The following is a 54538-nucleotide window of genomic DNA, read 5'->3' on the forward strand; positions in this document are numbered from 1 at the left end:
CCGAGAACGGCTTCCAGCCGGACCCGAGCGAGATCGAGACGCTGGTGTCCTCGCGCACCCGCGCCATCGTGCTGATCAACCCGAACAATCCCAGCGGCGCCAGCTACCCGCGCGAGCTGCTGGAGCAGGTGGTCGAGATCGCGCGCCGCCACAACCTGCTGCTGCTGGTCGATGAGATCTACGACCAGATCCTGTACGACGACGCGGTGTTCCAGCCGGTCGCACCGCTGGCCGGTGACCATCCCTGCCTGACCTTCAGCGGCCTGAGCAAGGTGCACCGCGCCTGCGGCTGGCGGGTGGGCTGGGCACACCTCAGCGGCGACGACGCACGGCTGGGCGACTTCCGCGCCGCGCTGGACCTGCTGGGCGCGCTGCGCCTGTGCGCCAACGTGCCGGGCCAGTACGCCATCGACGCCGCAGTGAACGGTCCGGACACCATTTCGGAGCTGTGCGCACCGGGTGGCCGCCTGTATGAAACCCGTCGTGCAGTGATTGAAGCCTGCGAGGCCAGCGAACACCTGTCACTGGTTGCCCCCGCCGGCGCGCTGTACGCGTTCCCGGCCGTGGTCGGTGCCGCTGCCAAGGGCTTTGACGATCATAATTTCGCGCTGGACCTGATGAACAACGACGGCGTGCTGGTGGTGCCGGGCTCAAGCTTCAACGTGCCTTACCGCCACCACTTCCGCGTGACCCTGCTGCCGGAGGCGTCGGTGATGCGCGACGTGTTCGCCCGTATCGACCGCGCCCTCGCCCGCCGTGCCGAAGATGCCACCAAGGTGGTGCCGCTGAAGCCCCGCCGGTCGGTGGCTTGATCGATGGGCTTGACGTATCTGGCCCTGGGCGATTCCTACACCATCGGTGAAGCGGTCGCGGTCGACGGCCGCTGGCCGCATCAGCTCGCCGCCGCCCTGCGCGCGCAGGGCGTCGCGCTGGGCGATCCGCAGACCATCGCCACCACCGGCTGGAGCACCGACGAGCTCGACGCCGGCATCGACGACGTTGCGCCGCAAGGGCCGTTCGACTTCGTCAGCCTGCTGATCGGCGTCAACAACCAGTATCGCGGGCGTCCGCTGGACGAATACCAGGTGCAGTTCCAGGCCCTGCTGCAGCGCGCGATTGGTTTTGCCGGCGGCCGTGCGGACCGGGTCCTGGTGCTGTCCTTCCCGGACTGGGGCACCACGCCGTACGGTGCAGGCAGCGGTCGCGACCTGGGCCAGATCGAACTGGAAACCGACGAGTTCAACGCTGCCGCCGAGGTGATCAGCACCCAGCAGGGCGTGGCCTTCGTCGACATCACCGATATCAGCCGCGATACCGGCGCTGACCCGGCAATGATTGCCGAGGATGGCCTGCACCCGTCCGCACGGATGTATGCACTGTGGAGCGCACGTGCGCTGCCGGTGGCCGCTCACCTGCTGGGCGGAACGGACTGAGACGATGGACGGCACGCCACGGAACGGCACGCCCCTGCCCTGCTCGCCGCTTGATGCCGGGCAGGCGCGCCTGATCGCCGAGTCCTTCCGGCCGATGCAGGCCTGGGGCAGCCGCCGCGATTACTACTACACACGCGGCAAGCTGGGCAGCGACCCGCTGTATGACGGCGTGCTGCAGCACCTTCCCGATGACGGCCAGCCGGTGCTCGACCTGGGCTGCGGGCTGGGCCTGTTCGCGCATGTGCTGCGCCAGCGTGGCCGCCAGCAGGGGTACCTCGGGGTGGACGTGGACAGCGACAAGATCGCCCGTGCGCAGCGCGCCGGCAGTGGCCTGGCCGACGTACGGTTCGACTGTCTGGATGTGCAGGCACCCTTACCGGCGCATGGCGGGCATGTGCTGCTGCTAGATGTGCTGCAGTACCTGGACGAAGCGCCGCAACTGGAGCTGCTGCGCGCGGTGAGCGCGCGGGTCGCGCCCGGTGGCCGCCTGCTGCTGCGCACGCCGCTGGCGACCGGTGACCGCCGCGACCGCACCACTCGAGTGGCTGATCGCCTGGCGTGGCTGGTCGGCTGGATGGGCACGCGACCGCGCCATTACCCGGATCCGCAGCGGCTGCAGGCCACGCTGGCCGAGGCTGGGCTGCAGGTGGCTCCGTTGCGTCCCCTGCATGGGCGCACGCCGTTCAACAGCTGGCTGCTGGTTGCCGAGCGTCCGGGAACTGCGGCCAACGGCTGAGCCCCTCGTGGTGGGCGGCCAGGGTGATCGTGAGATGGCCGGGTGGGTGGACTGCACAGGGGGCGCTGCAAGTACGTCCATGTAAGCTCGGTCGCCGCTTGCTCATGCGCGCTGTCCTGCGCACATGAGCAAGACCGGGGTTGGGCGTCCTGCCCAGCCCGCCCGAGGCATGCCTCGGGCCCATGCGGCTCACGCCCCTGTGCAGCCCACCCGCCCGGCCACGGACGGTTTACGGGTGCGTCCACCACGGAAGACAAGAAAAAAGCGAAGAGCAAACGCGGGTCGCTTCGCTCTTGCTGCGTCTGGCGCTCGCCGGGTGTGGCCCGGCGCTACCGGTCAGCCGGCCGGCAGTTCGGCCTTCAGGCCGCGCTCGTCCAGCGACTGCAGCACCCGTTCGATGATGGCCAGGTTGTGGCCGTGGGCGGCACCTTCATGCAACAGCACGATCGCGCCCGGGCGCAGGTCCGGGAGCAGGCGCGCCAGCACACCGTCCGGCGTGCAGCCAACGCCGTCGTAACCGCGGGCGCTCCAGCCCACGCGCACCAGGCCCAGCTTGCGCAGTACCGGTGCCACGAACGGGTTGGTCATGCCCACCACCGAGCGGTACCAGCGTACCGGTCGCCCGCTGACCGTCTGCAGCGCCTGCTGGCAACCTTCGATCTCCGCCGCCATCGTGCCCGGGCCCAGCCGCCAGAAGCGCGCCTGCGGGTGGCTGTGGCTGTGGTTGCCGAGGTCGTGTCCGCGACGCAGGATCTCCTCCACCAGGGCCGGATGCGCCAATGCGCGCTCGCCGACCAGGAAAAAGGTCGCCCTTGCCTGGTGTCGGTCCAACAGATCCAGCACCGCTGGGGTCTGCTCACTGGGGCCGTCGTCGATGGTCAGCCAGACGCTGTTGCCGGCATCGGGCAACCGGCTCAGCACGGGCGCGTAGAAGCGGCTGTTGGGCAGGAACACCGGCACCATGAACAACGCGTGGCTCGCCACCATCAGCGCCAGACCCCAATGCCAGCCGGCCAGCACCCAGGTCAGGATCACAGCCGCCTGCGACAGCACCAGCCAGGGTACCCAGCGCCAGGGGCGGGTCGGGATGCGATGCAATGTTCCTGCGTTGGTCATGCCCCATGATGCCATGGGGGGTAGAATTGATGATTCGAATTTTTCGGACCCATGACTGCCATGTCCCTCGATCCCGCCCTGCGTTCGCGCATCGAAACCATCCTCAACGACAACCGCGTCGTGCTGTTCATGAAGGGCCAGCCGTCGATGCCGCAGTGCGGCTTCTCGGCCAAGGCCGTGGGTGCCCTGCAGGACCTGGGCGTGGAGTTCGCCCACGTCAACGTGCTGGCTGACGCGGAGATCCGTGAAGGCATCAAGGCCTATGGCGACTGGCCGACCATCCCGCAGCTGTACATCGACGGCGAACTGGTCGGCGGCAGCGACATCGTGCTGCAGATGGCCGCCAGCGGTGAGCTGAGCAGCGTGCTGGGCCTGGCTGCACCGGACCGCACCCCGCCGCGCATCACCGTCACCCCCGCCGCGGTGGAAATGCTGAAGGGCGCGCTGGCCGATTCGCCGGGTGCGTCGCTGCAGTTGGGCATCGATGCCCGCTTCCAGCCGAACTTCCAGCTGGCCCCGTACGATGAAGGCGCGATCGCCGCCGAGTCCAACGGCCTGCGCGTGCAGTTCGACCTGGCCAGCGCCCGCCGCGCCGATGGCATCACCATCGACTGGGTCGACGACATCCGTGGCAAGGGCCTGGCGATCGACAACCCGAACGCGCCCAAGCCGGTGCAGGAAATCAGCGTGCGTGATGCCGACGACCTGGTGCGTGCCGGCAACGTGATGCTGGTGGACGTGCGCCCGGCCGAAGAACGCGCCATCGCTGCTGTCGGCGTACCGTTCAAGAGCTTCGATGGCAACGGCCGCGCCGAGCTGGAAGCCCTGCCCAAGGACACCGCCCTGGCCTTCCTGTGCCACCACGGTGGCCGCAGCGCGCAGGCAGCAGAGCAGTTCCGTGCGCTGGGCTTCAGCAAGGTGTTCAACGTCACCGGCGGCATCGATGCCTGGTCGGACGAAGTGGACAACGGCGTGCCGAAGTACTGATCGGCTGCAGTTGAAACCCACAAAAACGCCGGCGAAAGCCGGCGTTTTCCGTTGAATCCATCCACGCATGGCGTGGATCTACTCCTTCCGGGTTATCCGGCAAAACCGCCTTCGGCCAGGTAATCCAGTTCTTCCGGCGACGGAATGCGGCCAAGCACCGCATTGCGGTGCGGGAACCGGCCGAAGCGGCGGATGATGTCGCGGTGCAGTTCGGCGTACTGCAGGTATTCCTTGTCACCCAGCACGTCGAACATCGCGACCGAGCGGTCCTGGTCCAGCGGATCTTCGGAGTGCTCGAACGGCAGGTAGATGAAGGCGCGCAGCTTGGGTACCAGCTGCAGGTCCAGCCCCTCCTCGATCGCGCGCGTGGCGTAGTGCCGTGCCAGGCCATCGGTGGCATAGGAATGGGCCGTGCCGCGGAAGCAGTTGCGCGGGAACTGGTCCAGCAGCAGCATCAGCGCCAGCGCGCCCTCGGCGCTGCCCAGCCAGTGCTCGCGCGCGCGCGATGCGGCAGCGTGGTGTTCGTCCGCGAACAGCGTACGGAACCGCGCGTCGAACGCATCATCGCGGGCAAACCACTTTTCAGGGCCCGCGTCCTTCCAGAATTCCACCACTTGCGCGGCAACGTCCATCACCTACTCCCAGGGCCGGCGCGCCGCGCCAGGCCATCATCATCATTCGTCGAAGCGCAGGTGGCGGACCGACTTGCCGTTGCGCCGGATAAGCTTAAGCGCCTCGATGCCGATCTGGATATGGTTTTCCACGAACTGCGAGCTGACCTTGGCGTCGGATGCCTCGGTTTTCACCCCGTCCGGGATCATCGGCTGGTCTGAAACCAGCAGCAGGGCGCCGCTGGGAATATGGTTGGCAAAGCCGGCAGCGAAGATCGTAGCGGTTTCCATGTCGATGGCCATGCAGCGCATCGCCCGCAGCCGCTCCTTGAAGGCCTCGTCGTGCTCCCAGACCCGGCGGTTGGTGGTGTAGACGGTGCCGGTCCAGTAGTCATGGCCAAGGTCGCGGATCATGGTCGAGACCGCACGCTGCAGGGCAAATGCCGGCAAGGCCGGCACTTCCGGCGGCAGGTAGTCGCCCGAGGTTCCCTCGCCGCGGATGGCCGCGATCGGCAGCACCAGGTCGCCCAGCTCGTTCTTGCGCTTCAGCCCGCCGCACTTGCCCAGGAACAGCACCGCCTTGGGCATCACCGCCGACAGCAGATCCATGATGATCGCGGCATTGGGGCTGCCCATGCCGAAGTTGATCATGGTGATGCCGTCGATGGTGGCGCTGGCCATCGGCCGGTCCAGGCCGATCACCGGCGCCCCGGTCAGCGCGGAGAACGTATGCAGGTAGCCCCCGAAGTTGGTCAGCAGGATGTGCTGGCCGAACTGGTCCAGAGGTACGCCGGTATAGCGCGGAAGCCAGTTGTCGACGATGTCCTGCTTGCTCTTCATGGGCGGTCCGGTGCGGCGTGGGGAGCACCATTTTCCGGGAGGCGGTCGTTGCCGTCGAGATGGCCGATGGCGACCCGTGAAAAAGGACACTTGGCAAGCACGCCGCTCCCCGGCTAGCGTCGGTGGGTTGAACACGCTGCCAAGGGGATCTGCATGACATCGACGTTGTTGCGCGCCGGGTTGGGTCTGGCGCTGGTATCGCTGAGCACGGCGCCGGCCGTGGGCGCTTCGCGCTTCGTGGCCGATCCCTACCCGAGCACCTACCAGGCGCACCCCGATGGGCCGTTGCTGATCCAGAACGCCACGGTGCTGACCGGCACCGGCCAGCGCCTCGACAACGCCGATGTGCTGCTGCGCGATGGCCGCATCGTCGCCGTCGGCGATGCGCTGCAGGTCGATGCCAGCGTCACCCGCATCAACGCCGACGGCAAGTGGGTGACGCCCGGCCTGATCGACGTGCATTCGCACCTGGGCGTCTATCCCAGCCCCGGTGTCGGCGCGCACAGCGACGGCAACGAGATGACCGCGCCGGTCACCGCCAACGTCTGGGCCGAGCATTCGGTATGGCCGCAGGACCCCGGTTTCCAGGCGGCGCTGGCCGGCGGAGTGACCAGCATGCAGGTGCTGCCCGGCTCGGCCAACCTGGTCGGTGGCCGCGGCGTAACGCTGAAGAACGTGCCTGCCACCACCTACCAGGCGATGAAGTTCCCCGGCGCGCCGTGGGGCCTGAAAATGGCCTGCGGCGAAAACCCCAAGCGCGTCTACGGTGGCGGCAAGGGCGTGGCACCTGCAACGCGGATGGGCAACGTGGCCGGTTACCGCGCAGCCTTCATCGACGCGGCCGACTACATCGCCAAGAACACGCCGAAGCCGGCCAAGCGCAAGGGCTGGTTCGGCAGCGACAAGGGCGACAGCGCCGGTGACGCCGGCGGCAAGCGCGACCTCAAGCTGGACACCCTTGCCGGTGCGATCCAGGGCGATATCCGCGTGCACATCCACTGCTACCGCGCCGATGAAATGGCCACCATGCTCGACCTGTCCAAGGAATTCGGCTTCAAGGTGGCCGCCTTCCACCATGGCGTGGAGGCCTACAAACTGGCCGACCGTCTGGCGGCCGAAGGTGTGTGCGGTGCACTGTGGGCCGACTGGTGGGGCTTCAAGATGGAGGCCTTCGACGGCATCGCCGAGAACATCGCGCTGGTCGACCGGCCGAAGAACAGCTGCGCCATCGTCCACTCCGACTCGCCCGAAGGCATCCAGCGCCTGAACCAGGAGGCCGCCAAGGTGATGGCCGCCGCGCGCCGCGCGCACATGCCGGAGATCGCGCCGGAACGCGCGATCACCTGGATGACCGCCAACGCCGCCAAGGCGCTGGGCATCGAAGCACAGACCGGCACGCTGGAGGCCGGAAAGATGGCCGACGTGGTGATCTGGAACGGCAACCCCTTCAGTTCGTATGCACTGGCCGAACAGGTGTTCGTCGATGGCCGCCGTGTGTACGACCGCAGCACGCCACCGGCGACGCCGCGGTCGGATTTCCAACTTGGGCAGGAGCTGCGCTGATGGGCATGTTCAAGGCAATGGCGAAGTCTGCCGCAACGCTCGGCGCTGCCGTCATGGCGCTGGCCTGCATTGCGCCGCCTGCGCAGGCGCAGGACCTGCTGGTGCGCGGTGCGACCGTCGCTACCGCCAGCGCACGCGGCAACGTGGAAGATGCCGACGTGCTGGTGCAGGGCGGCATCATCCGCGCGGTGGGTCGCGGCCTGTCCGCACCGGCTGGCGTGCCGGTGGTCGAGGCCAAGGGCCGCACGCTGACCCCGGCCCTGTTCGGCGGTATCACCGAGATCGGCATCGAGGAAGTGTCCGGCGAATCGAGCACGGTCGACAGCGCGCTGAAGATCGGTGAGCAGCCGCTGCGTCCGGAATTCGACGTGACCCTGGCCTACAACCCTGCGTCGGTGCTGATTCCGGTAGCACGCCTGGATGGCATCGGCTTCACCGCGCTGGGCGCGGCCACCGGCGGTGGCTTCGTCGCCGGCCAGGGCGGCGTGGTGCGCTTCGATGGCAGTGCCGACCCGATCGGCCCGCGCGCCCTGTTCCTGCGCCTGGGCGCGGCGGCGTCTGAACTGACCGGACAATCGCGCGCGGCACAATGGATGCTGCTGCAGCAGATGGTCGATGAAGCGCGCGGCCAGGTCGCCGCCGACTCGCCGCATGCGCTGCTGACCCCGGCCGGTCGCCGCACGCTGGCCCGCTATCTGTCCGGCCAGGGCCGCATCGTGGTGGAAGTGGACCGCGCGGCCGACATCCGCCAGCTGCTGCGCTGGGCGGCCCGCGAGAAGGTGAAGATCGCCATCGCCGGCGGTGCCGAGGCCTGGCAGCTGGCACCGGAACTGGCAGCGGCCAAGGTGYCGGTGTTCGTCGACGCGCTGGGCAACCTGCCGGCCACCTTCGACCAGATCGGCGCCACCCTGGAAAACGCCGCGCGGTTGCAGCGCGCCGGCGTGCCGGTGGCCTTTGCCCAGCGCGACGACGCCTCGCACAACGCGCGCAAGATGCGCCAGCTGGCCGGCAATGCTGTAGCCAATGGCCTGCCCTGGGCCGACGGCCTGGCCGGGCTGACCCGGGTACCGGCCGAGGTGCTGGGCGTGGCCGACCAGATCGGCAGCATCGAGCCGGGCAAGCGTGCCGACCTGGTGCTGTGGGAAGGTGATCCGCTGGATGTGGCGCACTATGCCGAACAGGTCTGGCTGGGCGGCCGCGCGATGCCGATGCGCTCGCGCCAGACCGAACTGCGCGACCGCTACCTGCAGCGCAACGCGCAGCCCTGACCGCTACAAGGAGCCCCCGATGCCCACCCTGCGCTGGTATTTCGACTTCGTCTCGCCCTATTCCTACCTGCACTGGCAGAAAGTGAAGCGGCTTCCGCAGTTCGAGCACATCCAACCGGTACCGATCGCCTTCGGTGCGGTCCTGCACCATCTGGGCAACCTCGGCCCGGCGGAGATCCCGGCCAAGCGCCGTTTCATGTACCGCCAGCTGCTGTGGACCGCGCAGGCCGAGGGCACCCCTCTGCGCTTCCCGCCGGGGCATCCGTTCAACCCGCTGGCGGCGCTGCGCCTGTGCCTGGCCGCAGGCGCCAGCACCGAGGCGGTGGATGTGCTGTTTGACTGGATCTGGCGCGACGGCCGCGCGGCCGACAGCGCCCCGGCCCTGCGCGAACCCGCCACCCGGCTGGGTATCAGCGATGTGGAGGCGGCCATTGGCGAGCCGGCAATCAAGGAACAGCTGCGTCGCAACACCGATGCGGCGATCGAGGCCGGCGTATTCGGCGTGCCGACCCTGGCCATCGACGGCGAACTGTTCTGGGGCAACGATACCCACCCGCTGATGGCGGCGGTGCTGGACGACCCGGGCCTGCTGGATCGCCCCGACTGGCAGCAGGCGGTGGCCCTGCCGATGGCGGTGCAGCGCAGTCGCTGAACAGGCAGTGGCGCATTTCCCTCGCGCGCCCGATCCCGTTTTGAGATAGTTTTCACATTTCCGAACCTACAACCGCCCTGGAGGGGGAGCCGCGGATGCGCATCGGAATCGTCGTCGACTCGGCCTGCGACCTGCCGCAGGACTTCATTGCCGAGCACAACATCGTGCTGTTGCCGATCACCGTGCGGATCGGCGAAGCCGTGCTCGCCGACCACCGCGACGAGCAGGCAACGCTGAGCTTCCTGCACGCGCACGTAGCCGAACACGGCGCCGAAGCGGAGACCATCCCCTTCAGCGTCAACCAGATCCGCGACCTGTTCCTGCAGCGGCTGGTGATCGACTACGACCACGTGTTCTGCATGACCATCACCAAGACCCGCAGCCCGATCCACGACAACGCACTGCAGGCCAGCTTCGCCATCCTCAACGACTACAAGCCGGTGCGGCAGGCGGCAGGCTACAACTCGCCGTTCGCGCTGCGCGTTCTGGACACCCAGAACCTGTTCGCCGCACAGGCGGTGACGGCGGTGGAGGCGGTGCGCCTGCGTGCCAGCGACGCCAGCGTGCAGCAGATCCGCGAGCGCCTGGAAGAACTGGCCGGCAACGTGCACGGCTACATGGTCACCCGCGACCTGTACTACATGCGTGCCCGCGCCCGGCACAAGGGCGACCGCAGCGTCGGCCTGCTCAGCGCGGCGCTGGGCAGTGCGCTGGACATCAAGCCGGTGCTGCATGGCTATCGCGGCGAGACCGGGCCAGTGGCGAAGATCAAGGGTTTCGACAATGCCGTGCTGAAGCTGTTCGGCGTGGTCGGCCAGCGCGTACGCGCCGGACTGATGACGCCCACCGTGTGCGTCAGCTACGGCGGCGAACTGGACGAACTGCGCGCCCTGCCCGGCTACGCGCAGATGAAGGAGGTCTGCGCCGGCCGTGGCGTGACCGTGTACGAATCGGTGATGAGCCTGACCGGCATGGTCAACGTCGGCAAGGGTGCGGTCACCGTGGGCTTCGCCGATGGGCCGCATCGGTTTGAATGAAGGCCAACCACGCAGTGGAATCTGCACATCGATTCCACCGCGCTTATGCCAGCCTAGCTGCACCTCAAGGAGATCAACATGCCTGCGCAGTACCACATCAGCCTGCCCGAACCGTCCAAGGCCCGCGGCAACGACCCGGACCTGTCTTTCCATTCGCAGGGCGCGGCCGGCTTCGCCGAAGAACTGCAGAACGCGCTGCGCAATGGCAGCCTGTTCGAGCGCTGGCGCGACAAGCAGCCGGACCCGGATGCGGTGGAACCGCAGTGGGGCGTGACCGATCCGGAGGCCACCGTGACCGGTGAGCAGAAGGATCTGCGCATCAACCTGGTGGCCACCACCCGCATCGACAGTGACGTGTTCAAGCAGCGCCTGCGCCTGCTGGCCGGGCACCACTGGGAACTGCGCGACGTGCGTTGAGATCCGGCTCTGGTAGATGCCAACCTTGGTTGGCGCTTCTGGAAGAGTGCTGCCAACCAAGGTTGGCAGCTACCGAGTCGCCAGGCAGCTCCATCTCGCCAATTTGTCGCGAATAGCCCGCCGCCGATGGCGCATGTTCTGGTAGACGCCAACCTTGGTTGGCACTCTGCAGCGCACCGCTCATATGGCTGGCACACTGGTCGGATGAGAAACAAAGATGACATCACCCGCCCTGGCACGCGCGGCGAGAAGAAGCTTCGCGATGCTCCACGCCGACTTCGCTACCTGCGACATTGGGCTGACTGCTTCAAAGGTGCCTTTCCCTCAGAGGAGCTGGAGGGCCGGGCTCGTTACTGGAACTACAAGGTTCCCACCCGCGCAGGTCTGATCGAAGGCCCTGCCACCACGCTGAGGATCCAGCGTGCTTGCGCCCAATCGCTCATCAGCGCCTGCGCAAACCTGATCCAGTCACGGCCAGCCTCACAAGCAGACGTGCGGGTAACCTGCTGTATCGCTCAGCCCGGGATGTTCTCCAGCGAGATATGCCTTTACCTGGACGAAGAGTACTTCCAAGGCCATGTCGCGGCGACGGCGGATGGACAGGTCACCGCGATCAACTCGCGCAGCCTTGCCACCGAATGGGGGCTCGTCCTGCCCAAGGGCATTGGGGAGCGAGGTGTGCAGATCAGCATTCCTCGCACCGATCACGATGACGGACTGGAACAGGAATACTGGTTCTTCGGCGAGGTAACCGACCAACGTTGATGGTAGCGACTGGATCTGCCCTGGTAGACGCCAACCCTGGTTGGCGCTTTCCAAAAAGGATGCCAACCAAGGTTGGCATCTACCAGTTCCTCGTGGCTGGCACTACCGAGCACCCGGATCTGCTGCTATCGTGCCGCCGCCAACGGCGACTGCACGGACTGCACATGGACCCCAAGCTGAAAGCCCTCATCGAGCAGACCAACCTGTCGGACCTGCTGCCGTCGGCGCCCGAGGAAATGGATCTGCAGCAGCCGGTAGCGCCGCCGGAACCCGCAAAACCGCAACCCGCCCGTTCCACCAACGATGCACTGCAGGTGCATTTCGGTGGTACCGACATGGTCGGCAAGCTCGCCAATGCGCCCACCAGTGGACGGATAAAGACCTTCGCCATGATCCTGCTGGGCGGGCCGACCATCGTGTTCGGCCTGCTTCTGCTGGGCATGGTCTGGACCGAGCCGGGCAAGTCAGTGTTCGCGCTGGTCTACGGCACGGTCATCGCAGCGGTGTTGATCGGTATCTGGCCTTATCTGCTGTTCCGCAAACGCGAGAAACCGTCGGACTGACGACCAGGGTAGTGCCGGCCGCTGGCCGGCAACCCATGCATCCCGCAGCTGCCGGCCAGCGGCCGGCACTACCCCTATCTTCCTTACCAGCTGACGGCCAGCCGCCGCCCCCCCCTTGCGCCCTACCAACCACCGCCCAGCGCGCGATACAGCTCTACGCGTGCAATCGCGGCCGTCGCCTGGCTGTTGGCCAGCGCGGCCTGGTTGTCCAGCGCGATGCGCTGGGTGCTCAACACATCCAGCATGTCGACCACGCCGGCCTGGTACCGCCGACGTGCCGCACCCAGCGCCGTCTCGCTCTCATCCACCGCCACGTGCAGCTGCGCGGCACGCTGCTGTTCGGCGGCATAGCCGTCGATGGCGTCGTCCACTTCATGCCAAGCCTGCAGCACGGTACGGCGGAACTGCAGCGCCGACTGTTGCTGCTGCAGCCTGCTCAACGCCAGGTTGGCCTTCAGGCGTCCGCCCTGGAAGATCGGCAGGCTGATAGACGGCCCGATGCTGAAGCGGTGGGCGTTCCAGCCATCCAGGTCATCCAACTGCTTGGCTTGGAAACCGGCATCGCCATTCAAGGTGATGCGCGGCAGGAAGCTGGCCTTGGCCACGCCGATACCAGCCGTGGCTGCATGCAACGCAGCCTCGGCACGGCGGACATCGGGGCGACGCTCGGCCAGTTCACTGGGCACGCCCACGGCGACGGTCGGCAACGCAGGCCAGTCGCGGCGCGCGCTCTGCAACTGCGCGTCCAACGCCTGTGGCGGCTGCGCCAGCAGGAACGCCAACGCATTGCGCAATTGTGATTCGCGATGCCGCAACGGCGCGATGCGCGCCTGCAACGATGCCACCTGTGCCGCCGCACTGGACACCTGCAACGTGCTGGCCACGCCCTGGCGTTGGCGCGCTTCGGTCAGCCGCTTGATGTCGTGGGCGATGCTGAGGTTGTCCTCGGTAATGGCCAGCAGCTGGCGTGTTGCGCGCAACTGCAGGTAATCGCGCGCGGTCTCCGCCAGCAGCGCGATACGCACCGCGTGTGCATCTTCCTCGGCCATCTGCACGCGTGCGTCGGCGGCTTCCACCTGGCGGCGTACGCGGCCCCACAGATCCAGTTCCCAGCTCATGCCGATGCCGGTCTGGAACAGCCCATAGTCATCACGACCACCATTACCGGACGGATCGTTCAGGCCTACCTCGCTGTTGCGCGCGCGCACGCCGCTGGCGGTGGCACTGACGCTGGGCAGGCGATCGGCAGCGGTGACGCCACGCGCGGCGCGGCTCTGCTGCACGCGGTTGGCGGCCAGCTGCAGGTCGAGATTGGCCTGCAGCACCTGCGTCGCCAATTGCCCCAGCAGCGGGTCATCGAAACCGGACCACCAGCGGGCGTCGTCATCCAGCGCAGCTGACGCCACCGCTTCGCCCTGCCACTGCGTGGGCAGTTCGGCCTGCGGGCGCACGAAGTCCGGGCCCAGCGTGCAGGCGGTCAGCGCCGTGCACAGTGCCGCTGCAGCCAGTACACGTGGGAGTACGCGGATCATGCGCCCTCCCCGCCCTTGCGGTGCTGCTCGCGCTGCGCGCTCTGTACCCGCTGCGAACTCTGCAGATCCACGCTGGCTTCCACCGACATGCCGGCACGCAGCTGGCCCAGCAACGCCTGCCCGGGCTCCAGCACGATCTTCACCGGAATGCGCTGCACTACCTTGGTGAAGTTACCGGTAGCGTTCTCCGGTGCAATCGCGGCGAACGTCACGCCGGTGGCTGGTGCGATGCTGTCGATATGGCCACGCAGCGGCGTGCCGGGGAACACGTCCACCGTCAGCTCAACCTGTTGCCCGGGCTGCATGCGGGTCATCTGCGTTTCCTGGAAGTTGGCGACCACGAAGGCGCGCTGCAGTGGCACGACCGCGGCCACCGGCGTGCCCGGGGTCAGGTAGGCACCGACGCGCACTGCGCGGCGCCCAACCATGCCGTCGATCGGTGCGCGCAGCTCGGTGTGCGACAGATCCAGCTCGGCGCGTGCCTGCGCGGCTTCAGCACGCTGCACCGCTGCCTGCGCGGCCTGCACGCCGGCAGTGAGGATGTCGGTGCGTTGGCGCGCGGTCGACAATGCGGCCTGCCCCTGTTGCAGGTGCGCACTGGCCACGGCCTGCTTCGACTGCGCCTGCTGTGCGTTCTGCACGGTACCGGCACCGTCGCGGGCCAGCTCCCGGTAACGCTGCTGGTCGGCGCTGGCCAGGGTCAGCTCGGAACGGCTGACATCCACACTCGCCCTGGCCTGTTCGATCAGCGAGCCCTGCTGTGCCAGCGCTGCTTGAGCGTTGCTGAGCTGCGCACGCGCATTGGCCAGGTCGGCGCGGGCAGCCAGCAACGCGACCTGGTAGTCACGGTCATCGATGCGGGCCAGCACGTCACCTGCCTTCACCGCTTGGTTGTCCTGCACTTCCACCGCGCTGACGAAGCCAGCGATCTTCGGTGCGACCACGGTGTAGTCGGCGACCACATAGGCGTTGTTGGTGGTCTGGTGGCGGCCATCGCTCAGCAGCAACCAAGCACCACCGGCCAGAAGCAGCACGCCCAGGCCGAGGCCGGCGTTGAGATACGTTCGATTGATTGTCATGAGGGGATTCCTGCGAAGGGGATCAGGCCACGGCACGTGGCGGATGGATGCGGGTGGGCATCCAGGCAATGAGCGGAATGAAGGCCAGCGCGACCAACGCGACCAGCAGGTAGAGATCGGCCGAGGTCAACGCCTGCACCTGCGCATGCAGGCGCGCGCCAAGCTGCGGCCCTTCGGCCAGCCACGGCTGTTCGCCAAGTCGCTCGACCAGCACGGTGGAGTGGAAATGGCGGCGTCCCTGGGCGACCGCTTCAAGCACGCCGCTGGCCAGTACCGCGGCAAAGCCCTTCACCGTGTTGAACCACGCCGAGGCGAAGGGGCCGTCCTGTGGCGCCAAGCCGCCGGTGGCCAGCATCAGCAGCGGCAGCACCGCCATCGGCTGCGCAAACACCTGCAGCAGCTGGACCCACAGGAAGTTGTCGCGTATCCAGCTGACGTCCAGATGTGCGCCCAGCCAGCAGGCCAGCGCCAGCATCGCCAGGCCGGTGGCCTGCACCCAACGGCAATCGATCGCGCGGATGTTCAGCAATGCGGCGACCAACGGCAGCGCGATGACCTGCGGCAATGCCACCCACAGCAGCATCGGCGCAGTCTGCTGCGGCCGATAGCCCTGCACGCTGGCTAGGAAACCGGACGGAATGGAGATCACCGCCAGCAGCACGAACAGCACGCCACCGAGGGTGATCAGCGAATAGCTGAGGTTGCGGTTGGCCAGCAGCTGCAGCTTGAAGAACGGCAGTGGATGGAACCACTCGTTGATGAAGAACAACACCAGCAGACCCGCACCACCACCCAGCATCAGCGTGATCAACGACGAGTCGAACCAGTTCAAGCGCGGGCCCTGCACCAAACCCAGTACCAGCAGCACCAGCGCCGGCAGGCCGAGCATCAGGCCGACGCCGTCGAACTGTGCGAAGCGCTCCAGCCGCAGGGGATCCTGTGGCAGGCCCCAGCCGACCATCGCCATCGCCACCAGGCAATAGGGCACGATCTGCCAGAACGCCCAGTGCCAGCCCACCTGCTCCACCCAGAATGCGGCCAGCGGAGTGCCCATGCTCGGCCCGAAGGTGGCGGTCAGTGCGTAGGCGGCCAGGCCGTACAGCTTGATGCCCGGCGGCAGGAAGCGCAGCGCCACGCTCATCAGCAGCGGCGGCAACGCGCCACCACACAGGCCCTGCAACGCGCGCAGCACCAGGAACGTCTGCAGGTTGGGGGCCAGCGGGCACAGCACGCCCAGCACCATGAACCCGCCGATCATCGCCAACGCAAAACGGCGCAGCGAGAAGGTGGCGGCGCACCATGGTGCGAACGCCATCGCGCTGACCGACATCGCGCTGTACAGCGCCACGATCCAGCTGCCGTCATCGACGCTGAAACCCATCGCACCGCGGATGTCGGCCAGCGCGACCTTGGTGACGTTCTCGTTGAAGCCCGACACCAGCACCGCCAGCAGTACACCGCACAGCCCTACCAGGATGCGCCGGTCGAGCCCGGGTGCAGCGACGGGCCGGGGCGCTGTCGGCGCCGGCAGTACGGCGGCGGGCGTGCTCACTGCCAGCTGCCGATCCGTGCAGTGCACGGCATATGAGGAGTCATTGGATTGCGCTCAGTGAAACTATCGGGAGCGCAGTCTAGAAAGGCCGTTGCCTGCGAAAAATGGCGTGCCCGGCATCGCAGGCGTGCGTACAACGCACGCCCGCCGGCGATCAGTGGCGGGCCGCCTCGACCGAATCGCACATGCCCTTGATCGCCCGCCGCAGCCACTGGTGGGCCGGGTCGTTGTCCATGCGTGGGTGCCAAGCCTGCACCAGCGCTACGGTCCGCACCGGCACCGGCAGCGGGAACATCCGCAGCGGCAGGCCCATGCGGGTGATGCGGTCGAGCATCACGCTTGGCATCTGCGGCAGCACCAGGTCCGAATCGGCGGCAGCAAAGATCGCGCCGTGGAAGGTAGGGATGACCACCGCCACCCGCCGTTGCAGGCCAAGCGCTGCCAGCTCTTCGTCGATCGGGCCATGCGCAAGCCCGCGCCGGGACACGGCGATGTGGTCGCACGCGGCGAAGCGCTCGACACTGATGTCGCCGTCGAACAACGGATGATCCTCGCGTGCCGCGCCCAGCAGCGAGGTGGTGAACAGGTGCTGCACCTTGGTTTCCGGGCTGTGCTTGCCGGCCGTGCTGATGTACAGGTCGATCCGCCCCTGCACCATCGCATCGTCATCGGTATCGCCTTCGGGCACGAAGCGCAGCATGCAGCGCGGTGCCTGCTGGCGGAAGACATCACGCAGGCGGCCGCCATAGCTGCCGATGAACACATCGTTGGCGCGCACGCTGAACGTTCGTTCCAGCGTGGCCATGTCGACCTCGCGGCCCGCATTGAACACGCCGTGTGCCTGCTCGATCACATCGCGCACCTGCTCACGCAGTTCCAGCGCGCGTGGCGTGGGGGCGAGCCCACGGCCGGCGCGCACCAGCACCGGATCACCCAGGGCTACCCGTACCCGGCCCAGGGTACGGCTCATCGCCGGCGCACTGAGGTTCATCCGCCGCGCGGCGGCGGCCACGCTGCATTCGTCGATCAGCACATCCAGTGCCAGCAACAGGTTGAGGTCAGGCAGGGGCATGGCAGTCTCCCGTAAATGCGATGACTCTACTGCAATCCAAACCGACCAGAGTTGCGTCCTGCGCACGCATTGACTGCGGCGCACGGCATGGGTGCGCGCGACGACATGAGCGACCATCACCGCCCTGCAAAGGAGCTTTTCATGTTCAACACCCTGCTGGTCGCGCTTGATGGCGGCCCCCAGCACGACCGCGTGCTGGACCTGGCCACCGCCATGGCTGGCCCCCGCAGCCGCCTGCACCTGCTGTGCGTGCTCGACCCCGAATTCGCACTGGCAGCAGATGCCAGCGATGCCGACCGCCGCGAATATCCCGCCGCCGCCCGGCAGCAGGCGCATGCCGAAGCCGTGCTGGCCGACGCCCTGGCCGAGCTGCGCGAACGCGGCGTGGACGCCATCGCACAGCTGCCCTCCGGCGACCCAGGCGAAGTGATCAGCGCGCAGGCGCGTCGCCTGCAGTGCGATCTGATCGTCATCGGCCATCGCCATCTGTCACGTCTGCAGCGTCTGTTCGAGCCCTCGGTCGGGCAATGGACCATCGACCACGCGCCCTGCCCGGTGCTGGTGGAAACGCGCGATCCGTAGGTATTCCCGGCATGGCCTCGCGTTCCCCTGTATTTCCCACCCGCGTGAGTTATCGCGCTTTCGGCCGTCAGTTCAGTCGCGGCGAACAGGCCCTGCTGGCTGCGCTGCGGCAACTGGGCGACCCTGCGCTGCAGGCCGAGGGCCTGCTGCAACTGGCCGCCCTGGGCCTGGATGCCGAAGGACGCGACGCCTTCCGTGAACTGCTGCCATTGCTGGCCACGCCGCATGCGCCGATCGAGCTGCTGCCGGCCGGGTCGCCGTTCATTTCCGCCAGCGAACTGGACCTGCTGGTCTGTCTGCTGCGCATTGCGCAATGGCGGCACGCACGCCCACGCGAGGACGAGGTGCTGGCGCCGCTGCGTCGCCAACTGGCATGTTGTGCGACGGCGGTGCGCGCCACGCCGTTGACGTTGCGGCAACGGTCGCTGTCACCCGTAGGCCTGCGCCTGCTGGATCCGGCCGGATGGCTGCGCCAGCGCTGATCGGCCGCGCACCTTCCTGCCGCGGCCGTGGCCCAGGCGTGCTCAACAGTCCAGCGTGTCGTGCGCGCCCCCGTGGTCGTCCAGCACGTGCGCGTGCAGGATCACCCGGTTGCGGCCTGCACGCTTGGCCGCGTACAGGCCGGCATCGGCATCGGCCAGCAACTGTTCGGCGCTGGCCAGCGCCGGTGGGTGCAGGTAGCCCACACCCACGCTGATGCTGACCGGACCCTCCGGCAGCGGCAGCGCTTCCACCGCCTCGCGCAGGCGTTCGGCCAGCGCCAGCACACCCGACAGCGGGCTGCCGGGCACGATCACTGCGAACTCCTCACCGCCATAGCGCGCCACACTGTCGGCCGCGCGCCCGGCAGTGGACTGCAGCACCGCAGCCACCGCCTGCAGGCAGCGGTCGCCAGCGGGATGACCGTGCTCGTCGTTGAATGCCTTGAAATGGTCGATGTCCACCAGCAACAGGCCCAGTTCGGTGCCGCTGCGGCGCGCGCGGTTCCATTCGGCCAGCAGCAGCGTATCGAACTCACGGCGATTGGCTACGCCGGTCAGGCCATCCTGCCGCGCCAGCTGATCAAGACCCGCCTGCCGTTCCAGCAGGTCGATCTGCAGCAGGGTGCTGCGCAGGCCGAAGCCCAGCGTCGCCACCACGAAGCCGGTCACCGCCAACGGCCGCGCGTGGTCGACCACCAGGGTGCCGACTACCAGCAGCAGCAAGGGCAGGATGATCGGGCCGCCCGCCTGCACCAATCGCAGCAGGCGCGGATGCAGCACGAAGCCCGGAGCAGGTGCCTGGCGCAGTGCCAGTACCGCCAGCAGCAGGAACGGCAGGTCGATCAACAGATCGTTGTAGGCGCCGAACGACTGTTCGGAGGTGTAGTGATTGATGTAGAACGCCAGCAGCAGATAGCTCAGTGCGTACAGCGCCAGCGCGCGGTAGAAGCTGCGCCGTTCTGGCGCATCGCCGGCGACCCAGCGCACCACCGCGAAGCCGGCGATGCACAGGTTCTGGATGTCGAACATGCGCTGCATGTGGGCCATCGCCTGGTCATCGATGTCGATGCGGTCGGCAAATGACTGGGTATGCACGAAGAACAGGACACCCAGCAGCGCAGCCATCACGCCGTCGATCAGGCTGATCATCCGGCGTTCGCGACGGGCGCGGGCCAGGATGAACACCAGCGGCACGCCGTACAGCACATACAACAGCAGGCTGGCGCGCGGGGTGATGTCGGACCGTCCGGCCCCCAGTGCGTCGGCCATGTTGAAGGCCATGCCACCGGCCCAGAGCAGCAGCGCCATTGCCGTGGCCCGCCAGCCCAGTGCAGCGCGGTCACGCTGGCCACGCCACAGGCAGGCCGCGGCGGCCAGCAGAGGCGCCGCGGTCAGGAACACGAACGATCCCCCACCCGCCGTACCCGGCCAGAACGCCACGACCACGCCATGGCAGATCACGAACATCAGCGCCAGCACAACCAGCATGCATCCCCCATGCGCAAGGCCGTATGGCGGCACGATAGCGCGCCGCCACGCCACAGCGGCGTGATCCGCGTTGGAAAAGACGGATACGCGACAGTGGCAGCCGTCTCGCGAAATGGTTGCCCGGCGACGCTCGCGGGCCAGCCGGGAAGCCGCCCGACAGCCGCGACCTGTAAAATGCGAAAATCCCTCCCCATCCTGGCGAGCGCCTCCGCGCCGGCCACCCCAGATATCCCGTGAAAACCCCCGAAGGACTGCGCGCCCTGATCGACGACGGCGTGATCGATGAAGTGCTACGGCCGCTCAAGAGCGGCAAGGAAGCGGCCGTGTACGTGGTACGCAGCGGCAACGAGGTGCGCTGCGCGAAGGTCTACAAGGACATGGCCCAGCGCAGCTTCCAGCAGCGCGTGCAGTACCAGGAAGGCCGCAAGGTGCGCGGCAGCCGTGAGGCGCGTGCGGTGGGCAAGGCCAGCAAGTACGGCCGCAAGCAGCAGGAAACGGCCTGGAAGAACACCGAGGTGGACTCGCTGTACCTGCTGCGTGATGCCGGCGTGCGCGTGCCCGAGCCATACGGCTACTTCCACGGTGTGCTGGTGATGGAGCTGGTCACCGATGCCGACGGTTTCTCCGCCGCCCGCCTGGGCGAGGTGGAGCTGGAGCCCGAGCAGGCCCGCCAGTTCCACCAGACCCTTGTCCGCCAGGTGGTGCGCATGCTGTGCTGCGGCCTGATCCATGGCGATCTCTCGCCGTACAACGTGCTGGTCGGTCCCGATGGCCCGGTGGTGATCGATTTCCCTCAGGTGGTCAGTGCGGGCGGCAACAACGCCGCGCGCAGCATGCTGCTGCGGGATGTCAACAACCTCACCGCCTACCTGGGCCGTTTCGCGCCCGAACTGCTGGACAGCTGGTATGGCGAGGAAATGTGGGCGCTGTTCGAGGCGGGCAGCCTGCTGCCGGACAGTGAGCTCACCGGCACCTTCGTGCACGATGAATCCACCGTCGACCTGGACAGCGTGCGCCACGCCATCAACGATGCGCGCGAACAAGCCTTGATCCGCCAGCAGGGCCGTGAAGCGGCGGAAGAAGAAGACGACGTGTAAGCGCCACGCCATGCGTGGCGGCTCGACGCTACGGACAAGCCAGAGCAGCCGAGCGTGGGCTCGGCTACAGGGTCAGGCCTTCAGTGCGCGCGCGTGGTGGGCGATGTGCTCGCCGATGAAGCTGGCGATGAAGTAGTAGCTGTGGTCGTAGCCCGGCTGCAGGCGCAGGCTCAGCGGATGGCCGGCCGCTTGGCAGGCCTGCTGCAGGCGCTGAGGCTGCAGCTGGGTCTGCAGGAACTCATCCCCCTCACCCTGGTCGACCAGCAGCGGCAGTCGCTCGCTGGCGTTGGCGATCAGCGCGGTGGCGTCCCACTGCGCCCAGCCGGCCGGGTTGTCACCGAGGTAGGCCGTGAACGCCTTCTGTCCCCACGGCACCTGGCTGGGCGCAACGATCGGCGAGAACGCCGACACGCTGCGGTAGCGTCCCGGGTTGCGCAGCGCGATCACCAGTGCACCGTGCCCCCCCATCGAATGGCCGCTGATCGCGCGTGCGTCGTTCACCGGGAAATTTGCCTCGATCAGCGCCGGCAGTTCCTGCACCACGTAGTCATGCATGCGGTAGTGCTTCGCCCACGGCGCACGGGTAGCGTTGAGATAGAAGCCCGCGCCCTTGCCCAGGTCATAGCCCTCGGCATCGGCCACGTCATCGCCGCGCGGACTGGTATCCGGGGCGACGATGATCACGCCGTGCTCCGCCGCATAGCGCTGCGCACCGGCCTTGGTAATGAAATTCTGCTCGGTGCAGGTCAGTCCGCTCAGCCAATACAGTACCGGCAGCTTCTGGCTGGCGGCCTGCGGCGGCAGGTACACGGCGAACTGCATGTCGCAGCCCAGCGTGGTGGAGTGATGGCGATAGACGTCCTGCCAGCCGCCGGCACAGGCGCGGTGTTCGATGCGTTCCATGATGTTCTCCTGCGCGGTGCGTCAGCGCACGCGTGCTTCTGGTAGATGCCGACCTTGGTCGGCTTATCCACGCACGGCGTGGATGCCTTTGTTTATCAGTTCATCCAGCTGCGCCAGCAGGCGCAGCAACGGTTCGACGCCAGGCTGGCCATCAAGATTGCGATAGGCCGCCACGGCCACATCGCTGCGCGGCGGCCATTGGCCGTCAGCCCGGGCCTCATGCAGACGCGGCAGGAATACCAGCCCCAGCCACTGCTCGAATGGCATGCCATCGTCGCTGCCGAAGGCCGAGGTCACCGCACGCGGTGGCCCCACTTCGCCCACTACCCAGCCCAGCGCACGCAGCGCCTGCTCGATCGGGGCGACCAGGGCCGCGCGCGGGTCTTCCGCACGTGGCCGGCGCAGGGCATCCAGCCAGCCCATGACGCGCCTCAGTAATGGACGACCGAACGGATCGACTTGCCTTCATGCATCAGCTCGAAAGCTTCGTTGATCTTGTCCAGGTCCATGGTGTGGGTGACAAACGGGGCCAGCTCGATATCGCCCTTCATCGCGTCTTCGACCATGCCCGGCAGCTGGCTGCGGCCCTTCACGCCACCAAACGCGGTGCCCATCCACTTGCGGCCGGTGACCAGCTGGAACGGACGGGTGGAGATCTCCTGACCCGAACCGGCCACGCCGATCACCACACTCTGGCCCCAGCCACGGTGCGCGCATTCCAGCGCCGCACGCATCACGTTGACGTTGCCGATGCACTCGAAGCTGTGGTCCACGCCCCAGGTGGTCATTTCAACGATGACCTGTTGGATCGGCTTGTCATGATCCTTCGGGTTGATGCAGTCGGTGGCACCGAATTCGCGGGCCAGCTCGAACTTGGACGGGTTGGTGTCCACCGCGATGATGCGCCCGGCCTTGGCCTGGCGCGCACCCTGGATGACCGCAAGGCCGATGCCGCCCAGGCCGAACACGGCCACGCTGTCGCCTTCCTGCACCTTGGCGGTGTTGTGCACCGCGCCGATGCCGGTGGTCACGCCGCAGCCGAGCAGGCAGACATGCTCCGGGTTCGCTTCCGGGTTGATCTTCGCCAGCGACACCTCGGCAACGACGGTGTATTCGCTGAAGGTCGAGCAGCCCATGTAGTGATAGATCGGCTCGCCGTTGTAGCTGAAGCGACTGGTGCCATCGGGCATCACGCCCTTGCCCTGGGTGGCACGCACCGACACGCACAGATTGGTCTTGCCGCTCTTGCAGAACAGGCATTCACCACATTCGGCGGTGTACAGCGGAATCACGTGGTCACCCGGCTTGACGCTGGTCACGCCCTCGCCCACCTCCACCACGATGCCAGCGCCTTCATGGCCCAGCACTACCGGGAACAGGCCTTCCGGATCATCGCCGGACAGGGTGAACGCATCGGTGTGGCAGACACCGGTGTGGGTGATCTTGACCAGCACTTCGCCCGCCTTCGGCGGGGCGACGTCGATCTCGACGATCTGCAGCGGCTGGCCGGGACCAAAGGCGACGGCGGCACGGGATTTCATGATGGCACTCTCCAGAAAGGGCTTGCGGAAAACAGAATGCGCGGCGCTGTGTCGCGCCGTCGTTCATTTCAGGTACGAGCGGATCAACGCGCTCATGTCGCGCACGCGTTCGGCGCGTTGTTCATCGGAGGCGGCGGGCTGGCCGAACTCCTCGCGCAGGTGCGCTTCCATCACTTCGGACATCAGGCCGTTGACCGCGCCACGGATGGCGGCGATCTGCTGCAGCACCGGCCCGCAGTCGGCGCCGGCTTCCAGCGCGCGGTCCAGCGCATCGCACTGGCCGCGGATGCGGCGCACGCGGGCCAGAACCTTCTTTTTCTCTTCGGGAGAGTGCGGCATGGCGGACCGGCCTCGGAACTATACTGGGGGATAGTATACAGGAGCCGATCCGGACCTCAATCAAAGGCCCCCTCTGCGGCCAGCCGGGTCAGCTCTTCCACCACGTAACGCACCTTCGGCCGCAGATGCCGCGTCTGCGGCCACAGCGCGTGGATGTCTACATGGTGCTGCGTGCAGTGGTCCAGTACCGACTGCAACGCACCGGATTCCAGGTGATGGCGCACCAGAGACATCGGCATCTGGCAGATCCCCAACCCGGCGATCGCCCCCTCGATCACCGCATCGCCATCGTTGAGCTGGTGCGTGGCACTGGGGATGAAGCTGCCGTTGGTGCCCTCGCTGCCGATCCGCCACGCCACCGACTGGCCATGACGGAAGCCGACCACGCTGCGATGGTCGCGCAGTTCGTCCAGCGTCTGCGGCACACCATAGGCCTGCAGGTAGGCCGGCGACGCGCAGGTCACCAGGCGCTGGCTGGCCAGCTTGCGCGCGACCAGGTGCTCGGCGTGATGCAGGCCACCAAAGCGGATCAGCAGATCGATGCCTTCTTCCACCGGGTCAACGAAGTGATCGGTGAAGGTCATCGTCAACTGCAGGTCCGGGTGTTCATTGCACATGCGCAGCAGCACCGGCAGCACCACCAGCCGCCCGAATGAAGACGGCATGTCGATGCGCAGGCGGCCGCTCGGCAGATGCGCAGCCGAGCCCAGGCAGGCTTCGGCCGCCGCGATTTCATCCAGGGCCGCGGCGCAGGAGGCGTAGTACGCCTCGCCGTCGGTGGTCAGCGCGATGCGCCGGGTGGTGCGATGGAACAAGCGCACGCCCAGCCGCGTTTCCAGCCGGGCGATGGCCTTGCCGACCGCCGAGCGGGAGATGCCCAGCGCGTCTGCGGCCTCGGTGAAGGTGGCCGAGCGCGCCGTGGTGACGAAGGTCGCCAGACCGTTCAACGATTCGACAGGCAGCATGGGCAGACTCACTCATTGGGGACAGATAGTCCCGCTTGGCGGGAAATCTACCGCCTTTATGCGCCTGCATGTCAACTCCATCATGGTGCTGTCGCGCCGTTGGCGCCCTCCCACCTCCGAGATGACTGACATGACCGCCGCCCTGTTCCGCCCCTTCGACCTCACTGGACTGCCCCTGCACAACCGCATCGTGATGGCGCCGATGACCCGCGCCCGCAACCCCGGCGCCGTCGCCAATGCACTCACCGCCCAGTATTACCGGCAGCGCGCCAGTGCCGGCCTGATCATCAGTGAAGGCACCCCGGTCTCACCGCAGGGCCAGGGCTACATCGACGTGCCGGGCATCTGGTCGGCCGAGCAGGTGGCCGGTTGGAAGCTCGTCACCGACGCCGTACACGCTGCGCAGGGCGCGATCTTCGCCCAGCTGTGGCACGTCGGGCGCATGTCACACAGCTCGCTGCAGCCCGATGGCGGCCAGCCGGTGAGCGCTGGCACGCGGCCGGTGGCGAGCGATCCGAAGAACACCTCGTTCGTGTACCTGGACGACGGCAGCCGTGGTCATGCCGATCCGACGCCGCCGCGCGCACTGCGCACCGACGAAGTGCCGGGTATCGTCAGCGACTTCGTTCGCGGCGCGGAAAATGCCATCGCCGCCGGCTTCGATGGCATCGAACTGCATGCCGCCAACGGCTACCTGTTCGAGCAGTTCCTCAACCCGATCACCAATGATCGGCAGGATCTGTACGGCGGTTCACTGCGCAACCGCGCACGGCTGATCCTGGACACCGTGGATGCGATGGTTTCGCGCATCGGCGCGCATCGTGTCGGCGTGCGCCTGGCGCCGAACAGCCAGACCTTCGACATGCCGGCCTATGCCGAGAACGAAGCCAGCTATCTTTATCTGGCCGAAGAGCTTGGCAAGCGCGGGTTGGCGTATGTGCATCTGAACGACAACTACCTGCGCGGCGAGCCCGTCATCGGCGAGGCGTTCCTGAAGACCTTCAAGCAGAGCTACGGCGGCACCGTGATCCTCGCCGGTGGCCTCACCCGTGAGCGTGCTCTGCGCCTGGTCGAGGACGGCATCATCGACCTGGCCGCGTTTGGCCAGCCGTTCATCGCCAACCCGGATCTGGTCGAGCGTCTGCAGCGCGATGTGCCGCTGGCCGTGCCCGATCGCAGCACCTATTACGGCGGCGGCACCGAGGGCTACCTCGACTACCCGCTGGCACAGCCACGCGTGGATGCGGTGCACGCCGTGCCATCTTGAGCGTCATGGAGCCTTCTCCACCTTGGTCGCGTCCGAGTCGTGGGTCAGTACGCGGGTGGTGATCTCCCCCTTGGCTGAATCTCTGCGACTCAGTTCAAGCCGTCCCTGGTTGCCCTGCGCAACCAGGCTGGCAGCAAAGCTGCCTTCATTGGACAGCGTGGTGATCACGGCCGTGCCATCGGCCGCGACCCTCATACCCGCCCGGTCGCGCACTTTGTAACCCACGCCAACGGGCGCATCCAGCGCCATCACCGCGCTGCCATTGGCCATGGTGCCGATGCCACCGCGCTCATCGCCTTTCGCATCGTAGATCGTCATTCCCGTTGCGCGCGAGTTGCGCGCGACATCATCCACATCCTCGGCAATCTGCACGCGCGTGCGCCCTTCACTGTCGAGCACGGTCAGCTTGTAGGTACGGATCTCCGGCACCACGCCGGCATCGGGCGTGGCTACACTGGTCCCGACCAGAGCCAACGATGCGCCCAGTACGAACATCGAGACTGCCAGCAGATTCCTGCGCCGTAGCCTGTGCTCCAGTCGTTCCAAGCGTACGGTCATATCCTGCTCATGCATGTTGCACTCCCTGGTTGGCTCTGTGATGGGTCCGTCACCTGCTCTCGGCTTCCACGTGGATCACACGGTTGGAGGCTCCGCCTTCAGCAGAAGCCACCCGGTTCAGCTCCAGCTGTCCTTCCGCCCCCTGCGCGACCAGCCTGGCAGCAAAGCCACCGGCGTTGGACAGGACACCGATGAACGCCGAACCGTCCGCTCCCACCTTCATCCCGGCCCGATCCGACACGCGATAGCCAACGCCGCGCGGCGCATCGAGAGCAACCGTGGCACTGCCATCGTCGGCAGTCACCATGCCTCCGCGTTCCTGTTCATTGCCATCGAAGATGATCAGCCCCGCCACCCGCGCATTGCGCTTGATGTCCAGGTCCGGCGCGTCCTCACCGATCTCCACGCGCTTGCGGCCCTGGTGGTCAAGCACGATCAGGCGATGGGTGCGGATCTCCGCAGCAATGCCGGCCTCCGGCCGGGCAGAACCACGACCGGCCAGCATGATCGACATCATCAGCACGGGTGCTGCCACCAGCAGCCAGCGCCATCGGCCTGCCCGTTGCTCCAGCTTGCGTACTCGCGCTTCCACTTCCAGGTTCCGCATGGAATCCTCCCTGGCAACGGGGCCACCGGTCGGAACGACGAGGCACCCGGTCTGGAACTACAGTTCGATCCTAGACGTCACATCCGCGTCCAACAACATGACGAAAGTCCCCATGAACTCCGTCACCATGTCCTTCATCGTCAACCTCGACGTCCCCGATCTTGCAGCGGCCGAAGCGTTCTACACCGAAGCCTTCAGCCTGCGGCTCGGCCGCCGACTCGGCCCGGGCGCGCTGGAACTGCTCGGTGGTCCCACGCCGCTATACCTGCTGCAAAGCGATGCCGGCAGCGCAGCGACCGAGCACGGCGATGTACGCGACTACGAGCGTCATTGGACGCCCGTGCATCTGGACTGGGTAGTCACCGACATCGACGCTGCGCTTGCCCGCGCGATCGCGGCCGGCGCCATCCTTGAACAGGCCGTGCGCGAACACAGCTGGGGAAGGATCGCCGTGCTGGCCGATCCCTTCGGCCATGGCTTCTGCCTGATCCAGTTCAGCGATGCAGGCTATGACGCCCTACTGGCGTAGCACGCGAGTTCACCACGGTAACGGCACCGCCTCACCATTGGCGCGCTCGCCGTAGTACAGCGACGGCAGCAGCCGCGACAGGAAACTGAACTCGGTATAACAGTGCTTGAGCAGGCCCAGGCCAATCGCATCGTTGGCATCGCGCTGCGGATCTTCACTGTCCAGGCCCAGCACGAAGCGGCTGCGCAGCACGCAGCCGAACGGCGTATCGCGGGCGACGTGCAGCATCTGCCCGTCGCAGGGATCACCGTGCGCATCCAGCCGAACGTGCTCACCAAAACCGATGCGCGCGGCAATCACCGCCGAGACATCGCCCGCCTCCTGCGCCGCCTGCAGACGCTCAGACGTCAGCAACGTGCGCGGATCGTGGAACTTCAGGCGCGCTGCCACCGGCGGGATGTCGGCCAGCGACTCGACGGCCTGGATGCTCGCGCCATAGTAGCTGCGCCCGCGCTGCCAGGCCGCGTCCCAGCCACGATGCTCGACATGGTCCATCGGGTGCCACCAGCGGATGTGCTGGGTGGTCTCGAAGAAGGTGAACCACCAGTCCAGCATGCGGCCCTTGCAGCCATGCAGATCGGTGCGCACCGCCACCAACAGAGTGCCGTCTTCGCGGCGCTGGATGCCGGTTTCCAGGTGCATCGGTGAGGGGTGGAGCAGATCGTGGTGGTCCAGCCAGGCGTGAGCGTTGGCGACGGTGTCCATGGTGAATCCTTGGGGAGGTGAAGTCCGGAAAATACGGAAACGCACTTCGTTTCGCAATTATCGAAATGCGCTAGAATGTGCGCGATGACCGCTACTGCGCCTCCCGATCCGATCGCACCACCCCGTCGCCGCGGGCGTCCAGCACGGCCAGAGGCCGACGTCCGCCATGCCGTGCTGCAGGCGACGCTGGATCTGCTGCTGGCGCAGGGCTACGAAGCGACCACCATCGAAGCCGTCGCCGTGCATGCCGGCGTGGCCAAGAAGACGGTGTACCGGCATGCCGGCAACCGTGATGAGCTGGTAGGCCTGGCGGTGCGCGAGTGGACCGATGGCTTCGCACCGCAGCTGCAACGTGATGCCCGCCACGCCGAAGACGTGCTGCCGCTGCTGCACGACATCCTGCAGGCGGTGTGCGCGCAGGCATTGTCAGCGCAGGCGGTGCGGGTATTCCGCCTGTTGACCACCGACTTCCCCGGCAAGGACGCGCTGCTGCGGGCCTACCTGGACAACGGCATCGGCCGCGGACGTGCGTTGCTGGCGGACTGGCTGGCGCGGCAGCAGCAGCGTGGTCTGCTGCGCGCCGGTGATCCAGAACGGATGGCGCGTCTGGTGCTGTCCATGGCCGTGGCCGAACCACTGCGCGAACGCGCCATCGGTGTGGTTGCCGAAGACGCATCGGTGGATGCGCATCTGCGTGACTGCCTGCACCTGATGGAACCTATGCTGCAGGCTGCGTAGCGTGGCCAGCCTGCGGCGGTCGAGCTACGACGCATTCTCGCAAAATGGTCTCACGCGAATCTTTGCAACTTCTTGTATGGCTTACTTAAGAAACTGAATGGACCATCCATGGTTGATCCAAACGGTGCGGTCGCATGCGATTTCTCTTTTCCGAACTCTGCAACCTCTTGGGCCAGCGAATCGATAGTGATCCGGTTCTTTCCATTGCCGAACGTATCGGTGCGCAGACGCCAAAGCCAACCTCCTTCGCGTATTCCAATTCCCTTGGCGAAATGTCTCACCGCCCCACGGGTCTGGAAATCAGCTGGAGTCACGAGATTCTCGCACCCGCGTACTACCCACCCCGGAAATCAGGCCGCCACTTCGTCTGCTGGGTAGATTCAATCTGGTTTGATCCGTCAACAGTAGACAACCTGCCATTGCAGTTGTCTCCGACCTCCCTCGCTGAGGATCTGGTTGAGGCGGCTCCTCAACTCATTGTCGAGGATATGCCCAAGAGAACGGCCGCGATGCTCACCTCTCGTCCAGACTGCATGCTTGTTCTCCCCAGCACTCCCCGGCGGTGGCAGATCAAGCTTGCACAGATGCACCGCTACTCCTTGCCAAGCCATGCTGCCATCGGAAATGATCATCCAGAGAAGAATGACAATTCAGACAGGTGGAAGCACTGGGATCAAGCTACTGCGTTCTTTCTCTACTGGTGCATTCTCAGAGGCTTCGCAAGCGAACGACATACTCGTGACCACGGCGCAGAAATTCAGGATCTGCATGATCATCGCATATCAGCAATGGATTACTTCCGCGCGAACTGTTCTGAAGGCGAACTGTGGAGCTGGGATATCCGCGAATCCGTGCGCGATTTTACCCACGTCTATTTTCATTCCCTCTGCAATCGGAACTCAGCACATCCTAGAATTGGAAGGCCGGACAGGTGCCATCCCAACGACGACCTGAGCGCAGTGATGGACTACCTGTCCAAGTGCCGCGTGCCGAACGTAGACGACGAATGGCAGCTGTTTCACCAGTTCTCAGAGATGCTGGACGCACGCTGGAATGACTACCTTCTGACAGGGCTTCAGACAGAAGTAAGTCGCCGCCGGGCCGTCCAGCTCACAGCAATGTATAGAAAGATGGTGGACAACCTCTCCGCGAGGTCTGGGCTGTCGTAGAAGTCCGAGTGTTCATCGGCATCCACGGTATCCACGTGCTGTGCGGAGACTCCTGGAGAGTCATCCACGCATGGCGTGGATCTACTGACGCGGGTGGGTGCCGGCCGTTGGTCGGCACTGCATCACCCGCCGCGCTTCACTCGCGCAACATGTCCACGAACGCACGTAACGCGCCGGGCATCTGCCGCTGCTTCGGGTAGTACAACGCGAACCCGGCGAACGGTTCGCTCCAGTCTTCCAGTACCGCCACCAGTCGCCCATCGTCCAGATAAGGACGCGCGGTGTCTTCCAGCACATAGGCCAGGCCGATGCCATCGAGCACCGCGCCAACCACCGTGCCCTGCTCGCACAGCGTCAGCCGGCCCGGTACGTCGATCTCCAGTGTCTGGCCCTCGCGCTCGAACTGCCACTTGTACAGATGGCCGCTGGCGAAGCGGAAGCGCACGCACTCATGCGTGGCCAGGTCGCGCGGATGCTGCGGTGCCGGCCGGCGTCGCAGGTACTCGGGCGAGCCGACGATCAAGCCGCGCAGCGGCGGCCCCATCGGCACCGCCACCATGTCTTCGGGCACGAACTCGTGCAGGCGCACGCCCGCGTCGTAACCCTCGGCAACGATATCGACCAGGCCATCGTTCTCGGTCAGCTCCACCCGTACGTCCGGATGCGCGTGCAGGAACCGCGCCAGCCGCGGCCCCAACTGGGTCGCCACCGCCGCCCGCGTCGCATTGATCCGCAGCAGGCCGGCCGGCACCGCGCGGAAGTGGTTCATTTCCTCCAGCGCGTCATGCACCTGCCCCAGCGCCGGCTGCAGGCGCTCCAGCAGGCGCTGCCCGGCCTCGGTCAGGGCCACGCTGCGGGTGGTACGGTGGAACAGGCCCACCCCCAGCCGTTCCTCCAGCGCGCGGATCGCATAGCTCACCGCCGAGGTCGACAGGGCCAGTTCGGCACCGGCGCGGCGGAAACTGCGGTGGCGGGCGACCGCAGCGAAGGCGGCCAGGTGGGTCAGGTTGTCAGTGGCCATGATTGTGCAGTCTGCCTTGATGAATCATGCCGATATATACGCTTCTTACCCTGAGGTACGGAGCGTATTGTAAAACGCCTTTCGACAAACCCTGCCAAGGATTCCCCATGTCCCTCGCCCGTGGTTACGCCGCCCACACCCATACCGACCCGCTGGTGCCCTTCGAATTCGAGCGCCGCGCGGTTGGCCCGAACGATGTGCGCATCGAGATCCTGTACAGCGGCATCTGCCATTCCGACCTGCACCAGGCCCGCGACGACTGGGGTGGCTCGATCTATCCGATGGTGCCGGGCCACGAGATCATCGGCCGGGTCACCGAAGTCGGCAGCGAGGTCACCCGCTTCAAGGTCGGCGACCACGCCGGTGTCGGCTGCATGGTCGATTCCTGCCGCCATTGCGATGCCTGCCAGCACGACCTGGAGCAGTACTGCGCCGAAGGTGCGACCTGGACCTACAACGGCCGCGAGCGTGAAAGCGGCGCACCGACCTACGGCGGCTATTCCGACCACGTGGTGGTCGAGCAGCGTTTCGTGGTCAAGGTCTCCGAAACGCTGGACCTGAAGGCAGCCGCGCCGCTGCTGTGCGCCGGCATCACCACCTGGTCGCCGCTGCGCCACTGGAAGGTCGGCCCGGGCCAGAAGGTCGGCGTGATCGGTCTGGGTGGCCTCGGCCACATGGGCGTGAAGTTCGCCAAGGCGCTCGGCGCGCACGTGGTGATGATCACCACCACCCCGGAAAAGGGCGCCGATGCCAAGCGCCTGGGCGCTGACGAAGTGCTGGTCTCGCGCGATGCCGAGCAGATGAAGGCGCATGCCGGCAGCTTCGACTTCCTGCTCAACACCATCCCGGTCGGCCATGACACCAACCCGTACATGGGCCTGCTCAAGCGCGAAGCGACCATGTGCCTGGTCGGTGTGCTGACCGAACTGGACCCGCCGTTGACCGGTGGCAGCGTGATCTTCGGTCGCAGAAACCTGACCGGCTCGGCGATCGGCGGCATGGCCGAAACCCAGGAGATGATGGACTTCTGCGCCGAGCACGGCATCGTCAGCGACGTAGAGATGATCGACATCAAGAACGTCAACGAAGCCTGGGAGCGCATGGCGAAGAACGATGTGCGCTACCGCTTCGTGATCGACATGGCGACGATCAAGAACGCGGCCTGATCCAAGGCGGTTGTGAAAACGAAAAACCCCGGCAATGCCGGGGTTTTTTTGGTAGTGCCGGCCGCTGGCCGGCAACCTGGTCAGGCCGGACTCGACGATTTCCTGCAACACGTCCAGGAACTTGCTTTCATCCTGGCCATCGGCATTGCGCGCCGCACGGCGCTTGAGCCCGTCCACCGAAATCTTCACCGCCTCGCGGGCGAGGTCGCGCACGGTGCCACCGCGGAACGGCAGGTTCATCGCATGCTTGGGCACGCCATCACGCAGCGCATGGCGCTCGGCCAGGCTGAAGTCACGCACCAAGTCCCACGCCGCATCCAGCGCGGTGTCGTCGTACAGCAGGCCCACCCAGAAGGCCGGAAGCGCACACAGGCGGCTCCATGGGCCACCATCGGCACCGCGCATTTCCAGGTACTTCTTCAACCGCACTTCCGGGAACGCGGTCGTGGTGTGGTCCGACCAGTCGCGCAGCGTCGGCAGCTGGCCCGGCAGCACCGGCAGCTTGCCCTGCATGAAGTCGCGGAAGCTCTGCCCGCTGGCATTGTGGTAGATGCCATCGCGGTAGGAGAAATACATCGGCACGTCGAGCAGGTAGTCGACATAGCGCTCGTAACCGAAGCTGTCCTCGAACACGAAGTCGAGCATGCCGGTACGGTCGGCATCGGTATCGGTCCAGATGTGCGAGCGGTAGCTGAGGTAGCCGTTCGGCTTGCCTTCGGTGAAAGGCGAGTCGGCGAACAGTGCGGTGGCGATCGGCTGCAGCGCCAACGACACGCGGAACTTCTTCACCATGTCCGCTTCGCTGGCGTAATCCAGGTTCACCTGCACGGTGCAGGTGCGGGTCATCATGTCCAGGCCCAGCGAACCGACCTTGGGCATGTACGAGCGCATGATCTTGTAGCGGCCCTTGGGCATCCACGGCATTTCATCGCGCGTCCACTTCGGCTGGAAGCCCATGCCGAGGAAACCCAGCTGCAGTTCGCCGGCCACCTGCGCCACTTCATTGAGGTGGGTGCCGGTTTCCACGCAGGTCTGGTGAATGGTTTCCAGCGCCGCACCGGACAGCTCCAGCTGGCCCGCCGGCTCCAGGGTCACCGAGGCGCCATCACGCAGCAGGGCGATGGTGTTGCCGTTTTCCTGCACCGGCGTCCAGCCGAAGCGGACCAAGCCGTTGAGCAGGGCCTCGATGCCGCGCTCGCCATCGAAGGTCGGCGGACGCAGGTCATCCAGGCGGAACCCGAACTTCTCGTGCTCGGTACCGATGCGCCACTGCGAACGGGGCTTCTCGCCGGAGGCGATCTCCGCCACCAGTTGCGAGCGGTCGGTAATGGGCGTATCGGCGACGTGGCTGGGGCTCGACAAGGGGGTGGCTCGCTGGACGGTGGCAGGGGATGTGGGGCTGGGAGCCTTGCATCGCAAGGGCGCACTATAGCGTGGCGGCTCGTTACGTCATGCGACGGTGACGGGTTTCAGCATCCTACCGACACCCTCTTGACCCTCGTACACTCAGGGCCATGAGCCGCCATTCACGACATCCCGAGCTGCACCGTGCCGATCGCGTCGGCTGGCTGCGGGCCGCCGTACTGGGCGCCAACGATGGCATTGTCTCGGTCGCCGGCCTGGTGGTCGGCGTGGCCGCCAGCGGCGCCTCGGCCAGCACGATCCTGGCCACCGGCGTGGCCGGCACCGTGGCCGGAGCGATGTCGATGGCCGCCGGCGAGTATGTGTCGGTGCAGACCCAGGCCGATACCGAGAATGCCGATCTGGCGATGGAGAAACGCGAGCTGCACGAAGACCCGCACAGCGAACTGGACGAGCTGACCGCGATCTACCGCCACCGCGGCCTGGAGCCGGCGCTGGCGCGCCAGGTCGCCGTGCAGCTGACCGAGCACGACGCACTGGGCGCCCACGCACGCGACGAACTGGGCATCACCGAAGAGCTGCGTGCACGGCCGCTGCAGGCCGCACTGGCCTCGGCAGGCGCCTTCACCTGCGGCGCTGCCCTGCCGGTGCTGACCGCACTGCTGGCACCGGTACAGAACGTCGCCACCGCCACCACGGTAAGCACGCTGGCCGGCCTGTGCCTGACCGGCGCGATGGCGGCACGCGCCGGTGGCGCGTCACCGACGCGCGGCGCCCTGCGCGTGATGTTCTGGGGTGCGCTGGCGATGGCCGCTGCAGCGGCGGTCGGCCGCCTGCTGGGCGCGCACGTCGTATGACCGGCATGCCCCCCACCGCCATGGCACTGCTGGCGGAGATGGCCAGCCTGGCCGGCTGCGAACGCGCTGAAGGCTATGCCTGCATCACCGCCCGCCGCGAGCATGGCGCCAGTTCGGTGGAGATACCGCAGCCGCAGTTCGCGATCCTGCTGGAAGGCCGCAAGCAGGTGCGTACCGCACACCAGTCGCTGACCTTCGTCCCGGGCGACATCCTGCTGATCACCCAGCGTTGCCGCATCGATGTGGTCAACACACCGGACCCGCAGACCGGCCGCTACCTCAGCGCGATCGTGCCGCTGTGCACGGAAGTGCTGGCGGCTGCGCGCACGCTGTGGAGCGAAGCCTTGCCGACGGCCGGACCGGCGTTGGCACGGCAGGCGCTGAGCGATCACGCCACGGCGCTGCGCAGCTGGCGGCAGTCGTTGCAGGATGGCCGCTACAGCGAAGCACGGCTGGCGCTGGCCACGCTGGTGCTGGCGTGGTGCCGGCAGGGCCACGGCAACCTGCTGCTGCCGCACGCACCGACGCTGGGCGAACAGATCCGCGACCGCATCGCCGCGGAACCGGCACGCGACTGGCAGTCGCGCGACGTTGAAGCGCACTTCGCGCTGAGCGGTGCGACCCTGCGGCGGCGGTTGGCGGCCGAAGCCACCAGCCTGCGCCAGCTGCTGACCGAAGCGCGCCTGGCCCACGGCATGCAGCTGCTGTACACCACCGATCTGCCGCTGAAGACCGTGGCAGCGCGCGCGGGGTATCGCTCTGCAGCGAGCTTCAGCAAGCGCTTCGCCGAGCAGTACGGGCTGGCTCCTACAGATATTTGAGGGTTCTTCAGCAGGGCTGCGCCCTGCACCCGCAGAGGGTCTTCAAGCAACGGCAACAGCAAAGGCCAAAGCGGCATCCCGTGGGATGGCGGGGCACTGTGGGTTTGCGGGGACGCCGTGAATCCGTCCATGGAGGCTTGGTCGCCGCATCCATGCGGCTCACACCCCGCAAACCCACAGTGCCCCGCCTTCGACAGTTTCCCGGTGGCCAGTAGATCCACGCCATGCGTGGATGATTTCCTCCAATTCCATTCGATTCATTTCGATGATTCCGAATTGAATTCGAAGAGCATCCACGCATGGCGTGGATCTACGTGTCGACCAAGGTCGACACCCACCAAAAGCAGGCCATGCCATCCCGACAGATCGCAGAAACCTGTCGAAGGCGGGGTGGGTCCGGTTGCGGGGGTGTCCGCGGCATGGGCCCGAGGCATGCCTCGGGCGGGTTGGGCAGGACGCCCAACCCCGGTCTTGCCGTGTGCGCAGGACAGCGCACACGAGCAAGCCGCGGCCAAGCCCCCATGGATGGGTTTACGGCGTCCCCCGCAACCGGACCCACCCGCCATCCCACAGGAAACCAGCTCCTGCTGTTGCTTCGGCCGTTGCCGTTGCTGTTGCCTCTGCGGGTGCAGGGCGCAGCCCTGCCGATACCCCCATTGAGCATTCCGCGCAGTGCTTTGAGCGCCGCACGCACGCGCAACACGGCACGCTGTACGCAACGGGCCTGCCCATCACTCACCGAGAAGAACCGCCATGACCCTGCGTCATCTGCCATTGCACGCCGCCCTGCTGCTGGCCCTGTCCTCCCTGCCGTTGGCCGCGCTGGCCGAGGCCACCTCGCCCGCCCCCACCCAGCAGGTGCCGGGCGTGCAACACCAGCGCATCGGTGCGCTGCAGGTCACGGCCCTGTTCGACGGCGTGGTTGCGCTCGGCCGGCAGGAAGTGGTCGACGTGCCGCCAACGCTGGTCAGCCGCCTGCTTGAAGGCCGCTATGTGCCCGAAGACAAGAAGGGCCTGCAGACCGCGATCAACGCCTTCCTGGTGCGCCAGGGCAAGCACCTGACCCTGGTCGATGCCGGCACCGCGCAGTGCTTCGGCCCTGACCAGGGCCAGGTGCTGGGCAACCTGCGTGCGGCAGGCGTGGACCCGGCCGAGATCGATGAGGTGCTGCTGACCCATGCCCATCCCGATCATCTGTGCGGGATCCTCGACGCACAGGGCAAGCAGGCCTATCCGAATGCGACGGTGTGGCTGTCCAAGGCCGATGCCCGCTACTGGCTCGACCCGGCCAGCGAAGCCACGGCACCGCAGGGCGTGCGCTTTGCCTTCGCGCTGGCACGCAACGCGATCGCGCCGTACCAGGCCGCCGGTCGCCTGCACACCTTCCAGCCTGGGGACGCCCTGCCGGGGCACGCGGTGGCGATGGATACCCACGGCCACACGCCGGGGCATGTGTCCTACCGTTTCGACAGCCAGGGCCAGTCACTGCTGGTGTGGGGCGATGTGCTGCATTTCCATGCAGTGCAGTTCGCACACCCGGAAGCGGCATTCGAGGCGGATTCGGATCGCAAGGCGGCTACGGCCAGCCGTCGCAGCCTGTTGCAGGAAGCCAGCGCCAACGGCTGGTGGGTGGCGGGTGCGCACCTGCCGTTCCCCGGGCTGGGTCACGTTCGCAGCGAAGGCAAGGCGTATGCGTGGGTGCCGGCGGAGTTCTCGCCGTTGCCGAAGGAGTGAGGGCGGCCGCAGGGACGGTGAGGTTGCCGGCCAGCGGCCGGCACTACCGTCATGGCGACGGGGCTTATTCCAGCCCCAGCCAGCCGCCGATGATGCCGCGGGCTTCCTCGACGCCGGTACGGGCGGCGCCGGAGAACACCTGCACGCTCACCGTATCGCCGAACGACGAATGCAGTTCCTTGCGTACCTTCTGCAGGGTCTGCATCTGCTGGCTGCGGCTCAGCTTGTCGGCCTTGGTCAGCAGCGCATGCGCCGGCAGGCCTCGCTGCACGGCGTAGGCCAGCATCTGCCGGTCGTAGTCCTTCAGCGGATGGCGGATGTCCATCACCACCACCAGCCCCTTCAAGGCCTCGCGGGTGCGGAAGTAGCGGTCGATGAAGGCCTGCCAGTGCGCCTGCAGGTCCAACGGCACCTTGGCGTAGCCGTAACCGGGCAGATCGACCAAGTGGGCGTCCGGGGTAACCTGGAAGAACACCAGCTGCTGGGTCCGGCCAGGCGTCTTGGAGACCCGGGCCAGGCTGTTCTGGCGGGTCAGCGCGTTGAGCGCGCTCGACTTGCCGGCGTTGGAGCGACCTGCAAAGGCCACTTCAGAACCTTCATCGGGCGGCAGCTGCCCCATGTTGTGGGCAGAGAGGTGGTATTGGGCGCGTTCGATGAGCAATGACATGCGCATAGGATCGCATGTTGCGGCGCCGCGCGCCCGGCCCGGGGCCTTCCAGCGGGAAAATGCTGCACTGCTGCGTTGACCGTGCAAGGAAACGGCGTTGATAATCCGGGCGATGCCGGCCGCCGCCGCCCGGCCGGTCCATACGGAGCTTCAGCATGCGCCACGCTCGCGTTCTTGCCGTATCCGCCCTTGCTACTGCCGTTGTTGCCGCTGCTGCCTTTGCGCAGACCACGCTGACCCCGCTGCCCGACAACGGCCCGATCAAGACCGCCTCGCTCGAGGTGGATTTCAGCAAGACCACCTGGGGCGATGCCAAGGCCGGCCAGACCAAGGCCACCGCGTGTGCCGCCTGCCATGGTGCCGATGGCAATTCCACGGTGGAGATGTATCCCAGCATCGCCGGCCAGAGCGAGCGCTACGTCGCCCAGCAGATGGCCCTGATCGCCAATGGCCAGCGCAGTTCCGGCGCCGCCGTGGCGATGGTGCCCTTCGTGCAGAACCTCACCCCGCAGGACATGCGCGATATCGGCGCGTTCTTCGCCACGCAGAAGGCCAACGCCGGCATCGCCGACGACACGCCGGTGGCCGAAGGCCCGTACAAGGGCATGAAGTTCTACCAGATCGGCCAGCAGCTTTACCGCGGCGGCGACGCCCAGCGCGGGCTGCCGGCCTGCATGGCCTGTCACGGCCCCAGCGGCGCCGGCAACCCCGGCCCGGCCTACCCGCACATCGGCGGCCAGCACGCCAGCTATGTCGCCCGGCGCCTGCAGGAGTACCAGGCCGGACAGACCAACGAGACCGACAAGGCGCACTTCCAGATCATGGCCACGGTGGCGCAGAAGCTGACCGAGCAGGAGGTGCAGGCCCTTTCCAGCTACCTGCAGGGCCTGCACAACAAAGCCGACGATCTCGCCGCCGAGGGCGCTTCGACGCGACCGGCTGCCGCCCCCTGACCGCCACTGGTCGGCGCCGGTCGCCACGACGGCCCGTCGCTGCGGTATGTTTCCTTCACGCCGGCGGCTGCGCCGGCGTTGTCATTTTCAACGGAGATGCGTGTCGATGAGGTTGATTCCCCGCCTTCTGCTGTCCCTGCTGGTGCTGCTGCCGTTGGCGGCCTGCGCCGCCACCCCCGCCAACGCCCCGCTGGTCGAAGGCAAAGACTACGAGCGCATCGCCCAGCCTGGCCCGTTCCAGCCGCTGGCCGGCAAGATCGAGGTGGTCGAGGTGTTCGGCTACACCTGCCCGCACTGCGCCCATTTCGAACCGCAGCTGGCCGCCTGGGCCGCCAAGCTGCCGGCCGACGTGCGCTTCACCCCGGTTCCGGCCGCCTTCGGCGGTGCCTGGGATGCCTGGGCACTGGCCTACTACGCCGCCGACGAAGTGGGCGTGGCCAAGCGCAGCCACGCCGCCGTCTTCAAGGCCCTGCACGATGAGGGCACGCTGCCGATGCAGAACGTCTCGGCCGATGAGCTCGCCAGCTTCTACAAGGCCTACGGCGTGACCCCGGAGCGCTACACGCAGGCCTTGCGCGGCGAGGCGGTACAGAAGAAGGTCGATGCCGCCCGTGCCTTCGCCCAGCGCACCCAGGTGCCGGGCACCCCGGCCATCATCATCAACGGCCAGTACCTGGTCCGTGGCAAGAGCTTCGACGACCAGCTGCGCATCGCCTCGGCGCTGATCGCCCAGGCCCGCGCCGCCCGCGGCCGCTGAACCAACACACACCATCGACACGGCGCTGTCGCCGCCGCATGTCATCATTTCCCTCTGGCCGGCGCCTGTCGCCGGCCCCACCTTTCCAGATGCTGGAGACGTTTCCATGAAGACCCGTTTCGCCGCCCTCGCCCTCGCAGCGCTGCTGCCGATCCTGGCGGCCTGCAAGGCCGACGATGGCACCGCCAACACCGCCGCCCCGGCAGAACCGTCGGCAACCCCGGCCAGCACCGAACCGGCCGCACCGGCCGCAGGCAACGAAGCCGCTGCTCCGGCTGCCGAAGGTGACACGACCGCTGCCAGCGCCGCGCCTGCCCCGACCACCGCCGCGCTGACCGGCCCGGCCCCGGTGGAAGGCGCCGACTACCAGCTGATCCCGAACGGCCAGCCGTTCCAGCCGGCGGCCGGCAAGGTCGAAGTGGTCGAGATCTTCGGTTACGTCTGCCCGGCCTGCGCGGCATTCCAGCCGCTGGTCAGCCCGTGGAAGGCCGGCCTGCCGAGCGACGTGAACTTCGTCTACGTGCCGGCCATGTTCGGCGGCACCTGGGACAACTACGCCCGTGCCTTCTACGCCGCACAGACCCTGGGCGTACAGGAGAAGACCCACGAAGCGCTGTACTCGGCCATCCACTCGCAGAAGACCCTGAAGGGCGAGCGCGGTGCCGATTCGGTGGATGACATCGCCAAGTTCTACGGTGCCTACGGCGTCGATCCGAAGCAGTTCGCCGCCACCATGGGCAGCTTCGCGGTCAATGCCAAGACCAACTCGGCCAAGCAGTTCGCCCAGCGCAGCCAGATCAGCGGCACACCGTCGATCATCGTCAACGGCAAGTACCTGGTGAAGGGCAAGAGCTTCCCGGACATGCTGCGCATTGCCGACCACCTGATCGCCCGCGAACGCGGTGCGGCCCAGGCTCACTGATCAAAGAGACGTTTTCCCGGCCGTGACTTCCCCCACAACACGGACCCTGCGCTTGCTGACGGCCAACATCCAGGCCGGCTCAAGTACCCGCCGCTACAGCGACTATGTGACCCGCAGCTGGTCACATGCACTGCCGGCGGGTCGCAAGCGCAGCAGCCTTGACGCGATTGCCACTTTGGCGCGCGGTCATGACATCGTCGGCCTGCAGGAGGCCGACCCGGGCAGCCTGCGCTCGGGCTTCACCAACCAGACCCATTACCTGGCCCAACGCGCCGGCTTCAATTACTGGAGCCACCAGCCGAACCGGCGCATGGGTGGCGTCGCCTCCAGCGCCAACGGCCTGCTGAGCAAGCTGGAACCGGTGGAAGTGCAGGACCATGCCCTGCCCGGCCGTATCGGCGGGCGCGGCGTGCTGCTGGCCAAGTTCGGCGACGGTCGCGATGGCTTGGCCGTTGCGGTAGCGCATCTGTCGCTGGGCGCAGGCTCGCGGATGGCCCAGCTTGGTTTCATCGCCGAGCTGTTGTCGGACCACCCCAATGCGGTGCTGATGGGCGACTTCAACTGCCTGGCCGAACGTCCGGAAATGCAGGTGCTGTACCAGAAGACCCGGCTGCAGCCGCCCGGCTGCATCGTGCCGACCTTCCCCAGCTGGCGCCCCGACCGCGCCATCGACCACATCCTGGTCAGCAGTGGTCTGCAGACCCGCACCGTGGAAGCGGTGCCGGCGGCGTTCTCCGACCATCTGGCCCTCGCAATGGCGATCGACGTCCCCGCCGACGCCCTGCGCTGACGCTTCTGGTAGGTGCCAACCTCGGTTGGCACGCTGATCTGGTGGATGCGGACCGTTGCTCCTGTGGGTGCGGACCGTTGGTCCGCACGCTCTCCGCCGGGAATGCCCCGGCACTACCCCGCCTGCGCCACCGGCACCTTCAACCGCCGTGACGTCATCGTGCTGCCCACCGAAGCCAGCACCGTGCAGCCGATGGCCAGCCACTGCAGACCATGCAGGTGCTCGTGCAGCAGCAGCATCGCCCACAGTGCGGCCACCGCCGGTTCCATGCTGATCAGGATGCCGAAGGTCTCTTTGGGCAGGCGCTTGAGCGCCATCATTTCCAGTGACATCGGGATCGCGCTGGACACCAGCGCCACCACCAGCCCGGCCAGCAGGATCTTCGGCTCCAGCAACGCCGCGCCGGCATGCACCACGCCCACTGGCACCACCACCAGCGACGCGGCAAGGAGCCCCAGCGACACCGAATGCCCAGCATGCAGGTGGCCGGCGCGCTTGCCGAACACGATGTACAGGCCCCAGCACGCTGCTGCCCCCATGGCGTACAGCACGCCCACCGGATCCAGTGCCGGGCCGCCGCCGATCGGCAGCAGCAACAGCAGCCCGACCGCTGCGCAACCCACCCACAGGAAATCGATCGGACGCCGCGACGACAGCATCGCCACCGTCAACGGGCCGGTGAATTCGATGGCCACCGCGATGCCGAACGGGATCGTGCGCAAGGCCATGTAGAACAACAGGTTCATCAGGCCCAGGGTGAGGCCGTACCGCAGGATGGTGACCGCATCCACGCGGCTGGTCTTCCAGCGCCATGGCCGCCAGAACAGCAGCAGCAACAGCGCCGAAAAGCCCACGCGCAGCGCGCTGGTGCCCTGCGCGCCGATCAACGGAAACAGCTGCTTGGCGTAGGAGGTACCGATGGCCAGTGCGGTGACCGAGCCGAGCACCGCCAGCGCCGGCAACATCGGCGCGATTCGAGAAGTCTGCATGCCGCCAGTCTATTGCGTCGGCGGCGAGCACTTGGCTCAATTGACGGCCCGTCCGTGCAACTTCTGCTCACCATGGCCACCGCCCCCGTGCTGGACAGCTTCGACCGCGCCATCCTCGCCCTCCTGCAGCAGGACAACACCCTGCCGCAGCGGCAGATCGCCGAAGCCGTGCACCTGTCCACGCCGGCGGTGCAGCGGCGGATCAAGCGCCTGCAGGACAGCGGCGTGATCGCCGCCAATGTGTCGGTGATCGACGCCGCGAAAATCGGCCGGCCGCTGACCATCATCGTCGAGGTGCGCGTGGTCAGCGAGCAGCGCGAAAAGGTCGCCCCGTTCCGCCGTCGCGTGCAGGACGACCCTGCCGTGCAGCAGTGTTACTCGATCACCGGCGACGGCGATTTCCTGCTGCTGCTCTCGGCGGCATCGATGGAGGAATACGAGGCGATCACCGAGCGCTTGTTCGGTGGTGATGACAACATCGAGCGCTTCCGCACGTCGGTAGCGCTGGGCACGTTGAAGCGTGGTTTCGACGTGCCGCTGACATGACGCAGATGCAGTCGAGCGTGTCCTGCTCCTACACTGCCAACGCATGAACACCGCTTCCCCTTCCAATGCCAGACGCCTGCGCCGCTGGTTGCTGCGTGGCGCCATCCTGCTGATCCTGGCCATCGCGGCGATGGCCTTCTGGAACAGCCCGTGGGCCGCCGCACCTAAGATGCTGTGGACGCTCTCGCGCATGCCGCCGGCCACGCAGCTGCCGGTGCCGGTGGAAGGCGTTCGCCCGCGCCAGATCGCCGATACCTTCGGTGCGCCGCGCGGGCGTGACCGCACGCATGCTGGCATCGACATCTTCGGCAAGCGCGGTACGCCGGTGCGCAGCGCCACCCCCGGCGTCATCGCCGACATCCGCGAAAGCGGCCTCGGTGGCCGCCAGGTCTGGGTCATCGGCCCGGGACGCGAGCGCTATTACTACGCGCACCTGGAAGACTGGGCCGATGGCCTGGGGCGCGGACAGGTAGTGCAACCCGGCGACCTGCTCGGCCATGTCGGCGACAGCGGGAACGCCAAGGGCACGCCGCCCCATCTGCATTGGGGCATCTACGGGAAAGACGGGGCTCGCGATCCGCTGCCGCTGCTGCGCTGAGCTGCCTCGCAGAGTCACACGTTGCCGACCGCTGCCAGGCAGTTCTGCAAGGTCGACTCTTCACCTGCATGCCCCCATCATCAACCGCAGTGACAGGGAGAGCACGCCGATGGCCGCACTTGGTCGCACCCCGCTGCTGATCACCATCATGCTGCTGGCCACGGGCTGCAGCACGCTGCAGGCGCCGCGCGAGCCGATATGCGCGCAGATGCTCGCCTTCGCCAACAGCACGCCGGTAGGCGCCAGCCAGTCGATCGAACTGGTTACTGATTGGAACACGTGGAGCAAGGGCTGCACGCACGAGGGCAATCCGGCAGGCAAGCGGTTCTGCGATTGGCTGCTTGCCCATTCCTCCACCGAATTCGCCTCGGCCAACATCCGCAGCGCGATGGCCTGCCTGGACCCCGGCGCCCGCTATGCCGGACCGGTGCGTACCACGCCCGAGTACCTGACCGGCAAGATCCATGTGTCCGACATCCGTGGGCTCGAGCGGAACGTGATGATCACCATCGAATATGCCGACGGCGTCGAGAGCCAATTGCCGCGCCTGAACATCCTTGCTGAACGCCTGGCTCCCGACGAATAGCTCTATCGCGCGGAACGCAGGCACAGCCGCTGGCTATTTGTAAATGGAAACAATTCCCATTACGATATTCGCGTTTTCCGGGCAGCCAGGACGGTTCGTCCGTGCTCGCATTGCCCAGCCACCGCCCTGAAACACAGGGCTTCGCCAGCGACGTGAGATCCCCACCAGCCGCGGCGCCAGACCATCCGGGAAGCCGGTCGGACGCACGCACGTGCCCGTCCAGGAACCTTGATGACCCGTTCGACCTCCCCCCTGCTGCCGCATCGCCTGTCCGCAGCGGTGCTCTCCGCCCTGTGCCTGGCCGCCGCCCCGGCCGCCTTCGCCGAAACCGTCGCCGACCCGACCACGCTCGACAAGGTCGTGGTGAAGGGCGAGCGTGCCGAAGGCTATTCGGTGCGCCGCACCTCGGCCGGTACCCGCTTCGACCTGGCGCCGCGCGAAATCCCGCAATCGGTCAGCATCATCAGTCATCAGCGCATCGAAGATCAGAAGCTGGACGACATCATCGACGTGCTGGGCAACACCACCGGCGTGACCAGCACGCAGTCGGACAGCGAGCGCACCGAGTTCTACGCGCGCGGCTTCTACATCGACAGCTACCAGTTCGATGGCCTGCCCACGCAGATGGTGCAGAACTGGAGCTACGGCGACTCCGGCCTGGACCTGGCCCTGTACGACCGCGTGGAAGTGGTGCGCGGCGCCACCGGCCTGCTCAGTGGCGCCGGCAACCCGTCGGCATCGGTGAACCTGATCCGCAAGCACGCCGACAGCGCTGAGTTGACCGGCAGCGTGTCGGTGAACGTCGGCAGCTGGGGCCGCACCCGCACCACCGTGGACGTGGGCAGCGCGCTCAATGCCAGCGGTACGGTGCGTGGCCGGGTGATCGGCAGCTACCTGGACACCGACGGCCAGATGGATCGCTACAACCAGCGCAAGACGCTGGGCTACGCGGTCATCGATGCCGACCTGACCCCCGACACCCAGCTCAGCGTGGGCTACGACTACCAGCAGAAGCGCGCCAACGGCGCCACCTGGGGTGGCTTCCCGATGCTGTATTCCGATGGCTCGCCCACCGGCTACGACGAATCGTTCAACGCGAGCCCGAAGTGGACCTACTGGGACACCACCAGCAAGCGCGCCTTCGCCACCCTGCAGCACGCCTTCAGCAACGGCTGGAAGTTCAAGGTCGGTGCCACCCACGATGAGACCCGGGCCGACGACAAGCTGTTCTACCCGGCCTACAACGACTGGGCCACCGGCGCGTCGAACTTCGACAAGACCACCGGCGCCGGCATCTCGCCGTCAGCGGGCTTCTACAACACCGAGCGCAAGGTCACCGGCGTTGATGGCTACGTTGACGGTCCGTTCCAGTTGTTCGGCCGCGAGCACCAGTTCATGGCCGGCCTGAGCTACAACAAGCGCGAGTACGCCAACTACGGCGACTACCAGGTCGGCGGCGTCGGCCAGACCTGGAACCCGTTCACCAGCTACCTGAACTGGACCGGCAACATCAGTGAGCCGAACTGGAACCCGCTGGCACTGGCCAGCGAAGGCACCATCACCCAGAAGGCCGGCTACGCCGCTGCACGCCTGTCGCTGGCTGACCCGCTGAAGCTGATCATTGGCGCCCGCTACACCGACTGGAAGAGCGAAGGCGAAGGCGCCGACCGCGCACACAAGGTCACCACGCCGTATGCCGGCCTGGTGTTCGACATCAACGACACTTACTCGACCTACGCCAGCTACACCGAAATCTTCCAGCCGCAGACGCTGAAGGACCGCAACGGCAGCTACCTCGATCCGGTCGATGGCAAAAGCTACGAAGTGGGCATCAAGGGCGCATGGTTCGACAACCGCCTGAACGCCTCACTGGCCGTGTTCCGCATCGAACAGGACAACGTTGGCCAGGCCACCGGTGAACCCGTGCAGGGCAGCCAGAATGAGTTCGCCTATCGCGCCGCGCGTGGCACGGTCAGCCGTGGCTTCGAGTTCGAACTGAATGGCGAGCTGGCAACGGGCTGGAATGCCACCTTCGGTGCCTCGCGCTATGTGGCCAAGGACATCAACGGCGCCGATATCAACACCAATCTGCCACAGACCGCGCTGAAGCTGTTCACCAGCTACACCCCGCAGTCGCTGCAGGAACTGACCGTCGGTGGCGGAGCCAACTGGCAGAACCGCATCTACTACCCGGTACCGGCCTACGGCCGCATCGAGCAGAGCGGCTATGCGCTGGTCAGTGCGTTCGTGCGCTACCGCATCTCGCCGGAGTTCAGCGTGCAGGCCAACCTCAACAACCTGCTGGACAAGAAGTACCTGTCGCAGATCAACGGCTACGGCGCGTATGGCGATGGCCGCAATGGTTCGCTGACCTTTACCTGGTCGTTCTGACGACCCGCTGAGGTCGGAAGGACCGGCACTGGCCGGTCCTTCCCTTGCCCCTCCCCGTTTGCGCGGACGGGCACTATCGCGGCAACACCGAAGCTCCTAAGCTTGCCGCCAGCCGGCTGCAGGATCGCGCCGGCCCCAGGGAAGTCGAACCCGACCAGGCAGGGAGTGAGCGATGAAGAAGTGGATTCTGATCATTGCCGTACTGACAGTGAGTGGCTGTGAAACCCTGAAGCCCAGGACCGTGTCATCGGCTGAGACGGGCGCGGCATCGCGACTGGAGTTCCAGTCCGGCCCGGACAGCGCCGCGGCAGCCGCGAAGGCAGCCATTGCCGAACAGAAGTGGAAGCTGCTTTACAGCGGCACGGAAAGGCCGAAAGGCGACCACGGCTTCCAGAGCAACAACCACCTCGGTGGCGAAACCGACGACCAGCTTGCCTGGAGCAAGTCCGCTCAGGCCGGCCTGAAGCCCACCGCCTATTTGCAGGCAAAGACACCCACCAGCGCCTTCAGCTGGGGCGCGGAACTGTTCGTCGTTGTCTATGCCACCGAGACCGGCGGCAGCGCCATTGCCATTTCGGCATCGACCAGCCAGGCCCTCGAAAAGGAAAAGCTGGACAGTTACATCCGCCAGCTCGGCAGCGCCATCGACCAGCGTCTGGACTGACTACCCTGGGCCAGCGCTGCGCGCACCTGGGCCTGGCCGACACTGACGTTCAACAGGAGATCTGCACGATGAAACTGCGCATGCATGTGTCAGTGGCGATGACAATGGCGGGCATGAGCGGTTTTTCCGCTCATGCGGTGGATGCCGCCGCAGTCGCTCCCCACCGGCAGGACCTGAAGACCTTCTTCCAGTCCGAACAAATCGACTACATGACCGGGCAATGCCTGCAGCATTCGCCTGAGCTGGGCAGGCAGATGCAATCGGCTGCACAGCAATGGCGCCACGACAACGCCGCCGCCACCCAGCGCGGCAGCGACGCCGCACTGAAACTCTACCCACAACTGGGCGAAGACATCGCCACCCAGCGCAGCCGCGTTCGCGAGCAGTCCGCCAAACAGACGGAAGCGGAGCTGGCCGCTGATCCACAAACAGCCTGCCAGCAGGCACTCAACGGCATCCGCTTCAATGTGCCACTCGAGATGCAGGGGCCGACGTTGACCAGCCCCGTGCTGCGCGCCGACATCTTCAAGCAGGCCTCTTCCGGTGCGGCCATCCTGCTCGACTGCACCGCACTGCAGAGCATCCAGACCGAAGTGGTCAGCGATGGTGGCAGCGGCTCGCAGCGCCGTATCGAGGAGCGCTGGTCGTTCAAGGGCTGCGACAGAACCATCGCCGCGGCGGTCCACTATGCACCGGCCGAGGGCGGCACATCACTCGTTGTCAGTTTCCCTGGAACAGGCGCCAGGCACCGAACCACGCAGGCGCAGCCTCGATGACGCCGGGCATGGCCCGGCGCTGCCACAGCAACAGCGGCGCCGGAATCACTCCGGCGCCGCCGTCCTCACATCAGAAACGCAGGTCCGCGCGCAGGTACCAGTAACGGCCACGCGGAATGTCGTAGGTCGAGGCGTCATAGCCGTTCAACGAGCATGACAGGCAGATCGGCGGATCCTTGTCGAACACGTTGTTCAAACCGGCCGTCAGCTGCAGCCCCTTCATCCAGTCGATCTTGTAGCCCACCTGCGCATCATGGAACGTGGTGGCCGACAGCGTGTTGGTACCGGCGGCCTGGTTGCTGCACACCGGGAACGCCACGGCGTCACCGCAGTCTTCGGTCAGTTCGGAAATGTGGCGTACCGTCCAGTTGGCGCTCCAGTTGTCCAGCGTCCAGCCGATGCTGGCGTTGCTGGTCCATTCCGGAATCGAACTGTCAGCCACTTCCACGCCGGGCTTCTGTGGCTGCCGCTGGCCGGCCGCACCGGTGGCCTCGTAGCGACCGACGAAGGTGTTCTTCCAGCCCAGCTTGAACTGCCCGATCGAGCTCTGCGGCAGGGTCCAGAACAGGTCCACATCCCAGCCGTCGGTCTTGATCGAACCCAGGTTGGTCAGGCGGTTGTTGAAGCTGCTGACCGCACCGGTGCTGGCACGGGTAATGCCGTCGCAGTAGATCGGGTCCAGGGTATCCACGCACAGGTCCAGCTGGGTCTGCGCGTTGATCGCCTGGATCGCGCCATCGATGTTGTGGCGGTAGAACGTCACTTCCACGTCGAAGCGCTCCGACCACGATGCATCGTTGCCGAACCAGGGGCTCCACACGAAACCGGCACTGAAGCTGCGCGACCGCTCCGGCTCCAACTCGCGGTTGCCGCCGGTGGTCACCGAGATCTGCGAGTTGGCCTGCTGGAAGCCGGTCGGCACGCCCAGCGATGCGCAGTTGGCCGCACTACCACGCGGCGGTGTGCCACCCAGGCCCACCGAGCAGGGATCGAACAACTGCAGATCGGCGCGCGCGGCCGAGCCGTACAGCTCACCGATCGACGGTGCGCGGAAGCCTTCGGCATAGGTGGTACGCAGCACGAAGTCATCGGTCACCTGCCAGCGCAGGCCGTACTTGGGCGTGAACTCGCCACCGAAGGTCGAGTAATCCGAGTAGCGGCCAGCCAGGCTCAGGTCCAGCTTCTTGCCCAGTGCCGAGTCGGCGAAGATCGGCACGCTCAGCTCCAGGTACGCTTCGTTGACGTCGTAGGAACCGGACGTCGGCTGCGACGGTACGCCGTTGTAGTGGCCGATCACCGTCAGCGGATCAGGCTGGTAGGAACCTTTGTACTTGCGATGTTCGAGGCCGGTGGCGAAGGACACCGGGCCGGCAGGCAGGGTGAACAGATCGCTGGACAGGTTGGCGGTGAACAGGCTCAGCTCGTTCTGGCTGCGGTCGCGCACCACCGGCTGGATCCAGCGCAGCATGTCCGGGGTGATCGAACCAGCGCCGCCGAAGATGTTCAGCGGTACGCAGCCTGGCGTGGCCGCGCACACTGCAGGATCGCCCAGCGCCATGTTGACGTTGTAGATGTTGTAGCTGCCGTAGTTGGTCTGCTCGGCCTTGTTCTTGCTGTACATGCCGTTGACGTCCCAGTACCAGCTGCGGTCAGCTGCCTGGAAGTTGCCGACCAGGCCGGTGGCGAAGTACGTGGTGTCCACCTGCTGCTCGAATACGCGCGCGCCGCCTTCCACAGGACGACGACCGATCAGGCTCATGTTGCCCGACGACACCAGGTCGAAGCCGAACGGGTTGTACGGGTTCAGTGCCGAGACCACGATGTTGTCGGCCAGCGGATTGCCGGTGGCACCATCAGGGCCGAAGAACAGTGGCTCCGGGCCGGCCTGGTTGGTCGACTCGCGGCGGTTGCCCAGCACCTTGACGTACCACTGCACGTTGTCGGTGATGTCGAACCGGAACTGGCCGAACAGGCCCTTGCGCTCCGACGGTGTCAGCACCATGTTGTATTCGGCGAAGTTGAAGCGGTCAGCGCTGGTGAAGCAGTGGTAGTCGTCGGTGCGGTTGCAGCCGGCGCTGCCGTCGTAACGCGGGCTGCTCACGCCGGTGTTGGGCACGATGTCCTGTTCGGCACCGGTGTTGGGATCGACGAAGGCGAAGCGCCCCTGCGGAATGCCGCCGCTGCCGAAGGCCAGGCCGGTGCCGGGGATCGGGAAGCGCGACTGCTCGCGGTCCTTCGCATACACCGGGTCCTGCTTGGTCCAGCTTGCCCCCAGGAACAGGCTGTAGCGGTCGCCGCTCTTGCCCCAGGCCAGGTCCACGCCCTTCTGCGTGCCATCGCCCTTGCCGTACTGGCCGTAGTTCATCGTCACCTGGCCGCCATCGAAATCGCGGCGGGTGATGATGTTGACCACACCGGCGATGGCATCGGAGCCGTACAAGGACGACGCGCCGTCTTCCAGCACTTCGATGCGCTCAACGATCGCCAGCGGGATGGTGTTGAGATCGGTGGCCGAGCCCACGCCCGAGGCCGAGGATTCATTGACCCAGCGGATGCCATCGACCAGCACCAGTACACGCTTGGCACCGAGATGGCGAAGGTCCACCTGCGCCGAACCCGCGCCGACGCCACTACCGTCGGGTGGGAAACCGAAGTTGCCCGACGAATTGAACTTGGCATTGAGCGCCGAGCCCGAGCCGGTGAGCTGTTGCAGCACTTCACCGATCGAAGTAAGACCAGTGCGTTCGATGTCGGCGCGATTGAGCGTCTGGACAGGCACCTGGCCCTCCACTTCAGCACGCTTGATGCGGGTGCCGGTGACTTCGATCGCGTCCAGATTGGTGGTGGCCGATTGGGCAGCAGCACCCATCGGTGCCAAGGCGGTCACGCACAGCGCGACGGCGACCGCCAAGGGGCGGTGGTGCAGGTAATTCATTCGCTCTCTCTCCAAAGGAATGTCGGGACATGGACTGCCGCGCTCCCCCCTGCATGGCGGCAGCGTCTCCTTTGTAAACAAGCGGTAAAAATCGCGGCGTGATGCCCGACACTCTTTCACGCGAATTTGACGATTCTGAAAGCAGATAACGTCAATTAGCTACGTATTCACCGAAGGCGGTGATCTACATCGGCACCCTTCTGAGCGCCTGTTACCCAAATGCGGCCCTCCCTCAGGAAGGCCGCACCGGTGACTCGCTCACTGCACGAACGCGATGCGTTCCATGCCGGTGGCCTCGGCGGCGGCCAGGATCTTGGCCATGCCGTCGTACTCGGCCGACGGATCGGTGCTGATGCGCAGCTCCGGCAGATTGCCAGCGTGCTCACTGGCCTGCGCCTGCAGGCGCGACTGCAGATCACCGATGGCCATCGGCTGCCCGTCCCAGCTCAACTGGCTGGACGCATCCAGACGCAGTTCGATCGGCGGTGGTGGCTCGGGGCGATCAACCACGCGATCGGTGGCCTGCGGCAACTGCACGTTGATCGGCCGCGACAACATCGGCGCGGTCACGATGAAGATGATCAACAACACCAGCATCACATCCACCAGTGGCGTGACGTTGATGTCCGCCAGCGGGCCGCTTCTTCCTGCGCTACTGAATGCCATGTGCCGCTCCCTGCAGCAGGGCCGGTTGCCCCAGCCCAAACCTACGCCGGGCAGCTGCCCTCGCGGCAGTGCGGATGACCTCATCATTCAGCTGTCGTTGCCCTCTGCTGCCGTGTACGCAATGAGAAACTGAATTCAGCCACCGCCCGCTATGCTGGCCGCCATGACCCGACGATCTTCGACCGCCCTGTCCCTGCTCCCGCTGGCCACCACGCTGCTGATCGGCTGCGCGAGTGCCCAGTCCCTCGATGCCCAGAACGCCCAGTTGAAGGCCGCCATCGCCGCCGCCGAACGGGGCCAGTACGATGCCGGCCAGGCCGCCGCGCTCAGCCGCCATCCCGCGTATGGCTGGCTGGAGTTCGCCAACCTGCGGCGCAACATCGACACCGTCGATACGGCGCAGGCACAGGCCTTCCTCAAGCGCTACCAGGGCCAGGCCGTAGCCAACAGCTTCCGCAGCGCCTGGCTGCCCTCAGTAGCGCGCCGCCAGGACTGGCCGACGCTGCTGGCCAACTGGGCTCCCACCGACAACCTCGGCCTGCGCTGTGCGCAGCTGACAGCGCGCCAGGCCACCGGCAAGCTGGACCCGCAGTGGATCGGTGAAGCCCAGGATCTGTGGCGCAAGAACGGCAAGTCGTTGCCCGATGCCTGCGACGCCGTGTTCGCCGTGCTGCAGGCGCAGGGTGGCATGAGCGATGCGCTGCGCTGGGAACGCATCGATGCCGCTGCCGATGCACAGCAGCCGGCGGTGATGCGTTCGGCCGCGCGCGGCCTGCCGGCCGGTGATCTCGCCCTGGCCAACACCTACGCCGCCTTCGTCGACAAGCCCAACGCCAGTGCCCTGAACTGGCCGCGCAACGAGCGCAGCCGACGCATCGCCACCGATGGCCTGGCCAAGCTGGCCAAGGCTGACCCGGACGCCACCGAACAGCAGCTGCCGCAGTACGCGCAGGCGCTGGGCCTGAGCGCCGAACAGCAGGGCCAGGTGCGTTACCAGATCGCCCTGTGGACGGTGGCGTCCTACCTGCCCGACTCTGCCCGCCGTTTGAATGCCGTACCCGATGCGGCCTACGACGAACGCCTGCACGAATGGCGAGCACGCGAAGCGATGTCGCGCGGCGATTGGCCGGCGACGCTGGCGGCGATCCGCAAGATGGGCCCGACCCAGCGCAACGATTCGCGCTGGCGCTATTTTGAAGGCCGCATGCTGGAAAAGACCGGCCAGGCACAGCAGGCGCAGCCGTTGTTCCGCGAAGCCGCGCGCGCACCGACCTTCCATGGCTTCCTCGCCGCGGACAAGCTGCAGCAGCCCTACACGCTGTGCCCGTGGAAGCCCAACGACAGCGCGCAGGCGCAGGCTGCGGTGGCCCGCGATCCGGCCATCCAGCGGGCGATGGCGCTTTACCAGATCGACCGCGCCGGCTGGGCGGTGGCCGAATGGAACAATGCGCTGTCGCGCTTCGATGACACCCAGCGTCGCCTCGCCGTGCGCGTAGCGCAGGACAACGGTTGGTTCGACCGCGCGGTGTTCGCGCTCGGCAAGCAGCCGCAGGAGCAACGCCTGTACGACCTGCGCTTCCCGCTGCACCACGACGCCACGATCCGCCGTGAATCGGCACGCAATGCCATCGACCCGGCCTGGGTGGCCGCCGAGATCCGCGCCGAAAGCACTTTCACCCCGCGCGCGCGTTCGCCTGCCAACGCCATGGGCCTGATGCAGGTACTGCCGGCGACCGGCGCCGGCGTGGCCAGGTCCATCGGCCTGACCGGCTACGGCGGCGCTGACAGCCTGTACGACCCGGACACCAACATCGCCATCGGCACCGCGTACCTGCGGCAGTTGATGAACAAGTACGACGGCCTGCCCTACGTGACCATCGCCGCCTACAACGCGGGCCCGACGCCGACCGCGCGCTGGCAGACCCAGCGCCCGGGCTTCGATCCGGACCTGTGGATCGAGACCATCAGCTACAAGGAAACGCGCGAGTACGTGGCCCGCGTGCTGGCCTTCAGCGTGATCTACGACTGGCGACTCAACGGCGACGCACTGCCGCTGAGCGACCGCCTGATGGGCCGCCTGGTGGACAAGCGCAAGAGCTTCACCTGCGCCGCCGACGCCGACCAGGGCGGGGATTGATCGACATCCGGTAGTGCCGGCCGCTGGCCGGCATCCGTTATTGTCCAGGGTAGCCGGCCAGCCGTGATTTTCCCGTCTTCCTGCACCCGAAGACCGGCGAGGAATACGCGCTGGCGCGCACCGAACGCAAATCCGGCCGTGGCTACCGCGGCTTCGTGGTCGATGCCGATCCGGCGGTGACGCTGGAAGAAGACCTGCAGCGCCGCGACTTCACCATCAACGCCATCGCCTGCGATGAAGACAGCGGCGCGCTGGTCGACCCCTATGGCGGCGCGCGCGACATCGAGCAGCGCGTGCTGCGCCATGTCGGTCCCGCCTTCGTAGAAGACCCGCTGCGCGTGCTGCGCGCGGCGCGCTTCATGGCCCGCTTCGCCTCGCTCGGTTTCACCGTCGCGCCGGAAACCATGGAACTGATGCGCGAGATTGCCGCCAGTGGCGAGCTCGACGCACTGGTGCCGGAACGTGTATGGCAGGAACTGCGCAAGGCACTGGTGTGCGAACGCCCGTCCGCGTTCCTGCGCACCCTGCACGACGCGCACGCGCTGGGCCCGATATTGCCGGAGCTGGAAGCGTTGTACGGCGTGCCGCAGCGCGCGGAATTCCATCCGGAAGTCGATACCGGCGTCCACCAGGAAATGGTCAGCGACATGGCCGCGAAGCTGGCGCCCGGTGATGACCTGGTCGGCTTCGCCGCACTGACCCACGACCTCGGCAAGGGCCTGACTCCGCCCGAGGAATGGCCGCGCCACATCATGCATGAACAGCGCGGCATCACACCGCTGAAAACACTGTGTGCGCGCCTGAAGATTCCCACCGAGCACCAGCAGTTGGCCGAGGCGGTATGCCGCGAGCACTTGAACGTGCATCGCATCGACGAACTGCGCGATGCCACCGTGCTGGAACTGCTGGGCCGCTGCGATGCACTGCGCCGGCCGGAACGGGTGGCGCGCATCGCGCTGTGCTGCGAGGCCGACAAGCGCGGCCGGCTCGGTTTCGAGGACAGCGAC

At 66.6% G+C, this 54538-nt stretch carries 54 protein-coding genes and 2 pseudogenes (2 of these 56 only partly in view); 34 read left to right on the plus strand and 22 right to left on the minus strand.

Features of this window, described 5'->3' with window-relative positions; genetic code table 11:
* The 3 genes in view from AB4Y98_RS11425 to AB4Y98_RS11435 are tightly spaced (at most 4 nt apart) and all read left to right on the plus strand, a layout consistent with a single transcriptional unit that may run on beyond the window.
* A protein-coding gene (locus AB4Y98_RS11425) for a pyridoxal phosphate-dependent aminotransferase (protein WP_132824242.1) crosses the window boundary here: on the plus strand, window positions 1-812 show its 3' portion. 463 nt of this gene lie to the left of the window's left edge; only the last 812 of its 1275 coding nucleotides appear in the window; its start codon lies off the left edge, out of view; the stop codon is at window positions 810-812.
* Window positions 813-815: 3 nt separating this feature from the next.
* On the plus strand, window positions 816-1433 hold the full coding sequence (locus AB4Y98_RS11430; protein WP_442244380.1) for an SGNH/GDSL hydrolase family protein: 618 nt from the start codon (window positions 816-818) through the stop codon (window positions 1431-1433).
* 4 nt (window positions 1434-1437) lie between these two features.
* Window positions 1438-2169, plus strand: coding sequence for a class I SAM-dependent methyltransferase (locus AB4Y98_RS11435; RefSeq protein ID WP_394198307.1), 732 nt, complete (start codon window positions 1438-1440; stop codon window positions 2167-2169).
* A 336-nt stretch (window positions 2170-2505) separates the two neighbouring features.
* On the opposite strand, the gene AB4Y98_RS11440 is transcribed toward AB4Y98_RS11435, so the two are convergent.
* Complete coding sequence (locus AB4Y98_RS11440; protein ID WP_394198309.1) at window positions 2506-3285, minus strand: polysaccharide deacetylase family protein; 780 nt, start codon at window positions 3283-3285, stop codon at window positions 2506-2508.
* A 60-nt stretch (window positions 3286-3345) separates the two neighbouring features.
* On the opposite strand from AB4Y98_RS11440, the gene grxD reads away from it, so the two are divergent.
* Entirely contained in the window at window positions 3346-4272 is a 927-nt protein-coding gene (gene grxD / locus AB4Y98_RS11445; protein ID WP_025874107.1) for a Grx4 family monothiol glutaredoxin, read from the plus strand.
* Window positions 4273-4364: 92 nt separating this feature from the next.
* Here grxD and AB4Y98_RS11450 read toward each other — a convergent pair whose 3' ends face one another.
* Window positions 4365-4904 (minus strand): DUF924 family protein, encoded by a 540-nt coding sequence (locus AB4Y98_RS11450; protein ID WP_032975420.1) that lies wholly within the window; start codon window positions 4902-4904, stop codon window positions 4365-4367.
* 42 nt (window positions 4905-4946) lie between these two features.
* A complete protein-coding gene (locus tag AB4Y98_RS11455) occupies window positions 4947-5723 on the minus strand; it encodes an AMP nucleosidase (protein WP_025874105.1) in 777 nt (258 codons plus the stop codon).
* Between the two features lie 153 nt (window positions 5724-5876).
* Here AB4Y98_RS11455 and AB4Y98_RS11460 point away from each other — a divergent pair, with 153 nt between their 5' ends.
* From AB4Y98_RS11460 to AB4Y98_RS11490, 7 genes are all read left to right on the plus strand, one after another.
* Window positions 5877-7286 (plus strand): amidohydrolase, encoded by a 1410-nt coding sequence (locus AB4Y98_RS11460; protein WP_140225524.1) that lies wholly within the window; start codon window positions 5877-5879, stop codon window positions 7284-7286.
* 17 nt (window positions 7287-7303) lie between these two features.
* Entirely contained in the window at window positions 7304-8554 is a 1251-nt protein-coding gene (locus AB4Y98_RS11465; protein WP_442244419.1) for an amidohydrolase family protein, read from the plus strand.
* Between the two features lie 19 nt (window positions 8555-8573).
* Window positions 8574-9206: a 2-hydroxychromene-2-carboxylate isomerase gene (locus AB4Y98_RS11470; RefSeq protein ID WP_363731686.1), complete on the plus strand. Its 633-nt coding sequence runs from the start codon at window positions 8574-8576 to the stop codon at window positions 9204-9206.
* A 95-nt stretch (window positions 9207-9301) separates the two neighbouring features.
* The gene (locus AB4Y98_RS11475) at window positions 9302-10243 is read left to right on the plus strand and encodes a DegV family protein (protein ID WP_394198314.1); all 942 of its coding nucleotides are present in this window, start codon (window positions 9302-9304) and stop codon (window positions 10241-10243) included.
* 78 nt (window positions 10244-10321) lie between these two features.
* Window positions 10322-10660, plus strand: coding sequence for a hypothetical protein (locus AB4Y98_RS11480; protein ID WP_100553525.1), 339 nt, complete (start codon window positions 10322-10324; stop codon window positions 10658-10660).
* Window positions 10661-10864: 204 nt separating this feature from the next.
* The gene (locus AB4Y98_RS11485; protein WP_100462656.1) at window positions 10865-11425 is read left to right on the plus strand and encodes a DUF3916 domain-containing protein; all 561 of its coding nucleotides are present in this window, start codon (window positions 10865-10867) and stop codon (window positions 11423-11425) included.
* A 164-nt stretch (window positions 11426-11589) separates the two neighbouring features.
* A complete protein-coding gene (locus AB4Y98_RS11490; RefSeq protein WP_312787021.1) occupies window positions 11590-11988 on the plus strand; it encodes a hypothetical protein in 399 nt (132 codons plus the stop codon).
* 122 nt (window positions 11989-12110) lie between these two features.
* Here AB4Y98_RS11490 and AB4Y98_RS11495 read toward each other — a convergent pair whose 3' ends face one another.
* From AB4Y98_RS11495 to AB4Y98_RS11510, 4 genes are all read right to left on the minus strand, one after another.
* On the minus strand, window positions 12111-13520 hold the full coding sequence (locus AB4Y98_RS11495; protein ID WP_442244381.1) for an efflux transporter outer membrane subunit: 1410 nt from the start codon (window positions 13518-13520) through the stop codon (window positions 12111-12113).
* Entirely contained in the window at window positions 13517-14599 is a 1083-nt protein-coding gene (locus AB4Y98_RS11500) for an HlyD family secretion protein (RefSeq protein WP_442244382.1), read from the minus strand. Before AB4Y98_RS11500 ends, AB4Y98_RS11495 begins: the two co-directional genes overlap by 4 nt.
* Window positions 14600-14621: 22 nt before the next feature.
* Window positions 14622-16151, minus strand: a complete 1530-nt coding sequence (locus AB4Y98_RS11505) for an MFS transporter (protein WP_442244383.1) — start codon at window positions 16149-16151, stop codon at window positions 14622-14624.
* A gap of 154 nt (window positions 16152-16305) precedes the next feature.
* On the minus strand, window positions 16306-17223 hold the full coding sequence (locus tag AB4Y98_RS11510) for a LysR family transcriptional regulator (RefSeq protein ID WP_442244384.1): 918 nt from the start codon (window positions 17221-17223) through the stop codon (window positions 16306-16308).
* 141 nt (window positions 17224-17364) lie between these two features.
* Here AB4Y98_RS11510 and AB4Y98_RS11515 point away from each other — a divergent pair, with 141 nt between their 5' ends.
* Both AB4Y98_RS11515 and AB4Y98_RS11520 read left to right on the plus strand, forming a co-directional pair.
* On the plus strand, window positions 17365-17805 hold the full coding sequence (locus tag AB4Y98_RS11515; RefSeq protein ID WP_442244385.1) for a universal stress protein: 441 nt from the start codon (window positions 17365-17367) through the stop codon (window positions 17803-17805).
* An 11-nt stretch (window positions 17806-17816) separates the two neighbouring features.
* Complete coding sequence (locus tag AB4Y98_RS11520; RefSeq protein WP_353099178.1) at window positions 17817-18287, plus strand: hypothetical protein; 471 nt, start codon at window positions 17817-17819, stop codon at window positions 18285-18287.
* Window positions 18288-18329: 42 nt separating this feature from the next.
* Here the strand turns inward: AB4Y98_RS11520 and AB4Y98_RS11525 are convergent, their stop codons facing one another.
* Complete coding sequence (locus tag AB4Y98_RS11525) at window positions 18330-19775, minus strand: GGDEF domain-containing protein (protein ID WP_353099179.1); 1446 nt, start codon at window positions 19773-19775, stop codon at window positions 18330-18332.
* 233 nt (window positions 19776-20008) lie between these two features.
* Between AB4Y98_RS11525 and AB4Y98_RS11530 the strand changes: the two genes are divergently transcribed.
* Window positions 20009-20872: a PA4780 family RIO1-like protein kinase gene (locus tag AB4Y98_RS11530; RefSeq protein WP_442244386.1), complete on the plus strand. Its 864-nt coding sequence runs from the start codon at window positions 20009-20011 to the stop codon at window positions 20870-20872.
* A gap of 72 nt (window positions 20873-20944) precedes the next feature.
* Here AB4Y98_RS11530 and fghA read toward each other — a convergent pair whose 3' ends face one another.
* From fghA to AB4Y98_RS11555, 5 genes are all read right to left on the minus strand, one after another.
* On the minus strand, window positions 20945-21775 hold the full coding sequence (gene fghA / locus AB4Y98_RS11535) for an S-formylglutathione hydrolase (protein WP_442244387.1): 831 nt from the start codon (window positions 21773-21775) through the stop codon (window positions 20945-20947).
* Between the two features lie 63 nt (window positions 21776-21838).
* The gene (locus AB4Y98_RS11540; RefSeq protein WP_312786404.1) at window positions 21839-22198 is read right to left on the minus strand and encodes a YqcC family protein; all 360 of its coding nucleotides are present in this window, start codon (window positions 22196-22198) and stop codon (window positions 21839-21841) included.
* An 8-nt stretch (window positions 22199-22206) separates the two neighbouring features.
* Window positions 22207-23316, minus strand: a complete 1110-nt coding sequence (locus AB4Y98_RS11545; protein WP_442244388.1) for an S-(hydroxymethyl)glutathione dehydrogenase/class III alcohol dehydrogenase — start codon at window positions 23314-23316, stop codon at window positions 22207-22209.
* A 63-nt stretch (window positions 23317-23379) separates the two neighbouring features.
* Complete coding sequence (frmR, locus tag AB4Y98_RS11550) at window positions 23380-23655, minus strand: formaldehyde-responsive transcriptional repressor FrmR (protein WP_005411009.1); 276 nt, start codon at window positions 23653-23655, stop codon at window positions 23380-23382.
* Window positions 23656-23711: 56 nt separating this feature from the next.
* Window positions 23712-24620, minus strand: coding sequence for a LysR family transcriptional regulator (locus tag AB4Y98_RS11555; RefSeq protein ID WP_033831994.1), 909 nt, complete (start codon window positions 24618-24620; stop codon window positions 23712-23714).
* 130 nt (window positions 24621-24750) lie between these two features.
* Between AB4Y98_RS11555 and AB4Y98_RS11560 the strand changes: the two genes are divergently transcribed.
* Window positions 24751-25887, plus strand: coding sequence for an alkene reductase (locus AB4Y98_RS11560; RefSeq protein ID WP_442244389.1), 1137 nt, complete (start codon window positions 24751-24753; stop codon window positions 25885-25887).
* 3 nt (window positions 25888-25890) lie between these two features.
* On the opposite strand, the gene AB4Y98_RS11565 is transcribed toward AB4Y98_RS11560, so the two are convergent.
* Entirely contained in the window at window positions 25891-26445 is a 555-nt protein-coding gene (locus AB4Y98_RS11565) for a hypothetical protein (RefSeq protein ID WP_394198331.1), read from the minus strand.
* 49 nt (window positions 26446-26494) lie between these two features.
* Window positions 26495-27052, minus strand: coding sequence for a hypothetical protein (locus tag AB4Y98_RS11570; RefSeq protein WP_108265918.1), 558 nt, complete (start codon window positions 27050-27052; stop codon window positions 26495-26497).
* Window positions 27053-27164: 112 nt separating this feature from the next.
* Here AB4Y98_RS11570 and AB4Y98_RS11575 point away from each other — a divergent pair, with 112 nt between their 5' ends.
* A complete protein-coding gene (locus AB4Y98_RS11575) occupies window positions 27165-27581 on the plus strand; it encodes a VOC family protein (RefSeq protein WP_363731653.1) in 417 nt (138 codons plus the stop codon).
* Window positions 27582-27590: 9 nt separating this feature from the next.
* On the opposite strand, the gene AB4Y98_RS11580 is transcribed toward AB4Y98_RS11575, so the two are convergent.
* Window positions 27591-28286 carry a DAPG hydrolase family protein gene (locus AB4Y98_RS11580; protein ID WP_442244390.1) on the minus strand — a complete coding sequence of 232 codons (696 nt, stop codon included), beginning with the start codon at window positions 28284-28286 and terminating at the stop codon, window positions 27591-27593.
* 75 nt (window positions 28287-28361) lie between these two features.
* Between AB4Y98_RS11580 and AB4Y98_RS11585 the strand changes: the two genes are divergently transcribed.
* A complete protein-coding gene (locus AB4Y98_RS11585; RefSeq protein ID WP_312786410.1) occupies window positions 28362-29024 on the plus strand; it encodes a TetR/AcrR family transcriptional regulator in 663 nt (220 codons plus the stop codon).
* A gap of 134 nt (window positions 29025-29158) precedes the next feature.
* On the plus strand, window positions 29159-30193 hold the full coding sequence (locus tag AB4Y98_RS11590) for a DUF7832 domain-containing protein (RefSeq protein WP_363731650.1): 1035 nt from the start codon (window positions 29159-29161) through the stop codon (window positions 30191-30193).
* A 136-nt stretch (window positions 30194-30329) separates the two neighbouring features.
* On the opposite strand, the gene AB4Y98_RS11595 is transcribed toward AB4Y98_RS11590, so the two are convergent.
* Entirely contained in the window at window positions 30330-31214 is an 885-nt protein-coding gene (locus AB4Y98_RS11595; RefSeq protein ID WP_363731647.1) for a LysR family transcriptional regulator, read from the minus strand.
* Between the two features lie 107 nt (window positions 31215-31321).
* On the opposite strand from AB4Y98_RS11595, the gene AB4Y98_RS11600 reads away from it, so the two are divergent.
* The gene (locus AB4Y98_RS11600; RefSeq protein WP_223496540.1) at window positions 31322-32380 is read left to right on the plus strand and encodes an NAD(P)-dependent alcohol dehydrogenase; all 1059 of its coding nucleotides are present in this window, start codon (window positions 31322-31324) and stop codon (window positions 32378-32380) included.
* Window positions 32381-32458: 78 nt separating this feature from the next.
* Here AB4Y98_RS11600 and AB4Y98_RS11605 read toward each other — a convergent pair.
* Window positions 32459-33742, minus strand: a pseudogene (locus tag AB4Y98_RS11605) (glutamate--cysteine ligase); the annotation flags it as partial.
* A gap of 152 nt (window positions 33743-33894) precedes the next feature.
* Between AB4Y98_RS11605 and AB4Y98_RS11610 the strand changes: the two are divergent.
* From AB4Y98_RS11610 to AB4Y98_RS11620, 3 genes are all read left to right on the plus strand, one after another.
* Window positions 33895-34599, plus strand: coding sequence for a VIT1/CCC1 transporter family protein (locus AB4Y98_RS11610; protein ID WP_363731640.1), 705 nt, complete (start codon window positions 33895-33897; stop codon window positions 34597-34599).
* Entirely contained in the window at window positions 34596-35420 is an 825-nt protein-coding gene (locus AB4Y98_RS11615) for a helix-turn-helix transcriptional regulator (RefSeq protein ID WP_230112667.1), read from the plus strand. The genes AB4Y98_RS11610 and AB4Y98_RS11615 overlap by 4 nt, the downstream gene beginning before the upstream one ends.
* 753 nt (window positions 35421-36173) lie before the next feature.
* On the plus strand, window positions 36174-37154 hold the full coding sequence (locus AB4Y98_RS11620) for an MBL fold metallo-hydrolase (protein WP_442244391.1): 981 nt from the start codon (window positions 36174-36176) through the stop codon (window positions 37152-37154).
* A gap of 64 nt (window positions 37155-37218) precedes the next feature.
* On the opposite strand, the gene yihA is transcribed toward AB4Y98_RS11620, so the two are convergent.
* Window positions 37219-37821 (minus strand): ribosome biogenesis GTP-binding protein YihA/YsxC, encoded by a 603-nt coding sequence (gene yihA, locus AB4Y98_RS11625; protein WP_230111274.1) that lies wholly within the window; start codon window positions 37819-37821, stop codon window positions 37219-37221.
* A gap of 155 nt (window positions 37822-37976) precedes the next feature.
* Between yihA and AB4Y98_RS11630 the strand changes: the two genes are divergently transcribed.
* From AB4Y98_RS11630 to AB4Y98_RS11645, 4 genes are all read left to right on the plus strand, one after another.
* A complete protein-coding gene (locus AB4Y98_RS11630) occupies window positions 37977-38774 on the plus strand; it encodes a c-type cytochrome (RefSeq protein WP_025878663.1) in 798 nt (265 codons plus the stop codon).
* Window positions 38775-38880: 106 nt separating this feature from the next.
* Window positions 38881-39531, plus strand: a complete 651-nt coding sequence (locus AB4Y98_RS11635; RefSeq protein ID WP_442244392.1) for a thiol:disulfide interchange protein DsbA/DsbL — start codon at window positions 38881-38883, stop codon at window positions 39529-39531.
* Window positions 39532-39637: 106 nt separating this feature from the next.
* Window positions 39638-40453, plus strand: coding sequence for a thiol:disulfide interchange protein DsbA/DsbL (locus AB4Y98_RS11640; protein ID WP_442244393.1), 816 nt, complete (start codon window positions 39638-39640; stop codon window positions 40451-40453).
* A gap of 22 nt (window positions 40454-40475) precedes the next feature.
* A complete protein-coding gene (locus tag AB4Y98_RS11645) occupies window positions 40476-41243 on the plus strand; it encodes an endonuclease/exonuclease/phosphatase family protein (protein WP_032952088.1) in 768 nt (255 codons plus the stop codon).
* Window positions 41244-41356: 113 nt separating this feature from the next.
* Here AB4Y98_RS11645 and AB4Y98_RS11650 read toward each other — a convergent pair whose 3' ends face one another.
* Entirely contained in the window at window positions 41357-42232 is an 876-nt protein-coding gene (locus AB4Y98_RS11650; protein ID WP_312785983.1) for an EamA family transporter, read from the minus strand.
* Between the two features lie 72 nt (window positions 42233-42304).
* On the opposite strand from AB4Y98_RS11650, the gene AB4Y98_RS11655 reads away from it, so the two are divergent.
* From AB4Y98_RS11655 to AB4Y98_RS11680, 6 genes are all read left to right on the plus strand, one after another.
* Window positions 42305-42778 carry an Lrp/AsnC family transcriptional regulator gene (locus tag AB4Y98_RS11655; protein ID WP_442244394.1) on the plus strand — a complete coding sequence of 158 codons (474 nt, stop codon included), beginning with the start codon at window positions 42305-42307 and terminating at the stop codon, window positions 42776-42778.
* Between the two features lie 43 nt (window positions 42779-42821).
* Window positions 42822-43376: a M23 family metallopeptidase gene (locus tag AB4Y98_RS11660; RefSeq protein ID WP_442244395.1), complete on the plus strand. Its 555-nt coding sequence runs from the start codon at window positions 42822-42824 to the stop codon at window positions 43374-43376.
* 109 nt (window positions 43377-43485) lie between these two features.
* Window positions 43486-43962, plus strand: a complete 477-nt coding sequence (locus AB4Y98_RS11665; protein ID WP_363731628.1) for a hypothetical protein — start codon at window positions 43486-43488, stop codon at window positions 43960-43962.
* Between the two features lie 231 nt (window positions 43963-44193).
* Window positions 44194-46353 (plus strand): ferric-rhodotorulic acid/ferric-coprogen receptor FhuE, encoded by a 2160-nt coding sequence (gene fhuE, locus AB4Y98_RS11670; protein ID WP_442244396.1) that lies wholly within the window; start codon window positions 44194-44196, stop codon window positions 46351-46353.
* A gap of 172 nt (window positions 46354-46525) precedes the next feature.
* Entirely contained in the window at window positions 46526-47017 is a 492-nt protein-coding gene (locus AB4Y98_RS11675; RefSeq protein ID WP_312785987.1) for a hypothetical protein, read from the plus strand.
* A 68-nt stretch (window positions 47018-47085) separates the two neighbouring features.
* Window positions 47086-47793: a hypothetical protein gene (locus tag AB4Y98_RS11680; RefSeq protein ID WP_442244397.1), complete on the plus strand. Its 708-nt coding sequence runs from the start codon at window positions 47086-47088 to the stop codon at window positions 47791-47793.
* A gap of 70 nt (window positions 47794-47863) precedes the next feature.
* Here AB4Y98_RS11680 and AB4Y98_RS11685 read toward each other — a convergent pair whose 3' ends face one another.
* Both AB4Y98_RS11685 and AB4Y98_RS11690 read right to left on the minus strand, forming a co-directional pair.
* Window positions 47864-50728, minus strand: a complete 2865-nt coding sequence (locus AB4Y98_RS11685) for a TonB-dependent receptor plug domain-containing protein (RefSeq protein ID WP_442244398.1) — start codon at window positions 50726-50728, stop codon at window positions 47864-47866.
* 258 nt (window positions 50729-50986) lie between these two features.
* Window positions 50987-51394: an ExbD/TolR family protein gene (locus tag AB4Y98_RS11690; RefSeq protein WP_099820943.1), complete on the minus strand. Its 408-nt coding sequence runs from the start codon at window positions 51392-51394 to the stop codon at window positions 50987-50989.
* A 151-nt stretch (window positions 51395-51545) separates the two neighbouring features.
* On the opposite strand from AB4Y98_RS11690, the gene AB4Y98_RS11695 reads away from it, so the two are divergent.
* Together AB4Y98_RS11695 and AB4Y98_RS11700 are read left to right on the plus strand one after the other, a co-directional pair.
* Window positions 51546-53531, plus strand: coding sequence for a transglycosylase SLT domain-containing protein (locus tag AB4Y98_RS11695; RefSeq protein WP_442244399.1), 1986 nt, complete (start codon window positions 51546-51548; stop codon window positions 53529-53531).
* 62 nt (window positions 53532-53593) lie between these two features.
* A pseudogene (locus AB4Y98_RS11700) lies at window positions 53594-54538 on the plus strand (multifunctional CCA addition/repair protein) (its annotated part continues 147 nt past the right edge of the window); the annotation flags it as partial.

Origin of the sequence: Stenotrophomonas sp. 2YAF26, from assembly GCF_052114625.1 — a bacterium.
Taxonomy (GTDB): domain Bacteria; phylum Pseudomonadota; class Gammaproteobacteria; order Xanthomonadales; family Xanthomonadaceae; genus Stenotrophomonas; species Stenotrophomonas indicatrix.

What these genes read in the sequence shown, in the direction of transcription:
- AB4Y98_RS11430 (WP_442244380.1), top strand. Translation starts at nt 816, where the DNA reads ATGGGCTTGACGTATCTGGCCCTGGGCGATTCCTACACCATCGGTGAA.
- AB4Y98_RS11435 (WP_394198307.1), top strand. Translation starts at nt 1,438, where the DNA reads ATGGACGGCACGCCACGGAACGGCACGCCCCTGCCCTGCTCGCCGCTT.
- AB4Y98_RS11440 (WP_394198309.1), bottom strand. Translation starts at nt 3,285, where the DNA reads ATGACCAACGCAGGAACATTGCATCGCATCCCGACCCGCCCCTGGCGC.
- grxD (WP_025874107.1), top strand. Translation starts at nt 3,346, where the DNA reads ATGTCCCTCGATCCCGCCCTGCGTTCGCGCATCGAAACCATCCTCAAC.
- AB4Y98_RS11450 (WP_032975420.1), bottom strand. Translation starts at nt 4,904, where the DNA reads ATGGACGTTGCCGCGCAAGTGGTGGAATTCTGGAAGGACGCGGGCCCT.
- AB4Y98_RS11455 (WP_025874105.1), bottom strand. Translation starts at nt 5,723, where the DNA reads ATGAAGAGCAAGCAGGACATCGTCGACAACTGGCTTCCGCGCTATACC.
- AB4Y98_RS11460 (WP_140225524.1), top strand. Translation starts at nt 5,877, where the DNA reads ATGACATCGACGTTGTTGCGCGCCGGGTTGGGTCTGGCGCTGGTATCG.
- AB4Y98_RS11470 (WP_363731686.1), top strand. Translation starts at nt 8,574, where the DNA reads ATGCCCACCCTGCGCTGGTATTTCGACTTCGTCTCGCCCTATTCCTAC.
- AB4Y98_RS11475 (WP_394198314.1), top strand. Translation starts at nt 9,302, where the DNA reads ATGCGCATCGGAATCGTCGTCGACTCGGCCTGCGACCTGCCGCAGGAC.
- AB4Y98_RS11480 (WP_100553525.1), top strand. Translation starts at nt 10,322, where the DNA reads ATGCCTGCGCAGTACCACATCAGCCTGCCCGAACCGTCCAAGGCCCGC.
- AB4Y98_RS11485 (WP_100462656.1), top strand. Translation starts at nt 10,865, where the DNA reads ATGAGAAACAAAGATGACATCACCCGCCCTGGCACGCGCGGCGAGAAG.
- AB4Y98_RS11490 (WP_312787021.1), top strand. Translation starts at nt 11,590, where the DNA reads ATGGACCCCAAGCTGAAAGCCCTCATCGAGCAGACCAACCTGTCGGAC.
- AB4Y98_RS11495 (WP_442244381.1), bottom strand. Translation starts at nt 13,520, where the DNA reads ATGATCCGCGTACTCCCACGTGTACTGGCTGCAGCGGCACTGTGCACG.
- AB4Y98_RS11500 (WP_442244382.1), bottom strand. Translation starts at nt 14,599, where the DNA reads ATGACAATCAATCGAACGTATCTCAACGCCGGCCTCGGCCTGGGCGTG.
- AB4Y98_RS11510 (WP_442244384.1), bottom strand. Translation starts at nt 17,223, where the DNA reads ATGCCCCTGCCTGACCTCAACCTGTTGCTGGCACTGGATGTGCTGATC.
- AB4Y98_RS11515 (WP_442244385.1), top strand. Translation starts at nt 17,365, where the DNA reads ATGTTCAACACCCTGCTGGTCGCGCTTGATGGCGGCCCCCAGCACGAC.
- AB4Y98_RS11520 (WP_353099178.1), top strand. Translation starts at nt 17,817, where the DNA reads ATGGCCTCGCGTTCCCCTGTATTTCCCACCCGCGTGAGTTATCGCGCT.
- AB4Y98_RS11525 (WP_353099179.1), bottom strand. Translation starts at nt 19,775, where the DNA reads ATGCTGGTTGTGCTGGCGCTGATGTTCGTGATCTGCCATGGCGTGGTC.
- fghA (WP_442244387.1), bottom strand. Translation starts at nt 21,775, where the DNA reads ATGGAACGCATCGAACACCGCGCCTGTGCCGGCGGCTGGCAGGACGTC.
- AB4Y98_RS11540 (WP_312786404.1), bottom strand. Translation starts at nt 22,198, where the DNA reads ATGGGCTGGCTGGATGCCCTGCGCCGGCCACGTGCGGAAGACCCGCGC.
- AB4Y98_RS11545 (WP_442244388.1), bottom strand. Translation starts at nt 23,316, where the DNA reads ATGAAATCCCGTGCCGCCGTCGCCTTTGGTCCCGGCCAGCCGCTGCAG.
- frmR (WP_005411009.1), bottom strand. Translation starts at nt 23,655, where the DNA reads ATGCCGCACTCTCCCGAAGAGAAAAAGAAGGTTCTGGCCCGCGTGCGC.
- AB4Y98_RS11555 (WP_033831994.1), bottom strand. Translation starts at nt 24,620, where the DNA reads ATGCTGCCTGTCGAATCGTTGAACGGTCTGGCGACCTTCGTCACCACG.
- AB4Y98_RS11560 (WP_442244389.1), top strand. Translation starts at nt 24,751, where the DNA reads ATGACCGCCGCCCTGTTCCGCCCCTTCGACCTCACTGGACTGCCCCTG.
- AB4Y98_RS11565 (WP_394198331.1), bottom strand. Translation starts at nt 26,445, where the DNA reads ATGACCGTACGCTTGGAACGACTGGAGCACAGGCTACGGCGCAGGAAT.
- AB4Y98_RS11570 (WP_108265918.1), bottom strand. Translation starts at nt 27,052, where the DNA reads ATGCGGAACCTGGAAGTGGAAGCGCGAGTACGCAAGCTGGAGCAACGG.
- AB4Y98_RS11575 (WP_363731653.1), top strand. Translation starts at nt 27,165, where the DNA reads ATGAACTCCGTCACCATGTCCTTCATCGTCAACCTCGACGTCCCCGAT.
- AB4Y98_RS11580 (WP_442244390.1), bottom strand. Translation starts at nt 28,286, where the DNA reads ATGGACACCGTCGCCAACGCTCACGCCTGGCTGGACCACCACGATCTG.
- AB4Y98_RS11585 (WP_312786410.1), top strand. Translation starts at nt 28,362, where the DNA reads ATGTGCGCGATGACCGCTACTGCGCCTCCCGATCCGATCGCACCACCC.
- AB4Y98_RS11590 (WP_363731650.1), top strand. Translation starts at nt 29,159, where the DNA reads ATGCGATTTCTCTTTTCCGAACTCTGCAACCTCTTGGGCCAGCGAATC.
- AB4Y98_RS11595 (WP_363731647.1), bottom strand. Translation starts at nt 31,214, where the DNA reads ATGGCCACTGACAACCTGACCCACCTGGCCGCCTTCGCTGCGGTCGCC.
- AB4Y98_RS11600 (WP_223496540.1), top strand. Translation starts at nt 31,322, where the DNA reads ATGTCCCTCGCCCGTGGTTACGCCGCCCACACCCATACCGACCCGCTG.
- AB4Y98_RS11610 (WP_363731640.1), top strand. Translation starts at nt 33,895, where the DNA reads ATGAGCCGCCATTCACGACATCCCGAGCTGCACCGTGCCGATCGCGTC.
- AB4Y98_RS11615 (WP_230112667.1), top strand. Translation starts at nt 34,596, where the DNA reads ATGACCGGCATGCCCCCCACCGCCATGGCACTGCTGGCGGAGATGGCC.
- AB4Y98_RS11620 (WP_442244391.1), top strand. Translation starts at nt 36,174, where the DNA reads ATGACCCTGCGTCATCTGCCATTGCACGCCGCCCTGCTGCTGGCCCTG.
- yihA (WP_230111274.1), bottom strand. Translation starts at nt 37,821, where the DNA reads ATGTCATTGCTCATCGAACGCGCCCAATACCACCTCTCTGCCCACAAC.
- AB4Y98_RS11630 (WP_025878663.1), top strand. Translation starts at nt 37,977, where the DNA reads ATGCGCCACGCTCGCGTTCTTGCCGTATCCGCCCTTGCTACTGCCGTT.
- AB4Y98_RS11635 (WP_442244392.1), top strand. Translation starts at nt 38,881, where the DNA reads ATGAGGTTGATTCCCCGCCTTCTGCTGTCCCTGCTGGTGCTGCTGCCG.
- AB4Y98_RS11640 (WP_442244393.1), top strand. Translation starts at nt 39,638, where the DNA reads ATGAAGACCCGTTTCGCCGCCCTCGCCCTCGCAGCGCTGCTGCCGATC.
- AB4Y98_RS11650 (WP_312785983.1), bottom strand. Translation starts at nt 42,232, where the DNA reads ATGCAGACTTCTCGAATCGCGCCGATGTTGCCGGCGCTGGCGGTGCTC.
- AB4Y98_RS11655 (WP_442244394.1), top strand. Translation starts at nt 42,305, where the DNA reads ATGGCCACCGCCCCCGTGCTGGACAGCTTCGACCGCGCCATCCTCGCC.
- AB4Y98_RS11660 (WP_442244395.1), top strand. Translation starts at nt 42,822, where the DNA reads ATGAACACCGCTTCCCCTTCCAATGCCAGACGCCTGCGCCGCTGGTTG.
- AB4Y98_RS11665 (WP_363731628.1), top strand. Translation starts at nt 43,486, where the DNA reads ATGGCCGCACTTGGTCGCACCCCGCTGCTGATCACCATCATGCTGCTG.
- fhuE (WP_442244396.1), top strand. Translation starts at nt 44,194, where the DNA reads ATGACCCGTTCGACCTCCCCCCTGCTGCCGCATCGCCTGTCCGCAGCG.
- AB4Y98_RS11675 (WP_312785987.1), top strand. Translation starts at nt 46,526, where the DNA reads ATGAAGAAGTGGATTCTGATCATTGCCGTACTGACAGTGAGTGGCTGT.
- AB4Y98_RS11680 (WP_442244397.1), top strand. Translation starts at nt 47,086, where the DNA reads ATGAAACTGCGCATGCATGTGTCAGTGGCGATGACAATGGCGGGCATG.
- AB4Y98_RS11685 (WP_442244398.1), bottom strand. Translation starts at nt 50,728, where the DNA reads ATGAATTACCTGCACCACCGCCCCTTGGCGGTCGCCGTCGCGCTGTGC.
- AB4Y98_RS11690 (WP_099820943.1), bottom strand. Translation starts at nt 51,394, where the DNA reads ATGGCATTCAGTAGCGCAGGAAGAAGCGGCCCGCTGGCGGACATCAAC.
- AB4Y98_RS11695 (WP_442244399.1), top strand. Translation starts at nt 51,546, where the DNA reads ATGCTGGCCGCCATGACCCGACGATCTTCGACCGCCCTGTCCCTGCTC.